Below are 54,235 nucleotides of genomic sequence, written 5' to 3'. Positions count from 1 at the left end.
GACTGCCCAGCGATGGGCCGGCACGTGGAGGTACGGCCATCGAAAGCCAGTTCAACGGCGAGTCGCCCGGCGTGTCGCCGTCATCGAACAAGCCCGACGGCACCGCCGACCAGCCCGTTGCCGACCTGTCCGGCTACGCCGGCATCCGTTCGGTGCTGCGGATCACGCCGTTCCGCCGGCTCTGGATCGTGCTCGGCGCGGCGTCGTTCGGCGACTGGTTCGGCCTGCTCGCCACGTCGGTCTTCGCCGCCTCCCAGGTCGAGGGGAGCACCGCCCAGGGCGCCGCCTTCGGTGGCGTCATCGCCATCCGGCTGCTGCCGGCGCTGGTGCTCGGCCCGGTCGCCGGCGTGCTGGCCGACCGGTTCGACCGGCGCTGGACGATGGTCATCTGCGACATCCTGCGGTTCCTGCTCTTCGCCTCGATCCCGCTGGCCGCGCTGCTCGGCGCCCCCGGCGGGGCGGTGGTCGCCTGGGCGGCGATCGCCACCTTCCTGATCGAGTCGCTCACGCTGCTGTGGATCCCGGCCAAGGAGGCCGCGGTCCCCAACCTGATCCCGCGCGCCCGGCTGGAGGCCGCCAACCAGCTCACGCTGATCACCACGTACGGCCTCACTCCGGTCCTCGCCGCGCTGATCCTCGCCGCGCTCGACGGCATCGTGCGGGCGGCCACCGGGGGCTCGACGCCCAACTGGGCGGAGCCGGCCGATCTGGCGCTCTGGTTCAACGCGTTCTCCCGGCTGGCCACCGCGCTGGTGGTGGCGTACGGCATCAAGGAGATCAGCCAGGGGCAGGCCGCGGAGCGGGGCGGCGCGGAGCAGGGCATGCTGCGCCAGTTCAAGGAGGGCTGGCGCTACATCGGCCAGACCCCGCTGGTCCGCGGCCTGGTGCTCGGCATCTTCGGCGCGTTCGCCGGCGGCGGCATCGTGATCGGCACCGCCAAGTTCTTCGCCACCTCGCTCGGCGCCGGCGACGCCGCCTTCTACCTGCTCTTCGGCGCCATCTTCATCGGTCTCGCGCTCGGCATCGGGCTCGGCCCGATGATCGTCAAGGACATGTCCCGGCGGCGCTGGTTCGGCATGAGCATCGTGCTGGCCAGCGCGTCGGTGATGGCCCTGGCCTTCGCCATCCACCTGTCGATGGCGATGGTCGGCGCGGTCCTGGTCGGCGCGGGCGCCGGGATGGCGTTCCTCTCCGGCACCACCCTGCTCGGCGGGGAGATCGCCGACGAGGTGCGGGGCCGGGTCTTCGCGGTGGTGCAGATCGGCACCCGGCTGGTGCTGATCCTCGCGATCGGCCTCAGCAGCCTGCTCGCCGGCGTCGGCGGCTCGCGCCGGCTGGAACTGGCCGACCTGGGCGTCTCGATCTCGTCCACCCGACTGCTGCTGCTCGCCGCCGGCGCCGCCGGCATCTTCGCCGGGATCAGCGCGTTCGGGCAGATGGACGACAAGAAGGGCGTCCCCGTCCTGGCCGACCTCTGGGGCTCCATCCGGGGCCGCCCGCTGATGCCCGCCGAGCCGTTCGTCTCCGCCGGCCTCTTCGTGGTCTTCGAGGGCGGCGAGGGCGCCGGCAAGTCCACCCAGCTCGCCGCGCTCGCCGAGCGGCTGGGCGGGCAGGGGCGCGACGTGGTGGTCACCCGCGAGCCGGGCGCCACCGCCGTCGGCGAGCGGATCCGGTCGCTGCTGCTCGGCGCGCCCGGGTCCGACGTGCCGTCGCCGCGCGCCGAGGCGCTGCTCTACGCCGCCGACCGGGCCCACCACGTGGCCACCGTCGTCCGGCCGGCGCTCGTCCGCGGCGCGGTGGTGATCAGCGACCGGTACGTCGACTCGTCCCTGGCCTACCAGGGGGCGGGGCGGACGCTCCCCGTCGACGAGGTCTCCTGGCTGTCCTCCTGGGCCACCGGCGGGCTCAAGCCCGACCTCGTGGTGCTGCTCGACGTCGACCCGCACACCGGCCTGTCCCGGGTGGCGTCCCGCGCCGAGGAGGCCGACCACGTGGAGGCCGAGTCGGTCGCCTTCCACGAGCGGGTCCGGTACGCCTTCCTCGACCTCGCCGCCGCCGACCCGAAGCGCTACCTGGTGCTCGACGCGTCCCGCCCGGTCGAGGAGATCGCCGAGCAGGTGGCCCGGCGGGTCGAGGAGATGCTGGGCACCCCGGGCGGCATCGTGCACCCGCGCCCCGCCCAGGGGCCGGACACCTCGGTGCAGCCGGAGTTATCCGAATCGGAGCTGGTGAAGATGGAGCACCGGACCTGATGCCGGACGTCTTCGCCGACCTGGTCGGGCAGGACGAGGCGGTCGACACGCTGCGCCGCGCCGCCGCCTCGGCGGCGGCCGTGCTGCGCGCCGCCGCCGTCCCGTCCACGACCGACGCCGCCGGGGGCGAGTTCGACGCGCTCGCCGAGGAGGCCGAGGGCGCGGGTGCCGGGGGCGCGGTGGCGGGTGCCGCCGTCGATCCCGGGGCGGGGATGACGCACGCCTGGATCTTCACCGGGCCGCCCGGGTCGGGCCGGTCGGTGGCGGCCCGGGCCTTCGCCGCCGCCCTGCAGTGCGCGTACGGCACCGGCTGCGGCCAGTGCCCCGGCTGCCACACCACGATGGCCGGCACGCACGCCGACGTCCGGCTGGTGGTGCCGGAGGGGCTCTCCATCGGCGTCAACGAGATGCGGGCGCTGGTGCTGCGCGCCGCCAGCACCCCGTCGGGCGGGCGGTGGCAGGTGGTGGTCATCTCCGACGCGGACCGGCTCACGGAGGCCGCCGGCAACGCGCTGCTCAAGGCCATCGAGGAGCCGCCGCCGCGTACGGTCTTCCTACTCTGTGCCCCGTCCACCCACCCGGACGACATCTCGGTGACCATCCGGTCGCGCTGTCGGGTCGTACCGCTGCGGCAGCCGGCGGCCGAGGCGGTGGCCGAGGTGCTGGCCCGCCGGGACGGCGTGGCGCCCGACGTGGCGCAGTGGGCGGCGGCGGCCGCGCAGGGGCACGTGGGCCGGGCCCGCCGTCTGGCCCGCGACCCGGAGGCGCGCACCCGCCGGGAGGCGGTGCTCGCGGTGCCGCGTCGGCTGACCGGCGTGGGGGCCGCGTTCGACGCGGCGTCGGCGCTCATCGAGGCGGCGGAGGCGGAGGCGGCGGCGTCGGTGGCGGAGACCGACGCGACCGAGCGGGCGGCGTTGGAGACGGCACTCGGCGCCGGCGGCACCGGGCGGGGCGCGGCCGGCGCGATCCGGGGCGCGGCCGGCCAGCTCAAGGACCTGGAGAAGCGGCAGAAGTCGCGGGCCACCCGGGCGCAGCGGGACGCGCTCGACCGCGCCCTGGTCGACCTGGCCGGCTTCTACCGGGACGCGCTCACCATGGCGCTGCGCGCCCCCGTGGCGCCGGTGCACACCGACACCGCCGCGCTGGCCGGGGCGGGCGCGCAGAAGTGGGACGCCGAGGGGGCGCTGCGCCGTCTGGAGGCGGTGCTGGAGTGCCGGGCGGCGATCGAGGCGAACGTCAAGCCCCGGATCGCCGTCGAGGCGATGATGCTCGCGCTCTGGAAGGGCTGATCCGCCCCGCTCCGCGCGGGCCGGATTCCGCCAGCCGCATCGGTTGTCCACAGGCATCGACAGCCGCGATTGCTGTGCGGTACGGTCCGGTGTGCCGTGACGGTGGCGGCACGCTCAGTGATGGCCTGTCCGGGAGGAGTCCGCCGATGTCGCGGGGGGAGATCGACGAGGCCTGGATCGAGGAGGCGGTGCGGCGTTACCGCCGGATCGAGTCCCTCCAGGCCGAGTTCGACCGGGCGGTGGCGACCGTCGAGGTCACCGTCCGGTCGCCCGACGGGCTGGTCGAGGTGGTGGTCACCGCCGGCGGGCGGATCACCGACGTCCGGTTCCTCGGCCCGCTGCACACCCGCAGCCCCCGGGACGTCGCCGGCTCGGTGCAGGCCGCGGTCACCGCGGCGGCCGATGCCGCCCAGTGGGCCCGGGAGAAGCTGCACAACGAGACCTTCGCCGCCTACCGTCCGCTGGCGGGAGCCTGAGATGGACACCCTGCACGCCCTCGCCGCCCGGCTCGACCAGGCGAGCGAGACCATGACGGCCGTCTCCCGCACGGTCACCGCCGGCGACCCGCCGCAGGCCGCGTTCGGTGCCGACGCCCCCGGCCGGCCCGGCGAGATCGGGCGGGCCCTGCACCGGCAGTGGATCGCGGCCACCAGCGACCGGGCCCGGGAGGCGCACGCCGTGGCGCAGCGGCTGGCGGCCGCCGCGGCGGCGGTGCGGGCCGCCGCCGACCACTACGCCGACGCCGACCGCGCCGCCCGCTACCGGCTGACCGGGGAGGCGTGATGGACACGCTGGACCGGCTCGCCGAGCCGGGGCTCGACCTGCTGAGCCGGGTCGACACGCTGCTCGGCGCCGGGGCGCCCGAGGGCCACCGCGTCTGGCCGCTGCTGCGCCGGATGCAGGTGCTCCCCGGCGAGGCGGTCCGGAACTTCCTCGACCTGCACCCGGCGCCGCTGGCGGGCGCCGGCCACGCGGCGCGCCGGCTCGTCCGGGGCTACGACGACGCCTCCGCCGCGCTGGTCGATCCGGTGCTCTGGTCCGGTCCGGCAGCGTCGGCCTACGGGCAGGCCCGAGCGGCCCTGCTGCGCCATCTCGACGAGGGGCCGGAGAGCCTGGTCGGGCGGCTGGAGTCGACCGCCGGTTACGCCGACGCGCTCGCCGACTGGGTGGAGGGCAGCCGGCGGGCGCTGGCCCGGGCGCTGGCCGACGTGCTGCGCTCCGCCGAAGCGGTGGCCGTGGTCGCGGCGACCACGGTGCCGGGCGGCGGACCGGGGCACCGGGGGCCGGCCGGGCCGGGCGGGACGGAGGCCGCCGAGATCGCCGCGCGGGTGCTGGCGGTGCTCTGCGTCGCGTACGACGGGGCGGAGACGCTGCTGCGCCAGTGGGGGCCGAGCCTGGCCGAGTCCCGCTGGTGGGAGCCGGTGGCCGACCGTCCCCGCTACGACGCCCCCACCCGGATCGGCTGGTAGTTCCCGACCGCCCGTCCGGGTGGCGCGCCCGGCGTTTCCGTGACGGACCCCGGCACGGCGCACGGCGTCGCGCCCAGGGCCCGGTTCGGCCCGGGCTCCGGCGGCGACGCCGTGGCCTTTCCCCCTGCACCCCCCGCAGGTCTGCCTCCACTCAACGCCTCCGGGGCCCGTTTGTCCCGTACGGGGCAGCGGAATCAGCCGTCCGGGCGAGGGGGGCACGACGAGGTGGCCTGCGGATCGGTCGGCTCGACCACTGTGGATGACTGCACGGCGTAGTCGGGCGGCGACGGCCGGCCCGGCCGCAGCTGCCCGGCCGTCGTAGGGTGAGAGGCATGGGCATGCTCTGCGCGGTCAGCTTCCAGCGGTACGGGCGCCTCTACTACCTCGACCCGGGCGAGCTGCGCCCGCAGGTCGGCGACAAGGTGCTGGTGCCGACCGACGACGGGCCCGAGGTGGCCGAGTGCGTCTGGGCCGCGCAGTGGGTCTCCGAGGACACGGCGGGCTTTCCCCGACTGGCCGGGCTGGCGCAGGACGAGGACCTGCGCCGCGACGAGGCGATGCGCCGGCGCAAGGCCGAGGCGAAGGTCGCGGCGAAGCGGCTGATCCGGGAGCACGGCCTGCCGATGAAGGTGGTGGCGGTCGACCACGTGTTCGGCTCCGGCGAGGGGAGCGGCGAGCGGAGCACCATCTACTTCACCGCCCCGCACCGCGTGGACTTCCGATCGCTGGTCCGTGACCTGGGGGCCACCCTGCACTGCCGGGTCGAGCTGCGCCAGCTCTCCGCCCGGGACTCGGCGCGGGTGCAGGGCGGCATCGGCTCCTGCGGTCGCGACCTCTGCTGCGCCACCTTCCTCACCGACTTCGAGCCGGTGACCATCCGGATGGCCAAGGACCAGGACCTGCCGCTCAACCCGCTGCGTATCTCCGGCGCGTGCGGCCGGCTGATGTGCTGCCTCAAGTACGAGCATCCTCTTTACCAGCGGTTCCAGGAATCCGCCCCGGCGATCGGCGCGCGGGTGTCGACGCCGGAGGGCGACGGCCGGGTGGTCGGCCACAGCGTTCCGCGCGACTCCGTCACGGTCCGCCTCGACGCCGACGGCTCCCGCTGCTCCTGCTCCCGCGCCTCGGTCTGCGGCCCCCGCCAGGCCCACGACCAGCACTACACCCCCTAACCCCACCCCCACCCCCCTCCCCGTGCGCCGCCCCCCGCTCGGCTGATCATGAAGTTGTTGCCACCCACATCGGCGTGTCGCAGCAACAACTTCATGATCAACGAGGCCGGCGGAAGGCGCGGGTCGCCCGGGTGGGTGGTCAGGTGAGGGTGGTGGGGGATTCGGCCAGGCGGGGGCGGAGGGGGTGCTTCGGCGCCAGCCAGGAGGACTCGGGGGACTGGTCGGGGTTGACCTGCCAGTGACGGGCGACGCGGTCGACCGCGATCGGGTAGATCGTCAGCGTGCCGTCGGGGTCGATGCGCAGCCGCAGGAACGCCTTCGCGTCCTCGATGCCCTGGCCGGCGAAGAGCTCGTTGACGTTCACCCCGAACGCGCCCGCCACCAGCAGGTACGCGGCCACGAGCTGGCTCGCCACCAGCCCGCTCACCGGGCCGTAGACCACCGCCGCGGCGACGGCCGGCAGCGGCCACGGCCAGTCGTAGAGAGGCAGGGCCAGCCAGGCCCAGGTGCCGGCGGCGGCCAGCCCGACGTGGGCCAGGCCGTGACCCACGCCGAGGATCCAGTGCCGCGCGTGCCGCTTCCCGCCCGAGCTGGGCGGCTTGGCGAAGAAGGCCGCGGCGAGCACCGTGACGACCAGCATCGCCACCAGTGGCACGCTGAACAGTCGCTGCTCGGTGCCGGTCCGGTTGCTCACGACGCCGGCCATCGCCAGCATCAACAGCGTGTGCAGGGTGCCGAGCAGGGTGGTGAAGCCCGGGTTGCGCAGCGGCAGCCGGGGAAAGATCCCCCAGCCGTACCGCCGGGAGCGGGCGGCGTCCGGAAAGCGGCCGGCCAGGTCGTACGGGCGGGAGGTGCTGGCCCGCCGGGCGAGGGTGTCACGCGGTGGCACCTCGATCCGCTCCGGGAGCTTGTGCGTCGGGTAGAGGTACGCGCCCCCACCGCCGCAGGTGATCAACTGCCGGTCCGGGCCGGCGTACCGGGCGTAGTGGTGCAGGTCGCCGGAGATCAGCAGCCGCACCTGCGCCCCGGTGGGCGCGATGATCGTGCGGATGAAGTAGTCGATGGAGTCGTACGCCGTGGGGTGGTCGACGGCCTTGACCCACGTCGGCGCGGGCACAATCAGGATCACCCGGCTCTGCGGGCCCAGCCGCTCGGCGACCTTGTCGAAGTAGGTGAGCTGCGGGTCGTCCAGGTACGAGCCGGACTGGTCGTCGAGGCCGAGCAGCCACCAGCCGGCGGGCAACTCGACGGCGAAGTACGAGCGGGACTGGCCGGTGTCCCAGCCGCCGAAGTGCCGGTCCCGGGACCGGACGAACAGCCGCAGGAAGGCGGTCAGGCCGTCGTACCAGTCGTGGTTGCCGGGGACCGCGAAGAGCGTCGGCCGCTCGGGCGGGCTGACAGGCAGGGCGGCCTGGTAAGGCCCCTTGCACCGGTACTCGTACGCCTCGTACGCCGCCGACGGGTAGACCTGGTCGCCGCCCATCACCAGGGTCTGCGCCCGGGGCAGCCGGTGCCCGTCCACCTCCAGCTCGCGCTGGGCGATCAAATAGGCCACCGAGTAGGTGGCGTTGAAGCCGTCGCCCAGGTCGGCCACGTAGTCCAGCCAGAGCCCGCCGTCCGGCCCGACCTGGCGGAAGATCCCGTCACCGAACGCGTTCTGCAGCTCCCGCTTGTCCAGGTACGCCCCGAAGAGCATCGCCAGCAGCGTACGGATGCCGGTGCTGATCAGCAGGAAGGGCGCGAGCCACGGCACGGGCTTGCGCGGGGTGAAGCCCAGCTCGCGCGGATCGGTGCTGCGCGGTCGGCGCGCCGCCCGCCCGCCGGCCGCCTCGCTCGCGTGCGGGCTCGCCGCCGCGCCGTCCTGCGGGTCGTCGGGGGCGCGATCGTCCGTCACCCGCCGCAGCGTAGTCCGGACCCGCCGCCATCGCTGTCCGGCGAACGACGGTTCGGCCCCGGATGCCCGGGCTGGCGGGGCGGGTGGGGGATCCCGCTCGGCCGGGCGGCCGGTCGTGCCGTACACTTGACGATCGTTGCCGCCTTAGCTCAGTCGGCTAGAGCGACGCACTCGTAATGCGTAGGTCGACGGTTCGATTCCGTCAGGCGGCTCGGTACAGAAGCCCAGGTCAGAGACCTGGGCTTCGCCGTTTCCCGAGGTCGATCACGTCCCCGCTGGCGGGCTGAGTCCTTAGTCCTTGTCCCGTGCGGCGACCGCTTCGTCCAGCCGGGTGGCGACCGTGTCCAGGTCGTCACCGAACATCCCGGCATACCCGTCCAGCCTCATCGAGGCGGAGGCGTGCCCCAGCATCCGCTGCACTGCCTTGACGTTGGCGCCCGCCGCCACGGCGAGACTCGCGGCCGTGAGTCGCAGGTCGTGAGGAGTGAGTCCGGCCAGCCCGACCGATGCCGCCGCCGGCCCGAAGACCCGCGTCCGGAAGTTGGTGTTGCGGAGCGGCCCGCCGTTCGGGGCGGTGAACACCATCTCGTTTCGACGCTTGCCGGCGACGTGCGCGGCCAGCTCGTCGACGAGGAAGCGTGGGATGGGCACTGATCGCCGCTGGTGGTTCTTTGGTGTGCCCTCCACCAGCTCTCCGCTGACCTCCACGAACGCCACCGCCACTGTCACCCGACGCCGCAGCAGATCCAGCCGAGACACCCGCAGCGCCGACGACTCACCCCACCGCAAGCCGGTGTGGGCGAGAAACCGCACGAGCAGCCCCGTACCGCCCGCACGCCTCCGCGAGCATCGCCACCTGGTCGTGGTCAAGGCGGCCCGCAAGCGGGCCGCGCCGGCCCGGCCCCGGCCTGGTGGCGACCTCCGGCCGGCATCGGCCGTGCCGGCCGGCCACGCTTGGGATGACCAAGCCCTTGAAGACCTCAGGGCTCCGCCCCGAACCCCGGCCCTCCTCAGAGATCCGCTTCAGCGCTAGCCGTGACGCTTCGCCAAATCAGCGAGGACCGTGCATGGGCGCTCAGCCCCCTGGTGCCAGGCGCTTCCCGCTACTGCGACGGGGTAGCTGACCTCTCTGACCTGTCGGTCGGCGGTCTCGACGGAGAACCTTATCGACAGCGGCTCGCTCCCAAAAGCGAGAGCGCACTCGATGCGCAGCTTGACACTGATCCAGGCGGTACCGCCAGGGCGCAGCAGTCGAGGCTGGCCGGTGTTATGGACCTGGACGCCAGGTCGTTGACCGGTAGCCGAATTCACCGTGATTGGCGCGGGGCCGGCGTTGATCACTGCCAGTTGCCCGTCCAGCTGGAGGACGTCCGTGGCGTCCGCACCCCCGCTACCGGTGGATGCAGGAAAGGCCACAAGTGAAACCGATCCCTTCCGCTCCCGCTCCTCCCGCGAGTCTCGCAGCTCACCAACACCGACACCGCCGAGCACAATGCCGACCACGAAGGCAGCCACGAGCCATACATTCCACTTCCGGCTGGCCGCGAGGCGGACAGGGGCGGTTCGGCCCGCCGGCTGGCGATCTTTCCCGTCTAGGTCAATCACGTTGTGCTCGGCCGACATGGCGTCAGCCTAGGGCTTTCCGTGACCACCCGTCGGCCGGCCGTACAGCCAGCCATACAGTCAAGACCATCCGCTGACGCCGACGCCATCCGACAACGGCAGACGGGCTAACCAGGGAAGCAGTCACCTGACCAGCCATCCGCGATCTCCTTCTAATCCCCAGGCCAGCATGGGCCATCCTTGGGCCAGTAACCGTGGCGCGCAGCGGGCACGAGCGGGCACGAGGCGCAACCGGGCTGGCCGCCGCCCACAGGCGTTTCGGGCGTCACGACCGGTCGATCGCGCTCTTCCAAACTGACGGTGCGAGCGCGACGGGCTCGTCCCGCCGTGCCCGTTGGTGCCCGTTGGGATGGGCGACGACGGTCAACGGCGGTCAGCTCCTGGACGTGGCAGCCAGCGTGGTGACGCAGTCAAGCGGTTCACTGCCGAGCAACTTGCGGCCGTATCCACACTTCCTAACCCGTGTGTCGAGCGGTTCCGCTGGCACGTTTGGTGCTGCCTGCCACGATGATCCGGTGCCGTGGCCGGAGGAGCGACAGACATGACAGAAGCCGAGGAGGCGGTCGACCGAATCCGGGCGACTTCGGCGTACCGACTGCTTGTCATCGGGTACCGCTGTCTGCCTCTCGGGCTCCTCATGTGGGGCGTTGGCGTCGCCGTGGTGGCCCTGTGGTCCCTGAAGCCGCCGGTGGTGTTCATCCCGTTCGTCGTTGCGACCGGCACGGTGCTTGCTGGAGTGGTCGCGGTATGGGCTGGCCTGCTAACCCTGTACGCCCGTCGGCTCATGCCACCTGGCGGCACCGATCGACATGGGGCCTTGATGAAGGTGCTGTGGCGGGACGTGATAGCACCAGTCAGGCCCGGTAGGTAGCGGAGCGACTGCAGCACCGGACCGGCGCGGGGCAGCCCACGGCATGGCCCGCGTCAGTCCTCATCTAGTCCTCAAGAGGCCGGACCGCGACCACCGACGCTGAGAGATGTCGAGAGGCATTTCCGCCCAATCCACATCAACATCGCGCCAGTGTCGCAGCCAAAGCTGCCTCCGGCGGGGCCAGACGACTCGTAGATCGGAGGCGGCAACCGGGCCGATCAGTCAGCCACCACCGTCTTCTTGGTCAGGCCGATCACGGAGCGTCACGAGTAGCGTGATGCCTGAACGACGCCGACCGATGCCCCGAAATGTGTACGGGGCGGTAGTCGTAAGGAAGGTGAGTCGGATCATGAAAAGACGAGTGTCGGCGCTGTTGGCAGGTGTCGTATGCCTCGTTGCGGTCCTGGTTTTCCCCACTCCTGCCTCAGCCGCTGTCTCGCAAATCGAGCTTGCCCCGACAGCAGAAGTTAGCTCCCAAGGGGTATTCGTGACCGTCACGGTCACCTATCAGTGCACCCCCTCCGAACCCGCCAACATCGAGGTCTACGTCGCGCAGGCCAGAGGGACTCAACTCGTGGAGGGCTTCGGCTTCCTCTTCAGCACCTGCAGTTCTTCCACGCAGACATCCCAGATTCTCGTGCAGTCGCGGAGCGGCATTCCGTACCACCCGGGCATGGCCGTGGCCACAGCTTCGGACTTCGACGGCGGTGCTTTCACCGGTCCGGTGGAAATCCGCCTCACCCGTTGATCGCCGGGTCCCAAACTCCCCACGATTGAATTTCAGCCGGCGGCGGCCTCCCGACCAGAACCGGGAGGCCGCACGCTGTGTGTCCAGGCGCGGTGGGGGGCAACGACCGTTTCGCCGCTTCTTCAGGCCGCCGCCGATCAGGTGGCAGAGCGACCAGCCAGAGCCGGTCAGCCGCACCTCACCCGCGCGACGTCGGTGCCTGCCGGCAGAGCCGGCGGTACTCGGCCGTCACCACCGCGAGCAGGAAGAGGTCCACGCAGAGCGCGGAGAGCGCCCCGAACTGATCGACGGTGAAGCTGAAGATCTGCCCGAACAGCAGGTCCACGAGCAGCGCGAGTTTGAACAGTCGGAAGGCTCGCACCCGGTCGTTCGGTAGCAGCAACGACCCGCGGATGCCGAGCACCGCGGTGATCAGCGCGGAGACCGAGACCCCGACCACCGCCCGCCACTCCCGCTGGTCGGGCAACAGGCCGGTGACCGCGTCCCGCACGACCGTGAACACGACGACGAACGCCTCGCCCACCAGATAGAGCACCACCAGCGTGACCACCCACCGGTGGGTGGTCACCCAGATCACCGCCCGGCGGGCCCGGCTGAGCCAGGGCTGCCAGAACCGGGGGCCGGGTGGCTCACGCCGGGGCACGGCGTCCAGCAGTTTCGCCACCGCCTCCTCGACGTCCGGGCCGCAGCCGTCGACCTGACGCATGACCGCTGTGCGACGCCGATCGGTGAGCCCCGTGCGGAGCCCGCCGACCACCGTGTACAGCGCGTTGGCCGTCCGCTCCGGGCCGGTGAGCCTGGTCCGCCCGCGGATCGCCTGGGTGATCACGACCAGCAGGGCGAAGGCGCCGTAGATGATGCCGGCGGCCGGGGCGTAGAAGTAGTCGGTTCCGGCCGTGACGAACTTGCCCACCTCGTCGATGAAGAGCCCGAACCCTGTCCCGCCGAGGATCGCGCCCAGGATGCGCGGGGCGCTGCCGAGGAAGACCAGCGCGACACCCAGGCCGGCGGTCATCAGCAGCCCACCCCAGAGCACGTGCGCGATGTGAAACCCGCCGCCGCCGAGCCGCGGGTAGCCGGCCGCCTGGAGGAAGGCCCGCGTGACCAGCACCGTCACCACCCCGGAGAGCACGAACGCCTGCAGGTACGACGGTGCCTCCAGTACCCGCGGTGGCATCGACCATCGGGACGGACGGGCGGGCATGGTCCCGACGCTAGTGGCGGCGGCCGTCACCCGGGCCGGTTCCGCCCGAATGAGAGGCGGAGCGCGGGGCAGGAGGATCGTCGACGCCGTCGGCGGTCACACCGTGGGCGTCTCGGAGCGGAAGCTGTGACCGAGTTGGTCGCCGAGGCCGAAGTAGTGGCGGAAGTTGTAGATCAGCGGGTTCCAGGATTTCGGGTCGACGTGGTTGGTTCCCGGCACGACGATGCGGGCGTCGGCGTGCACGGCCAGGACGTGGGCCTCGACGATCAGGAAGTCGCCGCCCGCGTCGGCGCGGACGTGCGCGGCGCGGGCCTCCAGTTGCAGCGGGCAGTCGGCCACCCGGGGTGGTCGCACGTGTTGCGATGGCTGCGGGCGCAGCCCGGCGGCCTCGAACTTCGCCGGTTCGTGGCGGAAGCGGTCACGCTTCTGAACCGGTACCGGGTGCCGGCCGGTCAGCGGGGCGAGGCGTTCGACGGCTTCCCACTGGTGCGCGGCGGGAAAATTGATCACCATCTCGGGGCGCGAGGCGAGGTTGTCGGCACTCTGGCCCTCGCGCCCGAGTCCGAGCACCACGATGTGGCCGAGAGCCCACGCCGACGAGATGGGTGCGAGGTTCGGGCTGGCGTCGTCGTTCTCGGTGCTCAGCAGCACCACCGGGGTCCCGAAGTACAGGACCTTCGGGCTGATCGTCAGATGCTCGGTGGCGGCGGGAGAGCTGGTCGTCGTCGTCATGGTCGCCGACGGTACGGGCGTGACGCTTCGGTACCCACCGAAGCGATCGCGCAAGGCGGTCGAGGTGAGGCGACCGGAGGCGGACCAGGTCACGGAAGCACCGGTGGGAACGGGCGGTACGGGCAACCAGGGAGGCGGGTCGGCGGTGTCGCCTCGGCGGGCGAGGTTGTCGGTCGCGGTCGCTACGCTCCCGCCGTGACTGATCCTGCCAGTGGTATCGCCAAGCTGCCGAGCGCCGACGACGAGGCCCGGTTCTGGGCTCTCGTCGAGTCCGCCTGGGAGCGGCTGGGCGCCGAGCCCGCCGCCCTCCGCCGGGCGCTCCTGACCCGCGATCCGGAAGCCGACGACGACGCCCTCTACGCCATCGACGCGTGGCTCAACCCGTTCCTCGACAACCTCCGCCAGCTCTCGGCGGATCTGTCGAGCCAGGAGCTGACCGATCTGGATCGGGTGGTCGAGCGCAAGCTGCACGACATCGACCGGGCGGACGTCCACGAGGTGACCGACGGGTCCGACGACGGCTTCCTCTACGCCCGGGGTCACATCGTCGCGCTCGGGCGCGAGTTCTACGAGGCGGTGAACGCCGACCCCGCCGTGGCCGTGCCGGACGCCACGTGCGAGAGCATGTGCTACTTCTTCGCCCACCTGCACAACAAGCGGTTCGGCGGGTGGCCGGACACGGGCTCCGGCATCTCGCGGGAGTCTTGCAGGAACGCGGCGGGCTGGCGCGAGTGACCGAGGGGGCCGGTCCGCGCCGCCACCGGCGACCTGCGGGAATACTGTCGTGATGCACAGTGATCCGGTGACCGTGGTCCGGTCGTTCCTCGAGGTGGTCCGGTCCGGCGTCGACCCCTCCCAGGCCGGGCGCTTCATGGCCCCGACGGTGACGGCCCACCAGGTGCAGGCTGAGGCCCCGGCCGTGGTCGAGCGCAGTCCCCAGCAGTACGCGGAGCACGTGACGGAGATGCTCGACGCGTACGGCCGCTTCACCCTCACCGTCGACGAGCTCTTCGGCTCCGGCGAGAAGGTCTATGCGCGCTGGACGCAGCGGGGGCACCACGTCGGGGAGGTCGACGGTCTCGCGCCCACCGGGGCGCCGGTGACCCAGTTGACCAGCGCGGTCTACCGGGTGGTCGACGGGCTGATCGTGGAGTACTGGATCCAGATCGACCGGTACGGCCTCCGGGCGCAACTGGAGCGATGAGTTCCCGCGCCCGTTGACGTCCACCCTGACGACCCACGTCGCCCGTCAACCTCTGGAGGCAGCCTCATGCAGTACGCACCGGTCGTCGTCAGCCTGCCGATCGCCGACCGCCCGACCTCGTACCGCTTCTATTCCGAAGGGCTCGGCCTGGCCGCCGTCGGGGAACCGGCGGAGGACGGCATCCCCGAGCCGTTGCAGTTCGCGCTCAACGACGGTCTCCGGGTCATGCTGGTGCCGGCTGGTGGCTTCGGCTGGGTCATCGGCCGTCACGAGGTCGCCCGGCGCGGGCAGAGCGAGTGCGTCCTCAGCCTGCCGGCGGCGACGTCGGCCGAGGTGGCCCAACTCGTCGAGCGGGCCCGGGCCGCCGGCGCGGAGGTGGTCGTCGAGCCGGGCCAGCAGCCGTGGGGCTACACGGGCGCCTTCGCCGATCCGGACGGCCACCTGTGGATGGTGTCCGCGGAGACGGCCTGACGCCGCCCGCGAGAGGGACAGCCCGCGCCACGCGGCCGTCCCAGCGTCCCCGGCGGGGCCGGCGCGGACAGGACGGCGGGCGGCCGGGCCGCGTGGGTAGGGACGGGCACGAGCGACGGCCCAGGTCACGGGGACCTGGGCCGGTCGCTGGCGCTCCTGGCGTACGGGAAAGGTTCAGAGCGTGCGGTGCGGGTAGCCGGCGGGCCCGGTCTCCGGCACCACCTCGACCTCGGGCACCACGTACCCCGCGTCGGTCCCGCTGGCCGGACGGCCGTTCTCGTCGGTGTCGGAGCGGCGCTTCGCGGCCGCGGCGGTTCCGGCCGCCGCCGCCCCGGCCGCCGCGGCGCCCGCGGCCACGGCCTTGCCGGACACCCCGGCCTTGCCGCTGTCGCCGCGCGTGCCCGCGGCGTGCTCGACGCCCGGCGTGCCGACCCCCGGGCCGCCGTCGACCGTGCCGCGCCAGGCCCCGGTCTCCACGCCGCGTTCCTCGATGTACGACTTGAACTTCCGCAGGTCGGACTCGGCCTGCCGCTCGACGATGTTCAGCTTGTCGCCGGCCTTCTCGATCATGCCCTCGGGCTCGTACTCCAGGTGCAGCCGGACCATGGTGCGGTCGGGGCCGACGGGCTGGAAGTAGACCGCCCCCGCGTTGGTCGCGCCCTCGGTGGCCGCCCACGCCACCTTCTGGTCGGGCACCTGCTCCAGGACCGTCGCGTCCCACTCACGCTTGACGCCCGCGATCTCGGCGACCCAGTGCATCCGTCGGTCGTCGAGCTGGCGCACCTCGCGGACGCCCCCCATGAACTGGGGGAACTCCTCGAACTGCGTCCACTGGTTGTACGCGGTGCTGACCGGAACCTGCACTTCGATGGACTTCTCGACCTTCGTGGTCACGGTGATCCTCCTCGTTGGTCGAACTGCTCTCGTCGGAGGGGAGAGCCGTCCCTCGTCCGTGTGACCTCCTACCCCCGGTGACGGTGCTCAATCGCCGGACCTGGCGGAACGCCACATCGGACAGCGGGGTCCGACGTCGGCGAGCCGGGCGAGGACGTGCCGCCGACACGCGGCGGTCCGGGCCGGCGGGATGCTTCAGGGGGTGGTGGCGCCGCATGACGCGCCGGGCCGTCCCGGTTGTCAGTACCCTCGCCGGCCGTCTCAAACGTCCGGTCCGGTCAGTCGGCACGATCCGGCAGGTCACGGAGGTGGCGGACCGGCGAGAAGAACACCCAGAGCACCCCGGCGAGGGCCCCCGCCGTCGCGATCCACAGTGCCGGCCGTACGCCGAGGGTGCTGCCGAGCGCGCCGCCGAGCAGCGCGCCGATCGGCCGGACGCCGTAGTTGACGGTGCGTCGGGCCCCGGCGATCCGGGCCAGCAGCGGCTCCGGGGTGAGCGCGGTCTGCACGGAGCCGCCCGTGATGTCGAGCATCATCACCCCGACGGCGGCGAGGAACTCGGCGGCGAAGAGCATCCCGACCACCAGCGGTGTCGGCCCGCCGGCGAGCGGGATGAGCAGCAGGGGGGCGGGGAAGAGGACGAACCCGGCCAGCAGCGTCGGGCCGATGCCGAAGCGGCGGACCAGCCGGCCGGTGAGTGCCGCGCCGATCAGGCCGCCCACCGCGCCCGCGCCCAGCACGGCGCCCAGCAGGCCGGGCGCGAGGCCGAGGTCCTGTGTGGCGTAGAGCACGAACAGCGCGATGAACATGAAGTTGAACAGGTTGATCGTGGTGGTGCCGAGCAGGATCGCGCGCATCATCGGCGTCCGCGCGATGAACTCCAGCCCGGCGCCGAGGGCCAGGCCGCCGCCGCGGGCGGGTGCCGGCTCCGTCGGCCGGATCCGCAGCAGGAAGTACGCGGACACGACGTACGACAGCGCGTCGGCGACCAGGGCGATCGGCGCGGTGAGCACCTGCACCAGGACACCGCCGATGCTCGGCCCGGCCACCAGGGACATCGCCCGGCTGCCGTTGATCAGGGCGTTCGCCTCGACGTAGTCGGAGCGGTCCACGACGGAGACGAAGAGCGGCCCCCGGGCGACCTCGAAGATCACGGCGAGCGTGCCGACCGCGAAGGCCACCACGTAGAGCTGGGCCAGCGTGAGCACGTCCGTCAGGTAGGCGATCGGCACGGCGGTGAGCAGCAGCGCCCGGCCGAGGTCGGTGAGGATCATGAGCCGGCGCTTGTGCGGGTACCGGTCCACCCAGGCGCCGGCGAGCAGCGAGAAGAGCAGGTTCGGGATGAGCGCGGCGGCGGTCAGGTAACCCATCTCGGCGGGCGAGGCCTGGAACACCAGCACGGCCAGCAGCGGCAGGGCGAGGGTGGAGATCTCGTCGCCGAAGTACGACACGGTCTGCGCCGACCAGTACCGACGGAACACCCGCTCGCGCAGCAGCCGGGGCAGCGGACCGCGTCGGGGCGGGCTGCCGGGCGGGGCGGTGACCGGGGTGGCGGTCGCCTCGCCGCTCATTGCGCATCGCCCTGCTCGCCGGCGGAGGCTCCGGCCGGCGGCGGGTCGGTGAGGACGGCCAGGTGCATGAGACTGACCTTCCGGCTGCCGGCCGGACGTTTCGTCGGGTCGGTGATCCGGTCGTCGTACTCCGCGAGCAGGGCGTCGATCCGCGCGGTCAGCTCGGCCATCTCGTCGGGGGTGACGTGCACCGGCCGGTCGCTGAACCCGGTGACCGCCCGCCATTCCGTCGGCTCGTCGGCCCGTCGGCTGAGGAACTCCTCGGCGCGGCGGGTGTAGAGGGCGAGCTGGACGGCGTTCAGCTCGTCGACGGCCGCCCGCGTCCGGGGGTCGTCGGAGGCGTCGTCCCAGGAGGTGGTGAGTGCGGTCGCCCGCCAGGGCCGTTCCCGGGCGTCGGCGCCGGGCGCCCGCTCGGCCAGCCCGTACTTGGCGAGCTGTCGCAGGTGGAACGAGCAGCTCGGCACGCTCTCGCCGAGGCGCTCGGCGGCCTGGGTGGCGGTCATCGGGCCCTGCTGCCGCAGCAGCCCGATCAGGGCCATCCGCAGCGGGTGCGCGTAGCCGCGCAGGGCTTTGGGGTCGGAGAGCTTCACCTCGGGTAGAGACATACCCTAAAGCTATCTTTATAAAGATGTCTTTAGCAATGGCGGAGGCGGGGCGGTCGAAACCGCACCGGGACGCCTCGCGCAGGGCGGCGACCGTCGGCGTACCGGCCGTCAGGAATAGATCGTGGCGGCGTAGCCCGGGCCGTAGCGATGCTCCAGGTCGGCCAGACTCTCGGCCGGGTTCTCGACCTCCTTGATCAGCCGGGCCCGGGACGGCAGCGCGTCCGGCTGCCAGCTCTCCGGCTGCCACAGCTGCGAGCGCAGGAACGCCTTGGCGCAGTGGTAGAAGATCTGCTCGATCTCCACCACCACGGCGAGGACCGGGCGGTGACCCTTCACCACCATGTCGTCGAACCAAGGGGCGTCCCGGACCAGCCGCGCCCGGCCGTTGATCCGCAGCGTGTCGGTGCGCCCGGGGATCAGGAAGATCAGCCCGACGTGCGGGTTGTCGAGGATGTTGCGGTAGCCGTCGGCGCGCCGGTTGCCCGGCCGCTCGGGGATCGCGATGGTCCGGTCGTCCAGCACCAGCGCGAAGCCGGGCGGGTCGCCCTTCGGCGAGACGTCGCAGCTGCCGTCCGCGCCGGACGTCGCCACCAGGCAGAACGGTGACGCGGCGAGCCACTGCCGGTCCCGTTCGTGCAGGACGGGCCGTTCCTTGGCCAGCGCCCGCGGCATCGGCGCCCCCAGCAGCTCGCGCAGTTCCTCGTGCGACGTGATCTCCACCGTCACGTGACCCTCCCCCGTGCGTTGATTCCGGTGGCGGCGGTGGCCGCCGCCGCCAGCCTAGAGGGAGGCGGCCGGCGCGAGGTTTGCCCGTCGGCGGCGGGGGTACCGCCTCACCCGACGCGCCCGGAGAGACCGAGCAGTGGAGGCCCGGATGGAGAGTCGGCTCAAGGTGCTGGGCCACCCCGTCCACCCGATGCTGGTGATGTTCCCGGTGGCCCTGCTGGTCACCGCGGTCCTGTTCGACGTGGTGGACACCGTCGGCGGGCCGGACTTCCTCGGCGAGGTCGCGTACTGGAACATCACCGTCGGCCTGGTCGGCGGCCTGCTGGCCGCGGCGGCCGGGACGTTCGACCTCCTGGCCATCCCGTCGGGGACCCGCGCCAAGCGGGTGGGGCTGAGCCATGCCGCCGCCAACCTCGCCGTGATCCTGCTGTTCGCGGCGATCTGGGTGGTGCGGCTCAACGCCGACTCCCGGGCCGCCGGCGGCGCGCTGATCGCCATCGAGGTGGTCGCGCTGGCCATCCTCGGCATCAGCGCCTGGCTCGGTGGGGAACTGGTCGACCGGCTCGGCGTCGGTGTGGACCGGGACGCCGGCCTGGACGCGCCCAGCTCACTGCGGTCCCCGGCGGCAACCCACCGGATCGGAGAGGTGCGATGAGCGAGCGCAGCGGAGGGCCGGCATGAGCGAGCACAGCGAGCGAATCATCGGGCTCAGGGCGGTGGTGCCTCATGGTGGCACGGAGCGCAGCGGAGGGCCGGCATGAGCGAGCAGGGCGGCGGGTCCGGCCGGGGCTGGCGCGGGCGGCAGCAGGGCTGGGACCCGATGGGCGAGTTGCAGTCCCTGCGCTCCGAGCTGCGCCGGCTGGTCGGCGGGCGGGCCGGGCCGCCGGACGTCGAGCTGGCCGAGACCGCCGACGGCTGGGAGGTCGTGGTGCGGCTGCCCGGGGTGGCGCCGGAGGAGGTGGCGGTCGAGCTGGACGACCGCGAGCTGTGCGTCCGGGCCCGCTCCGAGGCCGAGGTCAACGCCGGCCAGGGCATCCCCGGCGGCTTCGAGACGCGGGGCTTCGAGTACCGGATCGACCTGCCCGCCCGCGTGGACCCGGACGCCATCGACGCGGTGATGGACCACGGCCTGCTCCGGGTCCGGCTGCCCCGGGCCGCCCGCCCCGCACCCCGCACCATCACCGTCGGCCGCCCCGGTGCCCCCGTGGGCACGCGGACCGTCGTCGACCCGGCCGCCGACCGGGAGATGCACCACCCGGACATCGCCGTCGGCGAGACCGACCGGCCGTAGCGGGGGGCCCGTGGTCACCCCGGACGTGCTCGGCCCGGTCGCCGGGCGCGTGCCCGACGTCGAGCGGATCGCCGTGCTGCGCGCCAACGCGCTCGGCGACTTCATCTTCGTCCTGCCGGCGCTGGACGCGCTGCGCGCCGCGTACCCGGAAGCGGAGATCGTGCTGCTCGGCGCGCCGTGGCACGCGAAGCTCTGGCGCGACCGGCCCGGCCCGGTGGACCGGGTCCTGGTGGTGCCGCCCGCGCCCGGGATCCGCCACCCCGAGCCGGACGAGCCGGAGTCGTCGACGGGCGACTTCCTCGCCACGGCGCGCAAGGAGCGCTTCGACCTGGCGCTGCAGGTGCACGGCGGGGGCGCCAACTCCAACCCGTTCGTCGGCGCGCTCGGCGCCCGGGTCACCGCCGGGCTGCGCGCCGAGGACGCGCCGCCGCTGGACCGCTGGATCCGGTACGTCTACTACCAGCACGAGGTGGTCCGCTACCTGGAGGTGGCCGCGCTGGTGGGTGCACCGGCCACCACGGTCGTCCCGGCGTTGGCCGTCACCGACGCCGACCGGGCCGAGGCGGCCGAGGTGCTCGGCCCGCCGCAGCGGCCCAGGGTCGCGCTGCACCCCGGCGCGACGGACACCCGCCGGCGCTGGCCCGCCGAACGCTTCGCCGGGGTCGCCCGCGACCTGGTCGGCGACGGGTACGAGGTGCTGGTCACCGGCACCCGCGCGGAGCAGGAGGTGGTCGACCGGGTGGTCGCGGCGGCCGGGGTGCCGGTCCGCCCGCAGGTGGGCACGCTCAGCCTCGGCGGGCTGGCCGGCTGCTACGCCGGCTGCGAACTGGTGATCTCCAACGACACCGGGCCGCTGCACCTCGCCGCCGCCGTGGGCACCGCGACCGTCGGCATCTACTGGGTCGGCAACCTGATCAACGTGGCGAACCTGCTGCGCGGCCGGCACCGGCCGATCGCCTCGTGGACGGTGCTCTGCCCGGTCTGCGGGGTGGACTGCACCCCCGGCATCTACCCGCACCGCCCCGGCGACGGCGAGTGCCCGCACCGGGATTCGTTCGTCACCGACGTGCCGGTGGCGGAGGTGGTGGAGGCGGCCCGCGAGCTGCTGCACCCCGAGCCCGGCGCGCCCTGAGCACGGTGCCCCGAGCCCGGCGCGGCCTGAGCACGGTGCCCCGAGCCCGGCGCGCCCTGAGCAGGGCCACCGGTGGCGGGTTCAGGCCGGCTGGGTCGCGTCCTCCTCGGCGAGCACGACCTCCCACGCCTCCACGTCCCGGTCGGTGACGGTGGTCGGCGACTCCAGGTGGTACGCGCCGCTGGGCAGGACGCCGGCGCCGCCGTGGCGCGCCAGCACGGCGAGCTGGGCGGCGACATCCTCGCCCTGGTGCTTCTCCTGCACCCGCCGCCAGAAGTCGAACCCGCCGGAATCGAGGAGCTTGGCCCGGTCGTAGAGCACGCAGCCGCCGATCCAGGACACCTTGTACGCCCGCCAGGCCCCCGGCGGCAGGTCGAGCTTCCGCGTGACGTGCAGCAGGTTCGCCGCCGAGTGGATCGACGCCCGGTCCCACTCGGGGGTGCCCGGGCGGATCCGCTCCGGCGTGGGCCGCCCGGTCCACTCCTCGTAGTGCCGGTGCGCGTCCGGCCGGACGTCGTCGGCGTACGACAGCCCGTGCACGGCGTTGCCGACGAAGCCGCAGCCCAACTCCTCGATGGCGGTGACCAGCCGGCCCAGGGTGCCCGGTTCCAGCCAGACGTCGTCGTCGAGGCAGAGTACGTACCGGGCGGCGGAGGCGGCCAGCAGGTAGGCCCGGTGTTCGGCCAGCCCGCGCCGGGGCAGCCGGCGGGTCAGCAGCACCGGGTGCCCCCGGTGGCGCAGCGCCCGGACCATGGTGGCCGACGCCGGGTGCCGGTACGCGGCGTCGCCGTCGGACTGGTCGCTGACCACCACCCCGAAGCCGGGCACGCCCTCCTGGGCGGCCAGCCCGGAGAGCGTGACCGCCAGCTCGGCCGGGCGGTTGCGGGTCGGGATCAGCACGTCGAGCAGCCGATCGGCGCGGAACCGCCCGGCCGTGCCGAGGTCGAGCGGGCGGCTCACGACGGCTTGCTCGTCAGGGAGGAGTCCCCGTGGGGTTCCTGGCAGTGCGACCGGATCCGGTCGATGATCGCCGAGGTGGACCGGTCCGGCACGTACCCGAGGGTGCGGACCTGCCCGCCGAGCCGGCGGACCAGCGGGCCCTCAGGCACCATCTCCGGCGGGTAGTCGCCGCCCTTGACGTACACGTCGGGGCGGACGGTCTCGATGAGACCTGCCGGGGAGTCCTCCTCGAAGACCACCACATGGTCGACGCAGGCCAGCGCGGCCAGCAGCGCGATCCGGTCCTCGACCGGGTTCACCGGCCGGTCCGGGCCCTTGAGCCGGCGTACGCTGCCGTCGGAGTTGACCGCCACCACCAGCAGGTCGCCGAGCGCCCGGGCCTGTTCCAGGTAGCGCACGTGGCCGCGGTGCAGCACGTCGAAGCAGCCGTTGGTGAAGACGATCGAGCGGCCGGCCCGGCGGTGCTCCGCGACGAGCGCGGTCAGTTCGTCGGCCCCGACCAGCGACCGGTGGCCCGCCCCGTCGACCGGCACGTCCAGGGCCGCGAGCAGGTCCTCCCGGCGGCACACGCAGGTGCCGGTGTCGGAGACGGTGATGGTCGCGGCGAGCTGGGCCAGTTGGGCGGCGGTCGGCAGCGGCGCGTCGGCGGCCAGCGCCAGCGTCATCGCCGCCAGGTACGCGTCCCCCGCCCCGACCGCGTGGCTGGCGGGCACCGGGGTGCTGTGGCTGCGCCGGGGCTCGCCGTCGGCCCCGCCGACCACCGCCCCCTCCGTGTCGAGGGTCACCGCCACCACGTCGGCGCCGGTGTGCGCGCGCAGCTCGGCGAGGCGGGACTCGGCCAGCACCGCCCGGTCGACGCCCTCGCCGGCCGTGGCGTTGACGGTGACGCCGGTGCCGGTCACGGTGAGCCCGTCCCCGGTCATCGCCACCCGGCCCTCGCCGGGCGTCGGCTCGCCGGTCGGCCCGACACCGCCGCGGACGGGGCCCGCCCCGTGCCCGGTCGGTCCCGTTCCGCCGCCGGCCGGGCCGGTCCCGGCCACGCCGCCGGCGTTCCCGGCCGGGTGGGTCCCGGGCAGGCCACCGGCGTTCCCGGTCAGGCCCGTCGCGTCCGGGTGGCGGGTGCCGTGGAGCGGCCCGAGGCCGCCCGGCGCGGCGCCCACCGTGAGTTCGGAGGGACCGTCGGCCGGATCGCCGTCGGGGTGGTCCAGGTGCAGCTCGGTCGCGTGGGCCGGCCGGGTGCCGGCCGCCCGGGCGAGCAGCCGGGTCGCCTCGGCGAAGCTCGGGGTCACCACGGTCGGCGCGAGGCCACGCCAGTCGGCCAGGTCGTGGGCGTCCAGGGCGACGGTGGCGTACCGCTCCCGCTGGTCGACCAGCCAGGCGCGCACCGGCGCGGGCAGCGCGCCCAGGCCGTAGTCGCAGACCACCAGGGTGGGCGCCTCGCCACCGGCGGCGCGCAGCTCCTCGGTGGCGCAGTCCAGCGCCGTGAGCAGCCGGGCCACCCCGTCGTCGTCGAGCGCGTCGTCCGGGTCGCCGGAGTCCTCGCGCAGCAGGATCTGGTTGCCGGCCAGCATGCGCCGCTTCACCGGCGTCGGGCGGCCGGGCTGGTTGACCGTACGGTCCCAGACGCCGGCCCGGTCCAGACAGTCGTGCAACTCGTCCCCGGCGACGTCCGCGCCGACCGGCGCGACCAGCACCGCCCGGCCCCCGAGCGCGGCGACGTTCACCGCGGTGTTCGCCGCCCCGCCGGCCGCCGAGATCCGCCGGCGCAGGGTGAGGACGGGTGCCGGCGCCTCCCGGCAGAGCCGGTCGGACTCGGCGAACCGCCAGTCGTCGAGCATGGCGTCGCCGATGACCAGGACGGGACGCCCCAGCCAGCCCTCCACCACGGTGGCGAGCCGGCGCTGTTCCGCTGCTGCTGCCATGCCTCCCGGGGTCCCCCTCGGCACCCCCGTCAAACCTTGGCGCTCCCTCGGCGCGGGTTTCGGGCACCGGGCCCCGGGAAGGGACGGACGGTACCCCGGAGAGGAGAGGAGACCGACATGGCAGCGCCGACACTTCAGGGCAAGCGGATCGCGTTCCTGGCCGCCGACGGCGTGGAGGAGGTCGAGTACGTCCAGCCCCGCGAGGCGGTGGAGCGGGCCGGCGCCACGGCGGTGCTGGTCTCGCTCAGGCCCGGCACGATCCGGTCCTTCGACCACCTGGACCAGTCCACCGCGTACGACGTGGACGTGACCGTGGCCGACGCGGACGTGGGCGGCTACGACGCGCTGGTGCTGCCCGGCGGGGTGGCGAACCCGGACTTCCTGCGGACCGACCCGGACGCGGTGCGCTTCGTCAGGGGGTTCTTCGACGCCGGCAAGCCGGTCGGGGTGATCTGCCACGGCCCGTGGACGCTGATCGAGGCGGACGTGGTGCGGGGCCGCCGGATGACCTCCTGGCCGAGCCTGCGCACGGACCTGACCAACGCGGGCGCGACCTGGGTCGACGAGCAGGTCGTCACGGACGACGGGCTGGTCAGCAGCCGAAAGCCCGGCGACCTGCCGGCCTTCTGCGCGAAGATCGTCGAGGAGTTCGCCGAGGGACCGCACCCGTCCCGGTGACCCCTTGCCGGCCGTGTGGTCGGCGGGCCGACGGCCGGCATCGCCGGCCCACCTCACGGTCCACCCGGCCGGCCACCAGCCGGCACGCATGTTTCGGGTGGGCGGGGAAAGGACCTGGGATGACCACGGAAGCCCCGGTGCTCAACACGCGGCAGATCCGGCTGCTCATGTTCGGCCTGATGACCGGCATGCTGCTGGCCGCGCTCGACCAGACGATCGTCGGCACCGCCCTGCCGACGATCGTCGGCGAGCTGGGCGGGATCAACCACTACTCGTGGGTGGTCACCGCGTACCTGCTCGCCTCCACGGCCTCGACGCCGCTCTACGGCAAGATGGCCGACCTGTACGGCCGCCGCCCGGTGTTCCTCTTCTCCATCGGCACGTTCCTGCTCGGCTCGCTGCTGGCCGGCCTGTCGCAGGACATGACCCAGCTCATCGTCACCCGCGGGATCCAGGGTCTCGGCGCCGGCGGCCTGATGACGCTGGCGTTCACCATCATCTCGGACGTGGTCTCGCCCCGGGAACGCGGTCGCTACCAGGGGCTGTTCGGGGCGGTCTTCGGTCTCTCCTCGGTCGCCGGGCCGCTGGTCGGCGGCTACTTCGCCGAGACCGACTGGCGGTGGATCTTCTACGTCAACGTGCCGCTGGCGATCCTGGCGATCGTGGTCTGCTCCCGGGTGATGCGGCTGATCCCGTTCACCCGGCGCGACCACGCGATCGACTGGCTCGGCGCGGCGCTGCTGGTCGCCGGGGTGAGCTGCCTGCTGCTCGCGCTGAGCTGGGGCGGCAACGAGTACGCCTGGGGCTCAGGCGTGATCATCGGGCTCTTCGTCGCGGGCGTGGTGCTCGGCGTGCTCTTCGTGCTCCAGGAGGCCCGGGTGGCCGAGCCGATCCTGCCGCTGCGGCTGTTCCGCAGCGCCACCTTCGCCCTGGCCAACAGCGCCGGCTTCGTGCTCGGCCTGGTGATGTTCGGGTCGATCATCTTCATCCCGCTCTACCTCCAGATCGTCAAGGGCGCCTCGCCGACCCGCAGCGGCCTGCTGATGCTGCCGATGATGGCCGGCATCATCGTCACCTCGGTGCTGACCGGCCGGGCGATGAGTCGGATCGGGCGGTACAAGTGGTTTCCCGTGGCCGGTGCGGCGGTGCTGGTGGTCGGCATGCTGCTGTTCACCCGGCTGGAGGTGGGCACCTCGCTCTGGGTGGCCTTCGGCTTCATGGTGGTGATCGGTGTCGGGCTGGGCCTCTGCATGCAGTCGCTGATCCTGGCCGTGCAGAACGCCGTCTCGATGCGGGACCTGGGCGCCGGCACCTCGTCGGCGACGTTCTTCCGGTCGCTGGGCGGGTCGTTCGGCGTCGCCATCCTCGGCGCGGTGCTGTCGTCGCGGCTCACGGCCGAACTGGCCGACCGGCTGCCGGGGGCGATCGCCCAGTTGCCGCCGCAGCAGCAGGCCGCGGTGGCGGCGAGCGGCGGAGCGGACGTCTCGGTCAACGACCCGGCCACCATCCTGGCCCTGCCCGCCCCCGTCCGCGCGGCCGTCCAGGTTTCGTTCGTCGAGTCGCTGCACCTGGTCTTCCTGACCACCGGGCTGATCGCGATCGTGGCGGTGCTGGTCACCCTCGCGCTGCCGAACGAGAAGCTGCGCGGGGCGGGCCCCGGCGGCGCCACGGGCGGCGCGGACGGCCTCGGCGGCGAGGCCCCGGCGCCGGGCGGCAAGCCGTTGTCCCGGGAGTCGAAGGAGGAGGCCGCCGCCGAGATGGAGGCGAAGAGCCAGACCATGCTGTGACCCTCGGCTGTCACCCCGGGCGCGATCGGTGTCCGGGGTGGGCCCCGGCCCGGGTCACTTGAGGATCAGCCGGTTGGTCTGCTCGAAGACGTCGAGGTCGGCGAGGGTCTCGGGGACGCTCGCCGAGAGCGGGGCCGGGAACTGCGCCCGGTGGAAGAAGCCGGCGTCGACGGTCTCGTCGGTGACCCGGGCCAGGTTGCCGTCCCACTCCTCGACGCGGAACGCGGTCGTGAAGATCTGGTACGTGTGGCCGTACATGTTGGTGTGGGTGCGGTCCGGGCCGGTGTAGAGGGCGAAGGCGCTGACCCGCAGGGCGCGCAGGCCGGTCTCCTCGCGCACCTCGCGGACGGCGCAGTCGGCGATCGACTCGCCCAGTTCCATCGCCCCGGCCGGCAGGGCCCACTGGTGGTTGTCGGAGCGCTGGATCAGCAGGACGCGCCCGGCGTTGTCGCGGACCACGGCGCGGGCCCCGACGAACATCAGCGTCCGGTCACCGGCCAGGGCGCGCAACTGGCCCACGTACGAATCGGCCCAGGAGATGCTCACCCGGACAATTTACGGGGCGGGCCGGGGGCGGACGGGTTTTCCAGGGTTCCCAAGGTGTGACCGGCGACACTAATTTGTTACCCATGCGTAGCACGATGATGGACGCCCCCCTTCAGGTCGCGCGGATCCTCACCCACGGTTCGACCGTGCACGGCACGGCCGAGGTCGTCACGTGGACCGGCGGCGAACCGCGCCGTATGTCGTACGCCGAGGTCGGGCGGACGGCCGCCCGGCTGGCCCACGCGCTGCGCGACGAGTGCGGGGTCACCGGCGACGAGCGGGTCGCCACCTTCATGTGGAACAACAACGAGCACCTCGTGGCCTACTTCGCGGTGCCGAGCATGGGCGCCGTGCTGCACACCCTCAACATCCGGCTCTTCCCGGAGCAGGTCGCCTACATCGCCAACCACGCCGAGGACCGGGTGGTGCTGGTCGACTCGACGCTCATCCCGCTGCTCGCCCGGGTGATCGGCGAGATGACCACGGTGCGGCACGTGGTCGTGGTCGGCGGCGGGGACGCGGCCCCGCTGGTGGCCGCGGCCGGCGACCGGATCGCCGTACACCACTGGGACGCGCTGCTGGCCGACCGGCCCGACGTCTACGACTGGCCGGAGGTGGACGAGCGCGCCGCCGCCGCCCTCTGCTACACCTCCGGGACCACCGGAAACCCCAAGGGCGTCGCCTACTCGCACCGGTCGATATACCTGCACTCGCTGCAGGTCTGCATGCCCGAGTCGTTCGGCCTCGGTCCGACCACCCGGGAGCTGGTCATCGTGCCGATGTTCCACGCGATGGCCTGGGGTCTGCCGTACGCGGCGTTCATCTCCGGCGCGTCGGTGATCATGCCGGACCGGTTCCTCCAGGCCGCGCCGATCGCCGACATGATCGCCGCCGAGCGGCCCACCCTGGCCGGAGCGGTGCCGACCATCTGGAACGACCTGCTGGCCCACCTGTACGGCCACGAGGTGGACACCTCCTCGCTGAAGGAGGTGATCGTCGGCGGGTCGGCCTGCCCGCCGGCGCTGATGCACGCGTTCGGCGAGCGGCACGGCATCGACGTCGTGCACGCCTGGGGGATGACCGAGATGTCGCCGCTCGGCTCGGTGGCCCGCCCGCCGGCCGGGGCGACCGGCGACGACGCCTGGCGCTACCGCTACACCCAGGGCCGGGTGCCGGCCGGGGTCGAGGCCCGGATCGTCGGCCCGCTGGGCGAGCCGATGCCCGCCGACGGGTCGTCCGTGGGCGAGCTGGAGGTCCGGGGGCCCTGGGTGACCGCCTGCTACCTCGGCGACGACGCCCCGGACGAGGAGAAGTTCCGCGACGGCTGGCTGCGCACCGGCGACGTCGGCACCCTCTCGCCGGACGGCTACATCACCCTCACCGACCGGTCCAAGGACGTGATCAAGTCCGGCGGTGAGTGGATCTCCTCGGTCGAGCTGGAGAACGCGCTGATGGCCCACCCGGCCGTGCTGGAGGCCTGCGTGGTCGGGGTGCCCGACGAGCGCTGGGGGGAGCGGCCCCTGGCCACCGTCGTCCTCCGCGAGGGGGCGTCGGCCGACCCGGAGGAGCTGCGGGAGTTCCTGGCCGGGTCGGTGGCCCGCTGGCAGTTGCCGGAGCGCTGGGCGGTCATCGACGCGGTGCCGAAGACCAGCGTCGGCAAGTTCGACAAGAAGGTGGTGCGCTCGAGGTACGCCGGGGGCGAGCTGAGTGTGCGGGAGCTGACGGCCCCGTAACGTTTTCAGGCGCACGGTCGCCTGTTGGGGTAAGGGACGCACTCCTGAGACATCCCTCCCCAGGGGCGGCCCCGGCGTTCGCACCGCGCCGGGGCCGCCCGTTCCTTGCGGGGCGACCCGCACCACCATTGTTGCGAAAGTTGTTCGCCTCTGTCCCGGCGATGGGGAAATTCGCCCAGCTCAGAGGGATTTCGGGCGACTGATCCCATCCTGGCCGGCGGGCCGTCACCCCGCGGCGCTGGTGCTGATGAGCACCTTCCCGACCACATGGTTCTCCACCGCCCGGTGCGCGGCGGCCGCCGCCGAGAGCGAGTGGTGGTGCAGCGGCAGGCCCGCGTCCTCGCCCACCCGGATGCCGCCCTGCGCCGCAGCGGCGGCCACGTCCACCACCGCCTGGGCCTTGGCCGCCTTAGGCTCCGTGTAGACGAGCACGAACTGCCAGCGCGCGTTCGGCACCATCGACGGCCGGATCGGCAGGATCACCTCGTCCCCGCCGTCGTCGGCGTAGACGCACACCGCGCCGCCGCGCCGGAGCAGTTGTACGTCGGTAGCGGCGTTGCGCGCCGCGGAGACCTCGACGATCATGTGCACCCCGTCGGGCGCGATCTTGCGGACCTCCTCGACCACGTCCTGCTCCCGGTAGTTGACCACGAAGGACGCGCCGGCCGCCGCCGCGAGCTGCGCCTTCTCGGGGCTGCTGACCGTGGCGACCACGCGGGCGTCCGCCCACCGCGCGAGCTGGATGGCCGCGTTGCCCACCGCCCCCGCCCCGCCCTGCACGAGCACCGTGTGGTCGCTGAGCGACCCGGCGTGCAGCCGGTCCGGCGTGTACTCCCCGGCCGTCAGGCACCGGTGCGCGGTGAGGAAGGGAATGCCCAGGCAGGCCCCCACGTCGAAGGAGGCGTCGCCGAGGGGCACCGCCTGCCGGACCGGCACCACCGTGTACTCGGCTGCGGTGCCCCACGGGCGCTGCCAGGCGGCCTCCCACAGCCAGACCCGCTCGCCGAGCAACTCCCGGTCGACACCCTCGCCGACCGACTCGATCACCCCCGCGCCGTCCTGCCCCGGCGTCTGCCAGCCGTCCGGCAGCGGCCCCTGCCGGCGCGACTTCCAGTCCGTCGGGTTCACCCCGGAGACCGCCACCCGCACCAGGACCTCGCCGGGACCCGGCTCCGGCACCGGCCGGTCGACCAGTTGCAGCACCGAGGCGTCGCCGGTGCGCTCGTACACGATCGCCTTCATCCCCGTCTCCTCACCCGGCGGCCCCGGCGCGGGGCGCCGTCGGCTGCCGTACCCGGCGGACCGGTGCTCATGCCGATCCCGGCGGGGCCGGAAACCGTGCAACCGGGTGACCGGCGGGAGGGAGTGGTCATGCGGGACGGGGTGGGGGCCGACGCCGAACCGGCCGGCACCGGGGGAGCTGCGGGACCGCTCGGCGACGCGTGCCGAGATCGGGCCCGAGTCGGGCGGGTCTGACGGGTCCCGCGTGGCTACGCTGACCGGGTGGCGACCAGGCGGGTGCCGGAGCGGCTGCGCTGGGCCGTGGACCGGCTCGACCTGCGCGCCGGCCACCGGGTGCTGGAGATCGGCTGCGGCAACGGCGTGGCCGTCGCGCTCATCTGCGCGGTGCCGGCGGTCGCCCGGGTCGTCGCGGTCGACCGGTCCGCCACCGCGCTGCGGGCCGCCGCCCAGCGCAACGCCGCACAGGTCGCCGCCGGCCGGGCCGTCTTCCGGCACGCCGACCTGTCCACCCTGGACTCCTCCGGTGAGCGATACGACCGGATCCTCGCGGTCAACGTCAACCTGTTCTGGACCCGGCCGCCCACGGCCGAGTTCCGCCGCCTCGCCGGCCTGCTGGCCCCCGACGGCGTGCTGCACCTGGTCTACGAGCCGCCGCACCCCGCCCGGCTGGCCCCGCTCGTCGACCGGCTCACCGACCGGGTGGGCGCCGCGGGCTGGACCGTCGCGGAGATCGCCCGGGTCGACCGGCCGACGCCGCTGCTGGACGTGGTCGCCCGTCCGGCCTGAGCCCCCTATCCGAGCCGGTCCACCGTGGCGGGGGTCAACTCGCCCACCGCGCCCAGCACCACCGCCGCGAGCCGCTCGGCGTCCGGGTCCAGCGGGTACGACCCGTGCGGCACCGCCACCACCGTCATCCCGGCGGCAGCCGCCGACCGGACGCCGTTGGACGAGTCCTCCACGGCGACGCAGCGGGCCGGGTCGACGCCCAGCCGCCCGGCGACCGCCAGGTAGACGTCCGGCGCCGGCTTGCCCCGCTCCGTCTCCTCGGTCGACAGCGTCGCGCCGAACACGTCGGTCAGGCCCGTCGCGGCCAGCGCCGCCGCGATCAGCCGGGTCGGCGAGGAACTGGCAAGCCCCAGCGGCCACCGCCCGGCCAGCCGGCGCACCACCTCGTCGGCCCCGTCGATCAGCGGTACGCGCGCCGCGTACCGCCGGATCATCTCCTCGACCACCTCGGTGGCGACCTGCTCGGCGCTCCGGTCGACGCCCAGCTCCCCGCTGAGATACCGGGACCACTCGCCGGTGCTCATGCCCATCAGCCGGTGCTGCGTGTCGGCCTGCCAGGTCCCGCCGTGCGCCGCCACGTACGCCCGCCGCACCTCCTCCCAGACCGGCTCCGAATCCACGATCACGCCGTCCAGGTCGAAGATCACCGCATCCGCCACGGCCCCATCCTGCCCCATCGGGCGCCGACCCGTGCTGTCCCGGACGGGCGACGACCGGGCCGACTCGCCGGGCGGCGACCCGTGCCGTCCCCGGGCGGGCGATGACCCGTGCCGTCCCGGGCGGGCGGTGGTCAGCTCTGCGGGGTGGGCAGGCCGATCGGGTTTCCCTCCGGGATGACGGAGTGGCCGGCGCGGGCGATCGGTTCGAGCAGCTCCCGGAGCCGGTCGGTGCGCTCCCGGCCCAGCGTCCGCCACGGCCGCGCGGCGGCGGCGTCGGTGGCGTCCTCGATCGCCTGGAACCGGGCCCGGCCCTGCGCGGTCGCCTCGCCCTCGGCGGTCAGCCAGCCCCGCTCGGTCAGCCGGGCACGGGCGGCGGCCCACTGCTCCTCGGCCCACCCCCGCCCGGTCAGGTTCAGCGGGGACATGCCGACCGCGACCCGCCAGGCCAGCGTCTCCACCGGGTCGAGGTCGGCCGCGACCAGCGCCGCGACGTGCCCGTCACCGCGGTGCTCCCGCAGTGTCGTGGCGGCCTGCCACAGCCGGGCCAGCGGGTATTCACCGCGCGGCAGGGCGGCGTTGGCCGCGCCGAGCACCCGGCCGGCGGGCTCCACCTCGGCGGCGGCCGCCTCCAGCAGCTCGGCCGCCTCGACCAGGTGCGACTCGGGCAGCTCGTAGGTCAGCTCGGCCAGCGCCTGCACCGCGCCGGTGAGCCGGGCGCGCAGCGCCTCCGGCGGGGTGGCGAGCCGCCAGACGGCCGGTAGCGCCCGCGCCACGGTGTGCGGAGCGAAGTTGAAGAACGACCCGACCACCGGCGCGGCGTCGACAGGCCCGAGCGGCGCCGCCCGGCCGGCGAAGTAGCCGCGCCAGAAGCCGCGCAGCCCGACCGCCTCGAAGGCGGCGCGGGCACGGGGATGGAAGTAGGTGACCGCGTGGACCGGCTCGAAGTGCGTCCACATCACCCGGGCGGTCCGCCCCGCCTCGTCCAGCGCCGTCACGTGCACCTCCGCGTCCGGTCCGGTGGTCACCCCGGACGGCGGGCCGCCCGGGGTGACGCTGAACCTACTGCTGGTCAGTGAAGGGCCGGAAGCCCTCTGTGGGCTACTGCATCACACCGGGGCGACAACCCGGGCGAACCGGGCCGGCCACCCGGGTCACTGGGCCGCGAGCACGTCCACGACGAAGCGCAGCGGACCGGTCGGCCGCCCGCTGGAGGGGTCGTTGCCGTACGCCAGCTCGGCCGGGATGTCGAGCTGCACGCGGCTGCCGACGGTCACCCCGACCAGGCCCTGGTCCCAGCCCGGGATGACCTGGCCGACGCCGATCGCGAAGGAGGCCGGCTGGCCGCCGTTCCACGACGAGTCGAACTCCTTGCCGTCCTTGTAGAACACGCCCACGTAGTTCGTGGTGATCGTCTGGCCCTTCTGCACCGCCGGGCCGGTGCCCTTGATCAGCGGGGTCACGGTGAGCTTCTTCAGCTCGCCCTTGCCGGCGGCGACCGTCGGCTTGGTGCCCAGGGCCGGGTCCGCACCCGCCGGGAGCTGCGGGGCGGGAGGCGCGTCGGCAGCCGGGGCGGTGGCGGACGCCGACGGGGTGCCCGCTGCCTGCTCCTTCGAGTCGTCGTCGTTCTGCCCGATCGTCACGAAGACGGTGATCAGCACCGCGACCACGGCGACGCCGGCGAGCCCGCCGGCCCAGGCCTGCCGGCGACGCTTCGCCTCGGCCGCCTTCTGCGCCGCCAACTGGGCGGCCAGCCGCCGCTCCGACTTCTGGGCTCGGTTCTGCGTACGCTCGCTCACGGCGTCGACTCCCTGCTGCGAAGGTGTGGCCGGCATCGGAGTGCCGGGGGGAAAGTCGACGCACACGGTACCCGCCCCGACGCCCACCGTGCCGCCTCGGCCGTCCCGCTTCCACCACGCGCGCCACCCCCGCCCCATTCGCACCGGCAGGAACGCCCGAGGCGGGGCGGCGGCAGACCGACGCGCGCGGGCTCAGCCGGCCAGGTGCCGGGCCAGGGACTGCCGCAGGTGGTGCTTCGGCCGCGCCCCGACGATCGAGCCGACCACCTCGCCGCGGCGGAAGACCAGCAGGGTGGGCAGGGACAGCACGCCGTACGTGCGCGTGGTGTCCGGGTTGGCGTCGGTGTCGATCGTGGCGAAGGCCATCCGCCCGGCGAACTCGCCGGCCAGCTCGGCGAGGCTGCGGGAGATCGCCCGGCACGGCGGGCACCAGTCGGCCCAGAAGTCGACCACCACCGGCCGGTCGGCGGCGAGCACCACGGCGGCGAAGGTGTCGTCGGTGACGGCGGTCAGCGAGCCGCCCGGCGCAGTCTCGAGCATGTTTCCTCCCGGTGGGCGATGGCGTGGGCGAGCTGGTCCCGCAGCTCCTGCCGGACCGCGTGCAGTCGGTCGATGCCGGCGTCCACCTCCGCCAGCTTCCGCCGCAGCACTGCGACGGAGTCCGGGCAGACGTGACCGGAGGCGTTGCCGGCCCGGAGGCAGGCGACGAACGGGCGGATGTCGTCGAGCCCGAAGCCCACCGCGAGCAGGGCCCGGATCTCGCGTACGACGTGCAGTTCCGCCTCGTCGTAGACCCGGTAGCCGTTGGCCGAGCGGGCCGCCCGGACCAGGCCGTGCGTCTCGTAGTAGCGCAGGGCCCGGGTGCTCGTGCCGGCGCGTTCCGCCAGCTCACCGATCAGCATCCGACCTCCCTCGTCCGACGCGACCGACGCTAGACCTTGCCACCGGCGTCAAGGCAACCTCCGGCTCGCGGGGAGGCCCCCGGGCAGGCGTCGGGACGGCACCGCCTCTCGACCGGCCGGACGCGGGCGGGGCCGGCCGGGACGCGACCCGACGAGGGTCAGGCGGTCTTGCGGGCGGCCTTCTTCGGGGCCGCCTTCTTGGCCGCGGGCTTCTTCTCGGCCTCGGCGGCCTTCTTCGGCGCGGCCTTCTTCGCGGCGGTCTTCCTGGGCGCCGCCTTCTTCTCGGCCGCCTTCTTGGCCGGGGCCTTGGCCGCCTTCTTCTCGGCTGCCTTCTTCTGCGCCGAGCGGGCCGCCGAGATCGGGGTCGGTTCGGCGGCACCGCCGGCCGGCGCCTCGCCCCGGGCGGCCTTGGCCCGCTCCACGGACGCCTTGAGCGCCGCCATCAGGTCCACCGCCGCCGCCGGGGCCTCCTCGACCTCCTCCGGCTGGACCACCTCGCGGCCCTCCACCTTGGCGTCGATGACCTCCTGGAGGGCCGCCCGGTAGTCGTCGGTGAAGGCGTCCGGCTCGAACTCGCCGGCCATCGAGTCGATCAGCGAGCTGGCCATGGCCAACTCCGGCGCGCGGACCTTCAGGTCCTCGTCGAGGAAGCCGAAGTCGGGGGTACGGATCTCGTCCGGCCAGAGCATCGTGTTGAGCAGCAGCACGCCCTCCCGGACCCGCAGCGTGGCGAGCTGCTCCCGCTGGCGCAGTGCCACCTTGACGATCGCCACCCGCTCCGAGTCGGCCAGCGCGTCGCGCAGCAGCACGTACGGCTTGGTGGCGGTGCCCTCCGGCTCCAGGAAGTACGCCTTGTTGTAGAGGATCGGGTCGACCTGCTCGGCGGGGACGAACTCCAGCACGTCGATCGCGTGCGAGGTGGACAGCGGCAGGTCGGCGAAGTCCTCGTCGGTCAGGATCACCATCTCGCCGCCGCCGATGTCGTAGCCCTTGGCGATGTCGTCGTAGGTGACCTCCTCGCCGCAGACCTGACAGGTGCGCTTGTAGCGGATCCGGCCGCCGTCGTCCCGGTGCACCTGGTGGAAGCGGATGTCCTTCTCCTCGGTGGCCGAGTAGACCCGCACCCCGATCGAGACCAGCCCGAACGAGACCGCTCCCTTCCAGATGGCCCGCATCCCGTGCTCCTCTCGCCGGTACTGCCCAGGATCCCAAAAGATCGAAGGCCACGCGAGCGCTTCCGTGCGCAAGTACAGTCATGGGGTGCCCGGCGCGCCGCTCAAGCCGATGCTCGCGATGACCGGGCAGCTCCCGGCGGGTTCCGGCTGGGCCTTCGAGTTCAAGTGGGACGGCGTCCGCGCGCTCACCGACATCTCCGGCGGCCGGCAGCACCTGTACGCCCGCTCCGGCGTCGAGATCACCGTCGCGTACCCCGAGCTGGCCACCCTCCAGAAGCAGGTGGGCGACGCGCTGCTCGACGGCGAGGTGGTGCTGCTCGGCGAGCACGGCCAGCCCTCGTTCACCGCCCTGGCGGAGCGGATGCACGTCCGCGACCGGAACAAGGCCGCCCGGCTGGCGGCGACCATCCCGGTGACGTACATGATCTTCGACCTGCTCCGGCTCGACGGCGAGGACCTGACCGGCCGGTCGTACGCCCGCCGGCGGGAGGCCCTGGACGGCCTGGCGCTCGGCGGCGCCCGGTGGGCGGTGTCGCCGGTCTTCCCCGACGGCCTGGCCACCTACGAGGCGGCGGGCGAGCACGGCCTGGAGGGGGTGATGGCCAAGCGGGTCGACTCGGTCTACCGCCCGGGGGTGCGCTCGCCGGACTGGGTGAAGGTCAAGCTGGAGGTGACCGGCGACTTCGTGGTCGGCGGCTGGCGGCCCGGGGCGCGGAAGATCGGCGGCCTGCTGGTCGGGGTGCCGCGCCCGGACGGGCGGCTCACCTACCGGGGGCGGGTCGGCGGCGGCATCGGCGCGGCCATCGAGCGGGAACTGCTCCGCGAGCTGGAGCCGCTGCGCACCGGCGGTTCGCCGTTCGCCGACGCCCTGCCGCGCGAGGATGCGCGGGGCGCGATCTGGGTAACACCGAGGGTCGTGGTGGAGGTGAAGTACGGCCAGCGCACCCCGGACGGGCGGTTGCGGTTCCCGCGGGTGCTCCGGCTGCGACCGGACAAGCCCGCCGAGGAGGTCGACGATGCCGGCTGAGCGGTTGAAGGTGGACGTCGAGGGGCGTTCGCTGGAGGTGTCCAACCTGGACAAGGTGCTCTATCCCGACGCGGGGTTCACCAAGGGCGAGGTGATCGACTACTACACCCGCATCGCCCCGGTGCTCCTGCCGCACCTGCAGGGCCGGGCGCTGACCCGGATCCGCTTCCCCAACGGGGTCACCGGCGGCTCGTTCTTCGAGAAGAACGCCCCGGCCGCCACCCCCGGCTGGGTACGCACCGAGACGCTGCCCGCGCCCGGGTCGAGCAAGGGCCGGGAGACCATCGACTACGTGGTCGCCGACGACCTGCCCACCCTGGTCTGGCTGGCCAACCTCGCCGCGCTGGAGCTGCACACCCCACAGTGGAAAATCGGCGAGCACCCGGACATGATGGTGGTCGACCTGGATCCGGGGCCGCCGGCGGCGCTGCGCCAGTGCTGCCAGGTGGCGCTGCTGATGCGGGACCGGCTCGCCGAGGACGGCATCGACAGCTACCCGAAGACGTCCGGGAAGAAGGGCATGCAACTCTGCTGCCCGATCGCCGGCACGCAGGACGCCGAGGACGTGTCCGCCTACGCCAAGCGGATCGCCCAGGAGCTGGAACGGGCGCACCCGAAACTGGTCGTGTCGAAGATGGCGAAGAACCTGCGGCCCGGCAAGGTCTTCATCGACTGGAGCCAGAACAACGCGGCCAAGACGACGGTGTCGCCGTACTCGCTGCGGGCCCAGTCGGTGCCGTCGGTGTCCACCCCGCTGACGTGGGACGAGGTGGAGGCGGGCGCGGCCGGCAAGCGGCCGGCCACCAAGCCGTACGTGGCGAGCGAAGTGCTCAAGCGGGTGGAGAAGGACGGAGACCTGCTCGCCCCGCTGCTCGACGGCGGCCCCGAGCTGCCGGTGTGACGGTCAACGGGACCCCAAAGGCTCCTTGCCGCCAGTTCAACGTGGCGGCGTCGGTTGACCGGCGTCGGTGCCCGGGATCATCACAGCGGTGCTCCAGTCGCCGAGGAAGGCGCCGTTTTCGAGGTCCAGGGCGATGTCCAGGTCGCCGCCGAAGCTGATGCCGCCCAGTCGGCACACCTCGACGTACCAGGGCGACAGGCCGTCGCGCATTCCGTCGGGGGACATGCCGGTGCCGCCCAGGTGCTCGGCGTGGAAGACATCGAACTTGTCCGGCACGTCGACGTAGGCGTCGCCGTCGGACGGGAAACTCACCGGTGGCACGCCTGCGTTGGGGTCGTCGCGGGGCACCAGCCACAGGGAACCGTATACGCCGTGCCTCGCCCGCCAGGAGCTGTTGTCGACCTCGCCGTCGGCGAGCGAGGGCGCCGCAGTGGGTCGGGCGACCCGTGGTCCGTTCAGCTCCGCCTCGGTGAGCCACACCATGGCGATCAGGGACGCGACGCCGTCGTCGGCGACCTGCAGTCGTGGGTGGGCCCTGGCCTGGGCGAGTTCGGCCCAGAACGGGTGCTCGGGCTGTGCGACGTCGACGGGGCGGCCGGCGATGACCGCGGTGACCTCCGGCGACGGGTCCTTGAAGTAGAGCTCGTCCTCCCACTGGAAGACGGCGACGGCCACCAGATCGGGTCCGCGCCGCCGGTACGCCTCGGGCAACCACAGCGTGAAGCAGTGCAGCATCGGTTGACCGGTGCGCGGGGACCTGGGCCAGGTCCGGACGTCGATGCCCGGCCCCGCATGGTCGGCCCATCCCGCGGGCAGCCTGGGCCGCTCCCCGGCCTCGTCAGCGACGTCGTCGTCGGTCCAGATGTCGAACGCCTCGGTCACCATGGGCCGGACAGTAGCGCACCCTGGCTCGCAGGGGTTGACCGGTTCAGGTGGCGCCCATCCGGTCGCATGCCCGCCCGGCGCGTCAATCAAATGCCGGTCCGACGCTGGTTGAATAGGGTGGCCTGAGCCTGCCCGAGGAGTGCGTGATGATCCTGACTGATGCCCTCGTTTGGGAGTCGCCGACCGGTGACCGGCCCACCGAGATGGACCGGCCGCTGCTGACGTATCTCGACGACGCGACCGGTGAGCGGGTCGACCTGACCGCGACGGAGCTGGGCGGCTGGGCGGCGCGGGCCGCCGGGCTGCTGCGCGAGGGCTGCGGGCTGGGCGTCGGCGACCGGGCCGCCGTGCTGCTCCCGGCCCACTGGCAGACCGCCGCCGTGCTGCTGGGCGCCTGGTCGGCCGGGGTGGCGGTGTCGTTCCGTCCCCGGGCGACCGCCGGCCTGCCGCAGGTCGGGCCCGGCGACAACGAGCCGTTCGACGCCGTCTTCGTCAGCGCGAAGCGGCTGGACGACTGGCTGGAGGACGTGCCCGAGGGGCGGCACCGCTACGTCCTCGGGCTCGGGCCCGCCCCGTTGGTCGAGGTGCCCCTGGGCTACCTGGACTGGCTCGCCGAGGTGGCCCGGCACACCGACGCGCTGCCCGCGTCCGCCCCGCTGACCAGCTCCGACGCGGCCAGCTCGGACGGCACGAGCTACCGCGAGTGGGGCAGCGTCGCGCGGGCCGTGGCGGAGCGGCTGGACCTGCGGGCCGGCGACCGGCTGCTGGTCGACGTCGCCGAGCACGAGCAGCCCGTGTACTGGCTGCTGGCGCCGCTGGCCGTCGGCGCGTCGGTGGTGCTCTGCGCCAACCTCGACCCGGCGACCCTGGACGCCCGGATCGCCGCCGAGCAGATCACCCGGGTGCTCTGATTTCCGGGGTCTACACCGAGGCGAGCATGTCGCTGGACGGCTACATCTCCGGTCCGGGCGAGAGCGGCTTCGACCTGCTCTTCCGCTGGTACGAGAACGGCGACGTCCCCGTGCCGACCGCCAAGCCGGACATGACGTTCCGCACCTCCTCGGCGAGCGCCGGCCACGTGCGCCGCACCGTGGACGAGACCGGTGCCCTGGTCGTCGGCCGGCGACTCTTCGACCTCGTCGGCGGCTGGGACGGCAGGCACCCCCTGGACAAGCCGGTCGTGGTGGTCACCCACCACGTGCCGGACGGCTGGCCCCGGCCGGACGCGCCGTTCACCTTCGTGACCGAGGGCATCGAGGCCGCCGTCGCGCAGGCCCGGGAGCTGGCCGGTGACCGCTGGGTCGGGGTCAACGGCGGCACCATCGCCCGCCAGTGCCTCGACGCCGGGCTGCTGGACGAGATCCGGGTCAACCTCGTGCCGGTCCTACTCGGCGGCGGGGTGCCGTTCTTCGACCAGCTCGGTCACCCGCCGGTCGAGCTGACCGGGCCGACCGTCATCGAGGGCGACCAGGTAACCCACCTCTACTACCGGGTCCGCCGGCCGTAGCCGCCCGGCAGTCCCGAGCACGGGCCCCGTCAGCGCCGGCTCGCCCATCGGACCCAATGGCCCAACTGCCGGTACTACCCCGACACCCCTACGCCGCTCCCGCCCCGCCGGCTTTGGCGATCTTGGACAGTTGTCGTTTCCGGCGAACGGAAACTGTCCAAGATCTGGCCGGAGCAGCGGCGGAGTCGTTTTTTGTTCAGGTTGGTTGCGGGTCCGCCAGGGGCGGCGGGAGCAGGGCGCGGTGTGGTCGGTCGGCAGGCCGCAACGCGCGCCGCCGGGCGGCGGGCGGTCGCAGAAGACCCAGTGGCGCTGGTGTGTAGCTCGCCGGGGCGGAACGCGTCGAAGAATTGCTGCCGAAGGCGGGCCGAATGAGCGGCGCCTGGGTGGCATTCGGGCCGGCGGCGTCAAGTAACGCGCCTTGATGGCGCGTGTCGGGGTTGACGGGCCGCGCGGTCAGCGGCCCGTCAACCCTATTCGTGGACGCAAAATAAGGTGCTTACTGAAAAAGCCTGCCGGGTCTCCTGGAGCGGCCTCGCTTGCTGATGATGGAATCCCTGCCCCTGCGGCGCACCATGATTGACTTCGTCCGCCTCTTCAACTCCTGGAGGATCCTGTCTCTCATCGCATGCCTCTCTTCTCGCGAATGTCGGAATCGGCCGTCGCGATTCCGTACCGGGCAATGTCCCAGCGCGGCTGCGGTGCGGGCGCAGGCGGTGGCTGGGACCTCATCGACGCCTTCGCCTATCACCGGCCTGATCCTTCGCCGGTATCGCAGCCCGCGTACCCGGGGAGACATCAGTCATTCGTTAGCGTCGGGTCACACCGCTGAGCCGGGTCCAGGTCCACCGCGCCGACCAGGATGTGTTCGTTGCCGAGTCGGCGAAGCGCTGACGGCTGAATCATCCACGACATCGAGGTTGTAGCGAGCGCGAGAGACGTGCGCTCCCCGCGAGGTCTCCCCGACGTTCGCCTGGTGCCGGGAGCCAGTCGACCGAGGACGTCGTCGGCGTCGACGGCGGTCACGTACACGTACTCGTAAGTTGTGCGGCGAAGCATTGCGACGATGGTACTGCCCGCAGTACCATCGTCGCCTCTCGTCCCTAGACAAGCTCGTTGAAGCGATGCGTAAGACCCAGCAGAACATCGCCTACAACGATCTCTACCGGGTGTGCGAGCACTACTTCGGGAAGCCGCGGCAAGTCGGCATCTCCCATGCGGTGTTCAAGATGCCCTGGGCGGGCGACCCGCGCGTCAACATCCAGAACGACAAAGGCAAGGCCAAGGCGTACCAGGTGCGGCAAGTGCTCAAGGCGATCGACAAGAAGGAGGCCATGTGATGCAGGCTGATGCCCGTCCCGAGATTTCCCACTACACCTACCGTGTCACGTGGTCGGCCCAGGACCGCGAGTTCGTCGCCACCTGCGCCGAGTTTCCATCTCTCTCGTGGCTGGCCGCATCCCAGATCGAGGCTCTGCAGGGGCTGCAGGATCTACTGCGTGACGTGATCGTGGACATGGAAGTGCAAGGCGAGCAGGTGCCGCAGCCGTTCGCTGAGCGCAGCTTCTCAGGCAAGTTCAACCTCCGCGTCGGAGAGAGCCTGCACCGCGAGCTTGCTATCCACGCCGCCGAGGACGGCATGAGCCTCAACCAGTACGTCCTACGAAAGCTCAGCGCCGCCTGATCAACGCGGAACGGCCCGGCTCCCCGACGGGGCAGGGTTTCCTCAGTCGATCGTCGGCAGCTTCGGGCCGAGGACGTCGTCGGCGTCGACGATCGTGTACGCGTAGCCCTGCTCCGCCAGGAAGCGCTGGCGGTGGGCGGCGTACTCGGTGTCGATGGTGTCGCGGGAGACGACCGTGTAGAAGTGCGCCTGCCGGCCGTCGGCCTTCGGCCGCAGCACCCGCCCCAGCCGCTGCGCTTCCTCCTGCCGCGAGCCGAAGGTGCCGGAGACCTGGATCGCCACCGCCGCCTCGGGAAGGTCGATGGAGAAGTTGCCGACCTTCGAGATCACCAGGGTGCGGATCTCCCCGGAGCGGAACGCGTCGAAGAGCCGCTCCCGTTCCTTGTTGGTGGTGGAGCCCTGCACGATCGGCGCGTCGAGGTATTCGCCGAGCTGGTGGAGTTGCTCGATGTAGCCGCCGATCACCAGCGTCTGCTCGCCCGGGTGCCGCTCCACCAGGGCCTTGACTACGGGCAGCTTCGTCCGGGCGGTCGCCGCCATCCGATAGCGCTCCTCGGCCTCCGCCGTCGCGTACGACATGCGTTCCGCGTCGGTGAGCGTCACGCGTACCTCGGTGCACTGGGCCGGGGCGATCCAGCCCTGCGACTCGATGTCCTTCCACGGCGCGTCGTACCGCTTCGGGCCGATCAGGCTGAACACGTCGCCCTCCCGGCCGTCCTCGCGTACCAGCGTCGCCGTGAGGCCCAGCCGGCGGCGGGCCTGGAGGTCCGCGGTGAACCGGAAGATCGGCGCGGGCAGCAGGTGCACCTCGTCGTAGACGACCAGGCCCCAGTCTCGCGCCCCGAACAGGTCCAGGTGGGTGAACGCGCCGCCGCGCCGCGAGGTGAGCACCTGGTACGTGGCGATGGTGACCGGGCGGATCTCCTTGCGCTCGCCCGAGTACTCGCCGATCTCCTCCTCGGTCAGGGAGGTGCGGGCGATCAGCTCGCGCTTCCACTGCCGCCCCGCGACCGTGTTGGTGACCAGGATCAGCGTGGTGGCCTTCGCCTCGGCCATCGCCGCCGCCCCGACCAGCGTCTTGCCCGCGCCGCAGGGCAGCACCACCACGCCCGACCCGCCGGCCCAGAACGCCTCCACGGCCTCCCGCTGGTACGACCGCAGCGTCCACGGCTTGCCGCCGTCCTTGCCGGCCTCGGCCAGCTCGATCGGGTGCGCCTCGCCGTCGACGTAGCCGGCCAGGTCCTCCGCCGGCCAGCCCAGCTTGAGCAGCGCCTGCTTGAGCCGGCCCCGCTCGGACGGGTGCACCGCGATCGTGTCGTCGTCGATCTTCGCGCCGAGCATGCCGGCGAGCTTCTTGCTCTTGGCGACCTCGATCAGCACCACCCGGTCCAGGGCCCGCAGCACCAGCCCGTGCGCCGGGTCGTTGGCGAGCTGGAGCCGGCCGTACCGGTCCATCGTCTCGGCCACGTCGACCAGCAGCGCGTGCGGGACCGGGTACCGCGAATACTTGATCAGCGCGTCCACCACGGCCTCGGCGTCGTGCCCGGCGGCGCGCGCGTTCCACAACCCGAGCGGGGTCAGCCGGTAGGTGTGCACGTGCTCCGGGGAGCGCTCCAGCTCCGCGAAGGGCGCGATGGCCATCCGGCACACCTGTGCGTCGGGGTGGTCGATCTCCAGCAGCAGGGTCTTGTCCGACTGCACGATCAGGGGTCCACCGCTCACGCCAGTGCCTCTCCTCCGCCTCGGGTCGCCAGCTGTCCGGGAGGTGACTGACCCGCCCCGGGCCGACCCACCAGTGTTGCACGTATCCGGGTGACGCCAGAAAAATCTGGACACGGGGCGCAACCGGAGCGGTGCTCACAACGTCTAGCAATAGGACACCTGTCACGGGAGGCGCCATGAAACACGTCCGGATCACCACCCGGCTCGTCGCCCTGGCAGTGGCCACGCTGGTCGGCGCCGGTGCGTGCGCGTTCGAGCCGCGGGCCGACGGAGGTGGGGGCGGGGGTCCCGTCCCGGTCGGTGCCACGGAGCAGCTAACGGGGGCGAGCGGTGCGCCCGGGCCGGACCAGCGGGCCGGCACGGCGACGGCGAAGCCGGCGGTGAAGCCCGCGCCGAACCGCCCGAGGCCGACCCGGCCCGCGCCGAAGCCCACCACGTCGCCGTCGGCCGCCGGCTGCCCACAGGGGGAGCACCAGCGCGCGGTGGAGGCGCACCTCGCCCGGCTGGGCGGTTTCGGGACGCTGACCGTGGACGGCCGCCAGTCCGCCGCCGACTGCGCCGCGATCAAGAAGTTCCAGAAGCGGTACGACATCCGCCCCGCCCACGGCCGCGCGGGGCCCACCACCCACGACGTGGCGAAGCGGCTCGCCACCACCGACACGGCGCGCTGCAAGGCCGGCTCGGGCATCACCTTCTGCATCGACCTGACCCGGCAGACGACCTGGGTGATGCGCAACGGCAAGGTGCTCGTGAAGCCGACGGTCACCCGGACGGGGATGCCCGGCTACCGCACCCCGGCCGGCACCTTCACGATCAACTACCGCAACATCAAGGAGTGGTCCGACCCGTACGAGGTCTGGCTCCCGTACTGGCAGCACTTCACGCGGGGAATGGGCTTCCACGAGACCACGACCTACCTGCACAACAAGGCGATCGGCTCGCACGGCTGCGTCAACCTGCTGCACGCCGACGCGGTCCGGTACTGGGAGTTGGGCAAGGTCGGCAGCCGGGTGGTGCTGGTCGGGCGACGCCCCGGCACCTGAGTCGCCGTCGCCGGGGCCCGGCCCGTCCGCGTCGCACACGTCGTCCGATCGGGGTTTTATCCCCTGTCACTCCGGTCACCCGAGTGACACGCTGGAATGCCAGGCGTCGGACGGACGGGGAGGCTGAGATGACGGTCGACCGGGAAGCGAGACCGGAGCACAGTGCCGAGCGCGACCCGTCGCCGGACGAGGGGGTCTCCACCGTCACCGTCGTCGCGTACGCGGCCGCCGCGACGGTGCTCCTCGGCTGGTTCCTCTTCGGCTGGCTGGTGCTCGAACAGGGCTTCGTCGACTCGGTCGGCGAGTCGGCCGGCGCCGGGTTCGCGCTGCTGCTGGTCGTCTCCGTCGTCGGGACGGTACGCCGCAGCCGGCGCTGACCCGGCCCGAGGCCGCCGGCCGCTCCGAAACGACCCGTAGGGCCGCTGGCGCTCAGTCCTCCAGCACCGCCGCCGTGATCCGGTGCAGGGCGAAGGTGTGCAGCATCTCCGTCCGCTCGTCCTCGGCGCGCAGGTAACCCGCGCCGATCGAGACCGGCCGGACCAGCCGGGACGCGGTCGCCCCGTGCGCGTCGACGTACCCGACCCAGACCAGCGCCTTGTCCCGCACCGCCTGCTGGAGCACGGCGAGGGCGTCGCTGTGGGTGTGCACCGGCGCCGGCCCGGTACGCGCCGCACCGCCCCTGACCACCGCCGGCGCGCGCCGCGCCGCCCGGGCCGCCGCGTCGCCGCGCCGGATCTGCTCCACCACGCCCAGCAGGCGGGGCATGGACAGCTTCGGCGCGGTCAGCGGGTCGAGGGTCCGCGTCGTCACCGACACCCGGGCCGGGGCCCGGCGGGTCTTCGGGCGGGACAGCACCGCCGCCCCGCTCGCGTCCTCCGGCACCGGGGCGTACCCGGCCTCGCGCAGGGCCGTGAGCATCCGGCCCACCTGGTACGGGGTCGACAGCACCGTCGGCGCGAGCCGGCGCAGCGCCAGCGACTCCAGCCGCCGGTCGGCGAGCACCTCGGTCAGCAGCGCCTCGTCGTCGCTGCGCACGTACGCCCCGGCGGAGCCGACCCGCAGCCCGCCGTGCTTGCGGGCCACGTCGTCCACCAGGTACGTCAGCCCCTGCGGGACCGGGGTGCGGGACCGGCGCCGGAACAGGGCGTGCAGGTCGTCGGCCGAGTAGCCGGCGTCCAGGGCCCGGCGCACGCTGGCCGGGGTGACCCGGTGCACGCTGGCGCCGCCGGCCGACTCGTGCTCGGCCACCACCTCCAGTTCGGCGGCGAGGGCCGGGTCGGGCGGGCCGGGCACCACGACGGTCAGGTCGGCCTGCACCAGGAAGTGGTCGACCGGGGCGGGCAGCAGCGCGTCCAGCGCGCGTACCGCGCCGGTCCCGTCGCCGTCCTCGGCGTCCGCGCGCAGCCCGAGCGGGTCGTCCCCGCCCCGCTCGTCGGCGGCGGTGACGTCGGCGAGCAGCAGCCGCCCGTACGAGGTGAGCGCCCCCAGCCCGGTCACGCCCAGCGTCGCCGCCTCGGTCAGCACGTCGCGGTGCGCGGCCTCCCGCCCCCGGCTGCGCCGCGGCGCCCGCCAGTCGAGCAGCGACTGCACCTCCTCGGGGGTGGGCGCGGTGGCCGGCTCCAGGCCGGCGAGCACCCCGAGGACGGCGCGTCGGGCGGCTGGTGCCCCGGCCCGTTCCGCCTCGGCCGAGAGCACGGTGATCGGCCGGTCCCGGTCGTCGCGCTGCCCGATCAGCCCGACCTGTCGGGTCATCGTCAGCCAGGCCCGGCCGAGCTGCTCCCAGCGCTGCGCCAGCGTGCCGGCCCGCCACACCTCGTACCCGGCGGTGGGCAGCACCTGCTGGTCGGCCCCGTAGCGGGTGGTGGTGGCCCCGGGCAGGTCCACCTCGCCGATCAGCCCCGCCGCGTACGCCGCCTCCAGCAGCAGGGCGGCCGTCGGCTCGTCCACCCCGACCGCGCGGGCCAGCCGGCGCAGGTCGCGCACGCCCAGGCCGCCGGAGCGGAGCACGGGCGCCGGCTCGGCGGCGAGCTGCTCCAGCAGCGCCTCGGTGTGACGTACCGCCTCCATGGTCTGCCCGGCCCCGGCGGAGTCGGCGGCCTTCGGCTCGCGCGGCGGCGTGGCCACCGGCGGCGGGCTGGTCCGCAGCGGGCCGAGCGGGCCGCTGTCCCGGCGCAGCAGCAGGCCGACCTCCCGGGGCAGCTCGACGGTGCCGGTGGCGCTGGCCTTGTTGGGGCCGGAGACCAGCACCAGCAGGTGGTGGTCGACCAGCCAGCGCACCGGCGAGCCCGTCGGCGCGCCGCCGTTGGTCGGATCCGGGGGCAGGTCGTCCTCCGCGCCGACCGGCGGCGCCTGCAACGCGCCCGCCGGCACGCTGCCCACCGGTGGGCCGGCGGCCAGCCGGTCCAGGATGGCCCGGGCCGAGGGTGGCGCGGCCAGCAGCGTCCGCCGCAGCTTCGCCGGGTCCGCGCAGAGCGCCGCCGCCCGCGGGTCCAGCTCCGCCGCCGGCCGGCCCAGCCCCGCCGGGTACGGGGAGACCTCGTCGACGCTCTCCACCACGCGCAGGGCGCTCTCGGGGCCGTGCAGCAGGAAGAGCGCGCGCAGCCGGTTCACGGCGGTGCGGACGGAGGTGGGGGCGGGCGGGTGCGGGCCGGCGGTGGCCATGGCGAGCACCGAGGCGGTGGAGGTGGTGCCCTCGGCCGGGTCCCGGGTGAGCCGGGCGGCGTCCAGGATCTGCAGGGTGAACTGGTCGAGCCCGTCGAGTACGCGGGCCACCGAGACCCGGGACTGGGCCCGGATGGCGAGCGCGGAGACGTCGGCGGGCACGGGCACCACGAGGTCCGGCCGCAGTTGGAGGAGGGCGGCGAGCGACTCGTCGGGCAGCGACCGCAGGTGGTCGGCGAGTGAGGTGGTCATCGTCGTTCCACGCTAGCCCGGCAGGGGGTCTTCCCGCCCCTCGGACGTCCGGCTGACCCGTGCGGACGGGCGGGTAGGTTTCTCCGCATGCCAGCACTGACGGTCGGCTTCGACCTCGACATGACCCTGGTCGACTCGCGCCCCGGCATCGCCGCCGCCTACCGGGCGCTGACCGCCCGGACCGGGGTGCACGTGGACGCCGAGGCCGCCGTGTCCCGGCTCGGCCCGCCGCTGCGTACCGAGATCGCCCGCTGGTTCCCGCCGGAGCAGGTCGACGCGGCCGTCCGCACGTACCGCGAGCTCTACCCGGCGTACGCGATCACGCCCACCGTCCCGCTGCCCGGCGCCCGCGAGGCGATCGACGCGATCCGCGCCCGCGGCGGCCGGGTGCTGGTGGTCACCTCCAAGCTGGGCCGCCTGGCCCGGCTGCACCTCGACCACCTCGGACTGGCGGTCGACGAGCTGGCCGGCGACCTGTTCGCCGAGGAGAAGGCGACCGCGCTGCGCGAGCACGGCGCCACGCACTACGTCGGCGACCACGTGGCCGACATGGTGGCCGCGCGGGCGGCGGGCGTGCCCGGCATCGCCGTCGCGACCGGCCCGTGTTCGGCCGACGAACTCCGCGCCGCCGGGGCGGAGGCGGTGCTGGATGATCTCACCGGATTCCCGGCGGCGCTGGAGGGGATGATCCGGCTAGCCTTGGGGCAGTAGACGTCTCAAGCGAAGCAGGGGTTCTCAGGTGCCGACGGGGCGAGTGAAGTGGTTTGACGCGGCCAAGGGATACGGGTTTGTCACCAGCGACGAGGGTGGCGACGTGTTCCTTCCCAAGACCGCGCTACCGGCGGGTGTCACCGACCTCAAGGGCGGTCAGCGGGTCGATTTCAGCGTGGTGGACAGCCGCCGGGGCGCGCAGGCGATGGGGGTCAAGCTGCTCGACGCCCCGCCGTCGGTGGCGGAGCTGCGCCGCCGGCCGGCCGAGGAGCTGCACGGCCTCGTCGAGGACATGATCAAGGTGCTGGAGGCGAAGGTGCAGCCGGACCTGCGCCGGGGCCGCTTCCCCGACCGCAAGACCGCGCAGAAGATCGCTCAGCTGGTCCACGCCGTCGCGCGCGAGCTGGAGGTCTGAGGCACCAGCCCGGCGGCGGCGGCCCGACCGAGCAGCGCCTCCACGGCGGCGAACCCGGCGTCCCCCAGGTCGGCGGTGAACTCGTTGACGTAGAGGCCGATGTGCCGGTCCACCACGTCGGGCTCCATCTCCTGCGCGTGCGCCAGCACGTAGTCGCGGCTCGCCGCCGGGTCGGCCCAGGCCCGGCGGACCGACTCGCGGATCCACCCGGCGGCGGACTCCGGGTCCACCGCGCCGCGCCGGGCCAGGATGGCGCCGAGGGGGATGGGCAGGCCGGTGTCGGCCTCCCACCACTCGCCCAGGTCCACCAGGGCGGTCAGGCCGTGCCGTGGGTAGGTGAACCGGGCCTCGTGGATGACCAGGCCGGCGTCGTACCGGCCGGCGGCCACGCCCGGCATGATCTCGTGGAACGGCACCACCTCGATCCGCGCCGGCGGCCGGTCCGCCGCCCAGAGCCGGAAGAGCAGGTACGCCGTCGTCCGGTCGCCGGGCACCGCCACGGTCGCGCCGGTGAGGTCGGCCCGATCGGTGCGGTCGGTCAGGTCGGCGCGGTCGGCGTGCCCCGCGCTGCCCGGGCGGTCGAGTCGGCCGGCGCCGTCGCCCCTGGTCAGCACCAGCGGGCCGCAGCCACGGCCGAGCGCCCCGCCGCAGGGCAGCAGGTGGTAGTCGTCCAACAGCCACGGCAGCGCGGCGTAGCTCACCTTCACCAGGTCGAACGCCCCCCGCTCGGCGGCCGTGTTGGTCACGTCGACGTCGGCGTACGTCACCTCCACCGGCGGCGCGTCGGGCACGAGGCCGTGCACCAGGGCGTGGAAGACGAACGTGTCGTTGGGGCAGGGCGAGATCGCCAGCGAGAGCGCCACGCGCCCACGGTATCCCCGCACCCTGGTGGTCGCCCGCCTGTGGCCCCGCCCCTGTGACCTACGCCCACTGTTCCGGCCCTGGGGCGTGGGTCCGTCCGCGGAGCCTGCGGCACGGGGCCTCGACAGCCAGGTTTCCGCCTGCGCTCGGTCCGGCACTCCGCTTCGGAGTGAGTGAGGCCACCTGCCGGCAGGCTTTTCGTCCCGGCTACCGGTTGCCAGGGTGACTTCATGATCGACAGTGAGGTGACGCGTCGCGTCGTCGGTGACTTCCTCCGGTACGTCCGCTCCGGCCGGGAGCCGCAGCGGGCGGCAGAGTTCATGGCACCGACGGTGCGTGCCCACCAGATGCAGTCCGAGGACCTGGCCACCGTTGAGCGAACCCCGGACGGCTACGCGAGCACGTCCGGGAGATGACCGCCAGCTGGGGCGCGTTCGACCTCACGATCGAGGAATTCCTGGTTGACGGTGCGCGGGCGTATGTCCGGCTAAGCCAAGTTGGGCGCCACCTCGAGCCGGTGGATGGAATTGCGCCGACCGGTCGGACCGTCCGCCAGATCAACTCGGTCGTCTATCACGTCGAAGACGGGCTGATCACCGAGTACTGGATGCAGATTGACCGAGCCGGTCTGCTAGCCCAACTCAGGGACGATTCCTGACGGCATCGCCCAGGGCAAGTGCTCGCACACTGGCTGAGGACGTCTCGCTTACAAGTTCTGAACGCTCCATCCGGGGTTGGTACACACGTGCCTCTGGCCTCGGCATGCTCCGGCTCAGCCGGGCACGGATCGAGATCACCGACGGAGACCTCCGCCGGCCGCTACGGCTGAACTGGACCGACCTGGGCAACCGGCGCGGCCCGGTGTGGCCCGGCGCGGCGACGGGACACGGGTGCGATCGTGGCTGCCACCTCGGCCGCCTCGGCGGCGAACTGCTTGGCGATGAGGAATGACAGGTCGTAGCCGCCTGTCAAGCTGATGTCGTAAACGATTCACCCGGCGACGCCGATGCCAGCTCTTGTTGCCGTCCGTGCCGGCGCCGTCCTTGCCTTGCCAACCCGCTGGGGCGTGTCGGCGACGACCGGGCGCTTCGCCGACTCCCCGTCCGTCGGCGACTGCCTGCCGTCCCGCCCGCCGCGTCTCGGCTGCGGCATCTGGCGATCGAGGAGCCGCGCGGTCTGGAAGCCAGCCCCCGTGGAGGGCGTGTCGCTGCGTCAGCCGGACGCGAATCCCCCGGCGCGGGTCCGACTACTTCCTGTATCGACAGGATCTCGTCGTCGTGTGGCCGGTGGTCCGCTTCGATTCGGGCTTGTCGTTGCTGGTGGATGGTCGCCGGCACCGCGTGGCCCTCGCCCGTGATTGTGTGGATGTCGCCGGCGCTGTCCGGCCCTCGCCCGTGATTGTGTGGATGTCGCCGGCGCTGTCCGGCCCTCGCCCGTGATTGTGTGGATGGTCGGCGCCGTCCGGCCCGCGGCCGTGATGTCGTAAACGATTCAGCTCGACAGCGTCGCGGCAGGCATTCTTGCCTCTCCTGATGAGACGGCTTCTGATTGGCCGACGGCCGAGCGACCTGACAGCACGGCCGTGGTTGTCGGCACTCCCGTGGTTGGTGGGCGCGGCCGTGGTTGTCGGCGCGGCTGTGATCGTTGACGTTGTCCACAGGCTTGTCCACAGGTTCAGAAGGGCGGTTGAGGAAGCCGCGGCGCGTCGGGAGCATGGTTTCGTGGCAGAGCTGACAGACGCGGTTGACCTGGGCGCGGCTCTCCGGTCCCTGCGGCGTCTCGCGGACCTGAGCCAGCGGGAACTGGCCGAGAGGTCCGGGGTGCCCCAGGCCACCCTGGCCCGGATCGAGTCGGGCCGGGCGATCGATCCGAGGTTCCGCACGGTGGAACGGCTCGTCCGGGCCGCTGGGGGAAAGGTGGCCGTCGGCCTGCCGGGCGCGGCTGGCGCGGTCGACAGCGCGAACAACGCGAACAATGCCGACAGCGCCGACAGCGCCGACAGCGGCGACAGCGCCGACAGCGGCGACAGCGCCGGCGGGTCGCTGCCGGCGGTGCCGCACGACGGGCTACGAGACGCGGCAGGGCGGCGATATCCCGCCCACCTCGACGCGTGGGAGGTCCGGGAGCCGAAGGACTGGCCGGGTGCCTGGTGGGCGAACTGGTACAACCTGCCGCCTCCGCTCTGGCCGCTGCCGTTACCGGCGGCCACGTACGAGCGGAATCGTGCCTACCGGGACAGGCGCCGGTGGGCCGCGGAGGTCCGGCGCACGGTCCGGCTGCGCCGGGTGACGGGCGGCCTGCCGGCGACGTCGTGGCGGCTCGTGGCCGAACTGCCAGGCGGCGACCTGGTCGGTGAGCTGCGGGCTCACGAGCGCAGCCCGCACCTCTTGTACGGCGACGACCCGAGCGAGGTACGGGAGATCGTTCTCGACGGCGTTCTCGTGGCCGGGGACTATCGACAGCTCGGCATTGGTCGCCGGTTGGTCGGCCTGCTCGCCGACGAGATGGACCGGGCGGGCATCCGGACCGCCCACGCGATCGCCCGGTTCGGCGGCGTCGACCTGCTGCTGGCCTGTGGCTACCAGCTGGAGTCGGACCGACCGTGGGCGCTGCGGCTTGACCGCCGGCCGGCGGTGACGGTGGCGGTGGCGGACTGAGGGTCCGGCGGGGCCGGCAGACAAGCCAGGCAGGGCGGGCCAGGGCAGGGGCATGGGCAGGGCGCGTTAGGGCAGGGCAGGCGGGTCAGGGCCACGGCGGCCGGGTCAGGTCAGGGCTGCGGCGGCGGTGGTCAGGGCGGCGAGCGCCTCGCGCATGCGCCACGCGTCGCGGTCGCGGGGGCCGATCGGGTTGGAGACGGTACGCAGCTCGACGAACGGGAGGCCCGCCTGGGCGGCGGCGACGGCCACCCCGTACCCCTCCATGGCCTCGGCGACCGCGTCCGGGTGCCGCCGGCGCAGCGCGTCGGTGCTGGCGGCGGTGCCGGTGACCGTGCTGACGGTCAGCACGGGGCCGACGGTGGCCGCCGGGAGCGCGGCCCGCAGCCGGGCGAGCAGGCCCGGGTCGGCGGCGAGCGCGGTGGCACCGCCCAGCCAGTCCGGGGGCATGCCCAGCTCGTCCACCGGGATGAAGCCGGCCGGCGACTCGGCGCCCAGGTCGGCGGCCACGGACACGGTGCCCAGCACCGTGGCGCCCACCTCCACCCGGCCGGCAAAGCCCCCTGCCACGCCCGCGCTGACCACGCCGTTGTAGGGCCGGCCGGCGGCCTCGGCGAGCACCAGCAGCCGGGTCGTGGTCGCGGCGGCGACGGCCGGCCCGACCCCCACCGGCAGCACCGTGGTCGTCTGGTCGGCGAGGCCGGCGCGGATCGCCTCGGCCTCGGCGGGGACCGCCGTGACCACCAGCAGACCGGTCACGAGAGCGGCCCCTGCGGCTCCCGGCGGGTCTCGTCGTCCGTCCCGCCCGGCCCGCCGACGGCCGACGAGGGCCGGTAGATGTGGTAGCCCGGCGGTGCCAGGCCGGGGTCGTCCAGCGGAGAGCCGCCCTGCGCCGGGGCGGGGGAGGTGGGCGTGGGGTCGTACCGGCGCGCGGCCTCCGGGTCGGGGGAAGCCGCGCCGTCGGTGCCCGGGGCGTCGGGGTCGGTGCCGTCGGTGCCGTCGGTCAGCTCGTCGTCGCCGAGCGGCCGGCCGAGCAGGCGCTCCGCGCGCAGCCGGCCCGCCACCACCAGGCCCCGGGCGGCGGCCACGGTGCCGACGGCGGCGACGACGGCGATCCCGATCCGGCCGTCGAAGGGTACGAGCCCCAGCCCGCCTCCGGCGACGAAGGCGAGCATCAGCACCGTCTCCGAGTGGGCGAAGGAGCTGGCCCGCAGCCGCTCCGGGATGCGTTCCTGGATCGAGGCGTCCACGGCGAGCTTGGCGATGCCGCTGTTCAGCGCGGCGACCAGGCAGAGCAGGGCGACCATGGGCAGCGAGAACTTCAACGCGGCGAGGATCGCCACCCCGGCGACGACGACCATGCCGCTGGACTGGATCGCGGCGGGTCGGTGGATGCGCAGCCGGGTGCCGACCGCGGTGGCCAGGAAGGTGCCCACTGCGAGCGCCGCGCCGACCAGGCCCAGCGCCGCCTCGTCGCCGAGATCCCGACCGAAGGCCACGGTGGTCAGGTCGCCCGCCTTGATCGCGAACGCCAGGAAGAGCAGCAGGAAGCCGTAGACCGCGCGCAGCGTCGCGGCGCCGATCAGGGTGGCGATCACGAGCCGGCCCGCCGGCCGCCCCCGGCCCAGCGGGCGGTCCCCGGTGCGGCGGCCCAGCGCCCGCAGCGGCCGGGGCACCCGCTCCGGCGGCTCCGAGTCGGCCTTCGGAGGCAGCCGCAGGGAGATCACCATGCCGACCAGGAAGATGACCGAGGCCACCCGGAGCGGCCACTGCGGCCCGAACCAGAAGGCGGCCAGGCCGATCGGGGCGACCAGCGCGCCGGCCACCGTGCCGTAGACGCTGGCCCGGGCGCCCACCTGGGACAGCCCGAGCCCCTCCGGGAGCAGCCGGGGCACGGCCGCCGAGCGGGCCACCCCGTACGCGCGGGAGAGCGCCAACACGCCGAAGGCCGCCGGGTAGAGGCCGAAGCCGTGGATGTAGTCGGAGATCAGCCAGGCCAGGAAGGCCCGGCCGAGCATGGTGGCGGCCAGGGCGTACCGCCGGCCGTGCCGGAAGTGGTCGAGCAGCGGGCCCACCACCGGGGCGAGCATGGCGAACGGCACCATGGTCACCAGCAGGTAGAGGGCGACCTTGCTGCGCGCCTCGCCGAGCGGGACGTTGAAGAAGATCGTCCCGGCGAGGCCGATGGCGATCAGCGTGTCCCCGGCGCAGGAGACCGCGTGCAGGTCGAAGAGGCGGACCATGCCGACCTCGTCCCCGGCGCCCCGGGCGCGGGCCCGGCCGGCCCGGCGGGTCATCCAGCGCCCACCGCTGACCGAGCCCCGGAACAGCAGGCGGACGGCCCTGATGCCGGTGCCGACGGTCTGCCCGAGCACGGACCGCCCGGAGCGGGAGAACAGCGGCATGCCCACCATCCTCGCCCATCCGGTCCGCGTACGCCGCACCACTGCGCCAGAACGTCCTCGGCGGGTGCCTGTCGGTCGACCGTACGCATGGGGAACAATGGTCGGGTGACCAGGCCCGCCTCTGCCCGCGCCGCTCGTCTCGACCAGGTCTGCGCCGCCGCCGTCGAGGTGGCGCG

Annotated in this window: 56 protein-coding genes, 1 tRNA gene and 1 pseudogene (1 of these 58 cut by a window edge); 33 read left to right on the top strand and 25 right to left on the bottom strand. The window is 73.4% G+C overall.

Annotated elements, in window-relative coordinates:
- Positions 1-152: 152 nt before the first annotated feature.
- The 6 genes from tmk (at position 153) to ACGF5C_RS07915 (ending at position 6,182) form a co-directional block, all read left to right on the top strand.
- Entirely contained in the window at positions 153-2,252 is a 2,100-nt protein-coding gene (tmk, locus tag ACGF5C_RS07940) for a dTMP kinase (RefSeq protein ID WP_393298407.1), read from the top strand.
- Positions 2,252-3,541 carry a DNA polymerase III subunit delta' gene (locus tag ACGF5C_RS07935; protein ID WP_393298055.1) on the top strand — a complete coding sequence of 430 codons (1,290 nt, stop codon included), beginning with the start codon at positions 2,252-2,254 and terminating at the stop codon, positions 3,539-3,541. The genes tmk and ACGF5C_RS07935 overlap by 1 nt, the downstream gene beginning before the upstream one ends.
- A gap of 146 nt (positions 3,542-3,687) precedes the next feature.
- On the top strand, positions 3,688-4,017 hold the full coding sequence (locus ACGF5C_RS07930) for a YbaB/EbfC family nucleoid-associated protein (RefSeq protein ID WP_350701802.1): 330 nt from the start codon (positions 3,688-3,690) through the stop codon (positions 4,015-4,017).
- Between the two features lies 1 nt (position 4,018).
- Positions 4,019-4,324, top strand: a complete 306-nt coding sequence (locus tag ACGF5C_RS07925) for a hypothetical protein (RefSeq protein ID WP_393298052.1) — start codon at positions 4,019-4,021, stop codon at positions 4,322-4,324.
- Entirely contained in the window at positions 4,324-5,010 is a 687-nt protein-coding gene (locus ACGF5C_RS07920) for a hypothetical protein (protein WP_393298049.1), read from the top strand. Before ACGF5C_RS07925 ends, ACGF5C_RS07920 begins: the two co-directional genes overlap by 1 nt.
- Positions 5,011-5,342: 332 nt before the next feature.
- Positions 5,343-6,182 (top strand): stage 0 sporulation family protein, encoded by an 840-nt coding sequence (locus ACGF5C_RS07915; protein WP_393298046.1) that lies wholly within the window; start codon positions 5,343-5,345, stop codon positions 6,180-6,182.
- A 139-nt stretch (positions 6,183-6,321) separates the two neighbouring features.
- Here ACGF5C_RS07915 and ACGF5C_RS07910 read toward each other — a convergent pair whose 3' ends face one another.
- Positions 6,322-8,076: a metallophosphoesterase family protein gene (locus tag ACGF5C_RS07910; protein WP_393298043.1), complete on the bottom strand. Its 1,755-nt coding sequence runs from the start codon at positions 8,074-8,076 to the stop codon at positions 6,322-6,324.
- Positions 8,077-8,214: 138 nt separating this feature from the next.
- Here ACGF5C_RS07910 and ACGF5C_RS07905 point away from each other — a divergent pair.
- Positions 8,215-8,288 (top strand) — tRNA-Thr (locus ACGF5C_RS07905).
- Between the two features lie 79 nt (positions 8,289-8,367).
- Here ACGF5C_RS07905 and xerC read toward each other — a convergent pair.
- Both xerC and ACGF5C_RS07895 read right to left on the bottom strand, forming a co-directional pair.
- Positions 8,368-8,889 carry a tyrosine recombinase XerC gene (xerC, locus tag ACGF5C_RS07900; RefSeq protein WP_393298040.1) on the bottom strand — a complete coding sequence of 174 codons (522 nt, stop codon included), beginning with the start codon at positions 8,887-8,889 and terminating at the stop codon, positions 8,368-8,370.
- Positions 8,890-9,105: 216 nt separating this feature from the next.
- On the bottom strand, positions 9,106-9,699 hold the full coding sequence (locus ACGF5C_RS07895; protein WP_393298037.1) for a hypothetical protein: 594 nt from the start codon (positions 9,697-9,699) through the stop codon (positions 9,106-9,108).
- A 541-nt stretch (positions 9,700-10,240) separates the two neighbouring features.
- On the opposite strand from ACGF5C_RS07895, the gene ACGF5C_RS07890 reads away from it, so the two are divergent.
- Together ACGF5C_RS07890 and ACGF5C_RS07885 are read left to right on the top strand one after the other, a co-directional pair.
- A complete protein-coding gene (locus tag ACGF5C_RS07890) occupies positions 10,241-10,570 on the top strand; it encodes a hypothetical protein (RefSeq protein ID WP_357452774.1) in 330 nt (109 codons plus the stop codon).
- A 487-nt stretch (positions 10,571-11,057) separates the two neighbouring features.
- On the top strand, positions 11,058-11,318 hold the full coding sequence (locus ACGF5C_RS07885; RefSeq protein WP_393298034.1) for a hypothetical protein: 261 nt from the start codon (positions 11,058-11,060) through the stop codon (positions 11,316-11,318).
- A 178-nt stretch (positions 11,319-11,496) separates the two neighbouring features.
- Here the strand turns inward: ACGF5C_RS07885 and ACGF5C_RS07880 are convergent, their stop codons facing one another.
- Together ACGF5C_RS07880 and ACGF5C_RS07875 are read right to left on the bottom strand one after the other, a co-directional pair.
- Positions 11,497-12,495: a hypothetical protein gene (locus ACGF5C_RS07880; RefSeq protein WP_393298404.1), complete on the bottom strand. Its 999-nt coding sequence runs from the start codon at positions 12,493-12,495 to the stop codon at positions 11,497-11,499.
- 123 nt (positions 12,496-12,618) lie between these two features.
- Positions 12,619-13,254: a flavin reductase family protein gene (locus ACGF5C_RS07875; RefSeq protein WP_393298031.1), complete on the bottom strand. Its 636-nt coding sequence runs from the start codon at positions 13,252-13,254 to the stop codon at positions 12,619-12,621.
- Positions 13,255-13,449: 195 nt separating this feature from the next.
- Here ACGF5C_RS07875 and ACGF5C_RS07870 point away from each other — a divergent pair, with 195 nt between their 5' ends.
- The 3 genes from ACGF5C_RS07870 to ACGF5C_RS07860 all read left to right on the top strand — a co-directional run bounded on the left by ACGF5C_RS07870 (position 13,450) and on the right by ACGF5C_RS07860 (position 14,929).
- The gene (locus ACGF5C_RS07870; RefSeq protein WP_393298028.1) at positions 13,450-13,989 is read left to right on the top strand and encodes a DUF4240 domain-containing protein; all 540 of its coding nucleotides are present in this window, start codon (positions 13,450-13,452) and stop codon (positions 13,987-13,989) included.
- Positions 13,990-14,041: 52 nt separating this feature from the next.
- Positions 14,042-14,458: an ester cyclase gene (locus tag ACGF5C_RS07865; RefSeq protein WP_393298025.1), complete on the top strand. Its 417-nt coding sequence runs from the start codon at positions 14,042-14,044 to the stop codon at positions 14,456-14,458.
- A 66-nt stretch (positions 14,459-14,524) separates the two neighbouring features.
- Positions 14,525-14,929, top strand: a complete 405-nt coding sequence (locus ACGF5C_RS07860) for a VOC family protein (protein WP_393298022.1) — start codon at positions 14,525-14,527, stop codon at positions 14,927-14,929.
- Positions 14,930-15,373: 444 nt separating this feature from the next.
- Here ACGF5C_RS07860 and ACGF5C_RS07855 read toward each other — a convergent pair.
- From ACGF5C_RS07855 to ACGF5C_RS07840, 4 genes and pseudogenes are all read right to left on the bottom strand, one after another.
- Positions 15,374-15,823 (bottom strand): annotated as a pseudogene (locus tag ACGF5C_RS07855) (SRPBCC family protein); the annotation flags it as partial.
- Between the two features lie 278 nt (positions 15,824-16,101).
- Positions 16,102-17,394 carry an MFS transporter gene (locus tag ACGF5C_RS07850; RefSeq protein WP_393298019.1) on the bottom strand — a complete coding sequence of 431 codons (1,293 nt, stop codon included), beginning with the start codon at positions 17,392-17,394 and terminating at the stop codon, positions 16,102-16,104.
- Positions 17,391-17,999, bottom strand: a complete 609-nt coding sequence (locus tag ACGF5C_RS07845) for a helix-turn-helix domain-containing protein (RefSeq protein WP_393298016.1) — start codon at positions 17,997-17,999, stop codon at positions 17,391-17,393. Before ACGF5C_RS07845 ends, ACGF5C_RS07850 begins: the two co-directional genes overlap by 4 nt.
- 108 nt (positions 18,000-18,107) lie before the next feature.
- The gene (locus ACGF5C_RS07840) at positions 18,108-18,725 is read right to left on the bottom strand and encodes a pyridoxamine 5'-phosphate oxidase family protein (protein ID WP_393298013.1); all 618 of its coding nucleotides are present in this window, start codon (positions 18,723-18,725) and stop codon (positions 18,108-18,110) included.
- 148 nt (positions 18,726-18,873) lie between these two features.
- On the opposite strand from ACGF5C_RS07840, the gene ACGF5C_RS07835 reads away from it, so the two are divergent.
- The 3 genes from ACGF5C_RS07835 (at position 18,874) to ACGF5C_RS07825 (ending at position 21,148) form a co-directional block, all read left to right on the top strand.
- On the top strand, positions 18,874-19,380 hold the full coding sequence (locus ACGF5C_RS07835) for a DUF2231 domain-containing protein (protein ID WP_393298010.1): 507 nt from the start codon (positions 18,874-18,876) through the stop codon (positions 19,378-19,380).
- A gap of 102 nt (positions 19,381-19,482) precedes the next feature.
- Positions 19,483-20,016, top strand: coding sequence for an Hsp20/alpha crystallin family protein (locus ACGF5C_RS07830; RefSeq protein WP_393298007.1), 534 nt, complete (start codon positions 19,483-19,485; stop codon positions 20,014-20,016).
- 10 nt (positions 20,017-20,026) lie between these two features.
- Positions 20,027-21,148 (top strand): glycosyltransferase family 9 protein, encoded by a 1,122-nt coding sequence (locus ACGF5C_RS07825; RefSeq protein ID WP_393298005.1) that lies wholly within the window; start codon positions 20,027-20,029, stop codon positions 21,146-21,148.
- Positions 21,149-21,229: 81 nt separating this feature from the next.
- Here the strand turns inward: ACGF5C_RS07825 and ACGF5C_RS07820 are convergent, their stop codons facing one another.
- Both ACGF5C_RS07820 and rfaE2 read right to left on the bottom strand, forming a co-directional pair.
- Positions 21,230-22,108, bottom strand: a complete 879-nt coding sequence (locus tag ACGF5C_RS07820) for a glycosyltransferase family 2 protein (RefSeq protein WP_393298002.1) — start codon at positions 22,106-22,108, stop codon at positions 21,230-21,232.
- Positions 22,105-24,030 (bottom strand): D-glycero-beta-D-manno-heptose 1-phosphate adenylyltransferase, encoded by a 1,926-nt coding sequence (rfaE2, locus tag ACGF5C_RS07815; protein ID WP_393297999.1) that lies wholly within the window; start codon positions 24,028-24,030, stop codon positions 22,105-22,107. The genes ACGF5C_RS07820 and rfaE2 overlap by 4 nt, the downstream gene beginning before the upstream one ends.
- Positions 24,031-24,147: 117 nt before the next feature.
- On the opposite strand from rfaE2, the gene ACGF5C_RS07810 reads away from it, so the two are divergent.
- Both ACGF5C_RS07810 and ACGF5C_RS07805 read left to right on the top strand, forming a co-directional pair.
- On the top strand, positions 24,148-24,708 hold the full coding sequence (locus tag ACGF5C_RS07810) for a type 1 glutamine amidotransferase domain-containing protein (RefSeq protein ID WP_393297996.1): 561 nt from the start codon (positions 24,148-24,150) through the stop codon (positions 24,706-24,708).
- Between the two features lie 119 nt (positions 24,709-24,827).
- The gene (locus tag ACGF5C_RS07805; RefSeq protein ID WP_393297993.1) at positions 24,828-26,495 is read left to right on the top strand and encodes an MDR family MFS transporter; all 1,668 of its coding nucleotides are present in this window, start codon (positions 24,828-24,830) and stop codon (positions 26,493-26,495) included.
- 54 nt (positions 26,496-26,549) lie between these two features.
- On the opposite strand, the gene ACGF5C_RS07800 is transcribed toward ACGF5C_RS07805, so the two are convergent.
- Positions 26,550-27,041, bottom strand: a complete 492-nt coding sequence (locus ACGF5C_RS07800; RefSeq protein ID WP_393297990.1) for an NUDIX domain-containing protein — start codon at positions 27,039-27,041, stop codon at positions 26,550-26,552.
- A gap of 98 nt (positions 27,042-27,139) precedes the next feature.
- Between ACGF5C_RS07800 and ACGF5C_RS07795 the strand changes: the two genes are divergently transcribed.
- Complete coding sequence (locus tag ACGF5C_RS07795) at positions 27,140-28,774, top strand: fatty acid--CoA ligase (RefSeq protein ID WP_393298401.1); 1,635 nt, start codon at positions 27,140-27,142, stop codon at positions 28,772-28,774.
- Positions 28,775-28,999: 225 nt separating this feature from the next.
- Here ACGF5C_RS07795 and ACGF5C_RS07790 read toward each other — a convergent pair whose 3' ends face one another.
- Positions 29,000-30,016, bottom strand: coding sequence for an NADPH:quinone reductase (locus ACGF5C_RS07790; protein WP_393297987.1), 1,017 nt, complete (start codon positions 30,014-30,016; stop codon positions 29,000-29,002).
- A 261-nt stretch (positions 30,017-30,277) separates the two neighbouring features.
- Between ACGF5C_RS07790 and ACGF5C_RS07785 the strand changes: the two genes are divergently transcribed.
- Positions 30,278-30,802 carry an SAM-dependent methyltransferase gene (locus ACGF5C_RS07785; RefSeq protein WP_393297985.1) on the top strand — a complete coding sequence of 175 codons (525 nt, stop codon included), beginning with the start codon at positions 30,278-30,280 and terminating at the stop codon, positions 30,800-30,802.
- Positions 30,803-30,807: 5 nt separating this feature from the next.
- On the opposite strand, the gene ACGF5C_RS07780 is transcribed toward ACGF5C_RS07785, so the two are convergent.
- The 6 genes from ACGF5C_RS07780 to ACGF5C_RS07755 all read right to left on the bottom strand — a co-directional run bounded on the left by ACGF5C_RS07780 (position 30,808) and on the right by ACGF5C_RS07755 (position 35,334).
- The gene (locus ACGF5C_RS07780) at positions 30,808-31,479 is read right to left on the bottom strand and encodes an HAD family hydrolase (RefSeq protein ID WP_393297982.1); all 672 of its coding nucleotides are present in this window, start codon (positions 31,477-31,479) and stop codon (positions 30,808-30,810) included.
- A gap of 113 nt (positions 31,480-31,592) precedes the next feature.
- Positions 31,593-32,417, bottom strand: coding sequence for a hypothetical protein (locus tag ACGF5C_RS07775; protein ID WP_393298398.1), 825 nt, complete (start codon positions 32,415-32,417; stop codon positions 31,593-31,595).
- Between the two features lie 195 nt (positions 32,418-32,612).
- The gene (locus ACGF5C_RS07770) at positions 32,613-33,293 is read right to left on the bottom strand and encodes an FKBP-type peptidyl-prolyl cis-trans isomerase (RefSeq protein ID WP_393297980.1); all 681 of its coding nucleotides are present in this window, start codon (positions 33,291-33,293) and stop codon (positions 32,613-32,615) included.
- Between the two features lie 156 nt (positions 33,294-33,449).
- Entirely contained in the window at positions 33,450-33,797 is a 348-nt protein-coding gene (gene trxA, locus ACGF5C_RS07765) for a thioredoxin (protein ID WP_393297977.1), read from the bottom strand.
- Entirely contained in the window at positions 33,767-34,159 is a 393-nt protein-coding gene (locus ACGF5C_RS07760; RefSeq protein WP_393297974.1) for a MerR family transcriptional regulator, read from the bottom strand. Before ACGF5C_RS07760 ends, trxA begins: the two co-directional genes overlap by 31 nt.
- A gap of 158 nt (positions 34,160-34,317) precedes the next feature.
- Positions 34,318-35,334 (bottom strand): Ku protein, encoded by a 1,017-nt coding sequence (locus ACGF5C_RS07755; RefSeq protein ID WP_393297971.1) that lies wholly within the window; start codon positions 35,332-35,334, stop codon positions 34,318-34,320.
- 85 nt (positions 35,335-35,419) lie between these two features.
- Between ACGF5C_RS07755 and ligD (ACGF5C_RS07750) the strand changes: the two genes are divergently transcribed.
- The gene (gene ligD / locus ACGF5C_RS07750) at positions 35,420-36,361 is read left to right on the top strand and encodes a non-homologous end-joining DNA ligase (RefSeq protein WP_393297968.1); all 942 of its coding nucleotides are present in this window, start codon (positions 35,420-35,422) and stop codon (positions 36,359-36,361) included.
- Positions 36,351-37,262, top strand: coding sequence for a non-homologous end-joining DNA ligase (ligD, locus tag ACGF5C_RS07745; protein WP_393297965.1), 912 nt, complete (start codon positions 36,351-36,353; stop codon positions 37,260-37,262). The genes ligD (ACGF5C_RS07750) and ligD (ACGF5C_RS07745) overlap by 11 nt, the downstream gene beginning before the upstream one ends.
- A gap of 36 nt (positions 37,263-37,298) precedes the next feature.
- Here the strand turns inward: ligD (ACGF5C_RS07745) and ACGF5C_RS07740 are convergent, their stop codons facing one another.
- Positions 37,299-38,147, bottom strand: a complete 849-nt coding sequence (locus ACGF5C_RS07740; RefSeq protein WP_393297962.1) for a hypothetical protein — start codon at positions 38,145-38,147, stop codon at positions 37,299-37,301.
- A gap of 146 nt (positions 38,148-38,293) precedes the next feature.
- Between ACGF5C_RS07740 and ACGF5C_RS07735 the strand changes: the two genes are divergently transcribed.
- The 4 genes from ACGF5C_RS07735 to ACGF5C_RS07720 all read left to right on the top strand — a co-directional run bounded on the left by ACGF5C_RS07735 (position 38,294) and on the right by ACGF5C_RS07720 (position 41,335).
- A complete protein-coding gene (locus ACGF5C_RS07735; protein WP_393297959.1) occupies positions 38,294-39,058 on the top strand; it encodes a TIGR03089 family protein in 765 nt (254 codons plus the stop codon).
- 26 nt (positions 39,059-39,084) lie between these two features.
- Positions 39,085-39,654, top strand: a complete 570-nt coding sequence (locus ACGF5C_RS07730; RefSeq protein WP_393297956.1) for a dihydrofolate reductase family protein — start codon at positions 39,085-39,087, stop codon at positions 39,652-39,654.
- A 1,121-nt stretch (positions 39,655-40,775) separates the two neighbouring features.
- Positions 40,776-40,991, top strand: a complete 216-nt coding sequence (locus ACGF5C_RS07725; RefSeq protein ID WP_393297953.1) for a toxin HicA — start codon at positions 40,776-40,778, stop codon at positions 40,989-40,991.
- Positions 40,991-41,335: a type II toxin-antitoxin system HicB family antitoxin gene (locus tag ACGF5C_RS07720; RefSeq protein ID WP_393297950.1), complete on the top strand. Its 345-nt coding sequence runs from the start codon at positions 40,991-40,993 to the stop codon at positions 41,333-41,335. The genes ACGF5C_RS07725 and ACGF5C_RS07720 overlap by 1 nt, the downstream gene beginning before the upstream one ends.
- A gap of 42 nt (positions 41,336-41,377) precedes the next feature.
- Here ACGF5C_RS07720 and ACGF5C_RS07715 read toward each other — a convergent pair whose 3' ends face one another.
- Complete coding sequence (locus tag ACGF5C_RS07715; protein WP_393297947.1) at positions 41,378-43,057, bottom strand: DNA repair helicase XPB; 1,680 nt, start codon at positions 43,055-43,057, stop codon at positions 41,378-41,380.
- Between the two features lie 176 nt (positions 43,058-43,233).
- Between ACGF5C_RS07715 and ACGF5C_RS07710 the strand changes: the two genes are divergently transcribed.
- Positions 43,234-44,100: a L,D-transpeptidase family protein gene (locus tag ACGF5C_RS07710; protein ID WP_393297944.1), complete on the top strand. Its 867-nt coding sequence runs from the start codon at positions 43,234-43,236 to the stop codon at positions 44,098-44,100.
- 128 nt (positions 44,101-44,228) lie between these two features.
- Positions 44,229-44,477: a hypothetical protein gene (locus tag ACGF5C_RS07705; protein WP_357702380.1), complete on the top strand. Its 249-nt coding sequence runs from the start codon at positions 44,229-44,231 to the stop codon at positions 44,475-44,477.
- A gap of 52 nt (positions 44,478-44,529) precedes the next feature.
- Here the strand turns inward: ACGF5C_RS07705 and ACGF5C_RS07700 are convergent, their stop codons facing one another.
- Positions 44,530-47,013 (bottom strand): helicase-associated domain-containing protein, encoded by a 2,484-nt coding sequence (locus ACGF5C_RS07700; RefSeq protein WP_393297941.1) that lies wholly within the window; start codon positions 47,011-47,013, stop codon positions 44,530-44,532.
- Between the two features lie 87 nt (positions 47,014-47,100).
- On the opposite strand from ACGF5C_RS07700, the gene ACGF5C_RS07695 reads away from it, so the two are divergent.
- Together ACGF5C_RS07695 and ACGF5C_RS07690 are read left to right on the top strand one after the other, a co-directional pair.
- Positions 47,101-47,724: an HAD family hydrolase gene (locus ACGF5C_RS07695; protein ID WP_393297938.1), complete on the top strand. Its 624-nt coding sequence runs from the start codon at positions 47,101-47,103 to the stop codon at positions 47,722-47,724.
- Between the two features lie 28 nt (positions 47,725-47,752).
- A complete protein-coding gene (locus tag ACGF5C_RS07690; RefSeq protein ID WP_091098926.1) occupies positions 47,753-48,139 on the top strand; it encodes a cold-shock protein in 387 nt (128 codons plus the stop codon).
- Here ACGF5C_RS07690 and ACGF5C_RS07685 read toward each other — a convergent pair.
- Positions 48,100-49,002, bottom strand: coding sequence for a 1,4-dihydroxy-6-naphthoate synthase (locus tag ACGF5C_RS07685; RefSeq protein WP_393297935.1), 903 nt, complete (start codon positions 49,000-49,002; stop codon positions 48,100-48,102). The genes ACGF5C_RS07690 and ACGF5C_RS07685 overlap by 40 nt on opposite strands.
- A 228-nt stretch (positions 49,003-49,230) precedes the next feature.
- Here ACGF5C_RS07685 and ACGF5C_RS07680 point away from each other — a divergent pair, with 228 nt between their 5' ends.
- The 3 genes from ACGF5C_RS07680 (at position 49,231) to ACGF5C_RS07670 (ending at position 51,657) form a co-directional block, all read left to right on the top strand.
- On the top strand, positions 49,231-49,416 hold the full coding sequence (locus ACGF5C_RS07680) for a hypothetical protein (RefSeq protein WP_393297932.1): 186 nt from the start codon (positions 49,231-49,233) through the stop codon (positions 49,414-49,416).
- Positions 49,413-49,658, top strand: a complete 246-nt coding sequence (locus tag ACGF5C_RS07675; protein WP_393297929.1) for an ester cyclase — start codon at positions 49,413-49,415, stop codon at positions 49,656-49,658. The genes ACGF5C_RS07680 and ACGF5C_RS07675 overlap by 4 nt, the downstream gene beginning before the upstream one ends.
- 1,063 nt (positions 49,659-50,721) lie before the next feature.
- Positions 50,722-51,657 (top strand): GNAT family N-acetyltransferase, encoded by a 936-nt coding sequence (locus tag ACGF5C_RS07670; RefSeq protein ID WP_393297926.1) that lies wholly within the window; start codon positions 50,722-50,724, stop codon positions 51,655-51,657.
- 105 nt (positions 51,658-51,762) lie between these two features.
- On the opposite strand, the gene ACGF5C_RS07665 is transcribed toward ACGF5C_RS07670, so the two are convergent.
- The gene (locus ACGF5C_RS07665; RefSeq protein WP_393297923.1) at positions 51,763-52,413 is read right to left on the bottom strand and encodes a futalosine hydrolase; all 651 of its coding nucleotides are present in this window, start codon (positions 52,411-52,413) and stop codon (positions 51,763-51,765) included.
- The gene (locus ACGF5C_RS07660) at positions 52,410-54,059 is read right to left on the bottom strand and encodes an MFS transporter (protein WP_393297920.1); all 1,650 of its coding nucleotides are present in this window, start codon (positions 54,057-54,059) and stop codon (positions 52,410-52,412) included. Before ACGF5C_RS07660 ends, ACGF5C_RS07665 begins: the two co-directional genes overlap by 4 nt.
- An 87-nt stretch (positions 54,060-54,146) precedes the next feature.
- On the opposite strand from ACGF5C_RS07660, the gene ACGF5C_RS07655 reads away from it, so the two are divergent.
- Positions 54,147-54,235 carry the 5' end (the start) of a DUF3027 domain-containing protein gene (locus ACGF5C_RS07655; RefSeq protein ID WP_393257820.1) on the top strand. The gene runs 751 nt beyond the window's last position, so the window shows 89 of its 840 coding nt (coding positions 1-89); it begins with the start codon at positions 54,147-54,149; its stop codon lies off the right edge, out of view.

It is taken from the genome of Micromonospora sp. NPDC047620 (assembly GCF_043205005.1).
GTDB lineage: Bacteria > Actinomycetota > Actinomycetes > Mycobacteriales > Micromonosporaceae > Micromonospora.
Note: the sequence above shows the minus strand (reverse complement) of the source record. Positions and strands in the feature narration are given on the sequence as shown.

Bases quoted from the DNA above. Each gene is read 5' to 3' on its own strand.
- ACGF5C_RS07895 (WP_393298037.1), bottom strand. From the start codon at position 9,699: ATGTCGGCCGAGCACAACGTGATTGACCTAGACGGGAAAGATCGCCAG.
- ACGF5C_RS07915 (WP_393298046.1), top strand. From the start codon at position 5,343: ATGGGCATGCTCTGCGCGGTCAGCTTCCAGCGGTACGGGCGCCTCTAC.
- ACGF5C_RS07830 (WP_393298007.1), top strand. From the start codon at position 19,483: ATGAGCGAGCAGGGCGGCGGGTCCGGCCGGGGCTGGCGCGGGCGGCAG.
- ACGF5C_RS07695 (WP_393297938.1), top strand. From the start codon at position 47,101: ATGCCAGCACTGACGGTCGGCTTCGACCTCGACATGACCCTGGTCGAC.
- ACGF5C_RS07790 (WP_393297987.1), bottom strand. From the start codon at position 30,016: ATGAAGGCGATCGTGTACGAGCGCACCGGCGACGCCTCGGTGCTGCAA.
- ACGF5C_RS07775 (WP_393298398.1), bottom strand. From the start codon at position 32,417: ATGTGGACGCACTTCGAGCCGGTCCACGCGGTCACCTACTTCCATCCC.
- rfaE2 (WP_393297999.1), bottom strand. From the start codon at position 24,030: ATGGCAGCAGCAGCGGAACAGCGCCGGCTCGCCACCGTGGTGGAGGGC.
- trxA (WP_393297977.1), bottom strand. From the start codon at position 33,797: ATGCTCGAGACTGCGCCGGGCGGCTCGCTGACCGCCGTCACCGACGAC.
- ACGF5C_RS07675 (WP_393297929.1), top strand. From the start codon at position 49,413: ATGACCGCCAGCTGGGGCGCGTTCGACCTCACGATCGAGGAATTCCTG.
- ACGF5C_RS07890 (WP_357452774.1), top strand. From the start codon at position 10,241: ATGACAGAAGCCGAGGAGGCGGTCGACCGAATCCGGGCGACTTCGGCG.
- ACGF5C_RS07860 (WP_393298022.1), top strand. From the start codon at position 14,525: ATGCAGTACGCACCGGTCGTCGTCAGCCTGCCGATCGCCGACCGCCCG.
- ACGF5C_RS07680 (WP_393297932.1), top strand. From the start codon at position 49,231: ATGATCGACAGTGAGGTGACGCGTCGCGTCGTCGGTGACTTCCTCCGG.
- ACGF5C_RS07755 (WP_393297971.1), bottom strand. From the start codon at position 35,334: ATGCGGGCCATCTGGAAGGGAGCGGTCTCGTTCGGGCTGGTCTCGATC.
- ACGF5C_RS07740 (WP_393297962.1), bottom strand. From the start codon at position 38,147: ATGGTGACCGAGGCGTTCGACATCTGGACCGACGACGACGTCGCTGAC.
- ACGF5C_RS07700 (WP_393297941.1), bottom strand. From the start codon at position 47,013: ATGACCACCTCACTCGCCGACCACCTGCGGTCGCTGCCCGACGAGTCG.
- ACGF5C_RS07770 (WP_393297980.1), bottom strand. From the start codon at position 33,293: ATGCCGGCCACACCTTCGCAGCAGGGAGTCGACGCCGTGAGCGAGCGT.
- ACGF5C_RS07725 (WP_393297953.1), top strand. From the start codon at position 40,776: ATGCGTAAGACCCAGCAGAACATCGCCTACAACGATCTCTACCGGGTG.
- ACGF5C_RS07660 (WP_393297920.1), bottom strand. From the start codon at position 54,059: ATGCCGCTGTTCTCCCGCTCCGGGCGGTCCGTGCTCGGGCAGACCGTC.
- ACGF5C_RS07760 (WP_393297974.1), bottom strand. From the start codon at position 34,159: ATGCTGATCGGTGAGCTGGCGGAACGCGCCGGCACGAGCACCCGGGCC.
- ACGF5C_RS07875 (WP_393298031.1), bottom strand. From the start codon at position 13,254: ATGACGACGACGACCAGCTCTCCCGCCGCCACCGAGCATCTGACGATC.
- ACGF5C_RS07720 (WP_393297950.1), top strand. From the start codon at position 40,991: ATGCAGGCTGATGCCCGTCCCGAGATTTCCCACTACACCTACCGTGTC.
- ACGF5C_RS07845 (WP_393298016.1), bottom strand. From the start codon at position 17,999: ATGTCTCTACCCGAGGTGAAGCTCTCCGACCCCAAAGCCCTGCGCGGC.
- ACGF5C_RS07835 (WP_393298010.1), top strand. From the start codon at position 18,874: ATGGAGAGTCGGCTCAAGGTGCTGGGCCACCCCGTCCACCCGATGCTG.
- ligD (WP_393297965.1), top strand. From the start codon at position 36,351: ATGCCGGCTGAGCGGTTGAAGGTGGACGTCGAGGGGCGTTCGCTGGAG.
- ACGF5C_RS07865 (WP_393298025.1), top strand. From the start codon at position 14,042: ATGCACAGTGATCCGGTGACCGTGGTCCGGTCGTTCCTCGAGGTGGTC.
- ACGF5C_RS07850 (WP_393298019.1), bottom strand. From the start codon at position 17,394: ATGAGCGGCGAGGCGACCGCCACCCCGGTCACCGCCCCGCCCGGCAGC.
- ACGF5C_RS07795 (WP_393298401.1), top strand. From the start codon at position 27,140: ATGGACGCCCCCCTTCAGGTCGCGCGGATCCTCACCCACGGTTCGACC.
- ACGF5C_RS07705 (WP_357702380.1), top strand. From the start codon at position 44,229: ATGACGGTCGACCGGGAAGCGAGACCGGAGCACAGTGCCGAGCGCGAC.
- ACGF5C_RS07935 (WP_393298055.1), top strand. From the start codon at position 2,252: ATGCCGGACGTCTTCGCCGACCTGGTCGGGCAGGACGAGGCGGTCGAC.
- ACGF5C_RS07730 (WP_393297956.1), top strand. From the start codon at position 39,085: ATGTCGCTGGACGGCTACATCTCCGGTCCGGGCGAGAGCGGCTTCGAC.
- ACGF5C_RS07880 (WP_393298404.1), bottom strand. From the start codon at position 12,495: ATGCCACCGCGGGTACTGGAGGCACCGTCGTACCTGCAGGCGTTCGTG.
- ACGF5C_RS07920 (WP_393298049.1), top strand. From the start codon at position 4,324: ATGGACACGCTGGACCGGCTCGCCGAGCCGGGGCTCGACCTGCTGAGC.
- ACGF5C_RS07810 (WP_393297996.1), top strand. From the start codon at position 24,148: ATGGCAGCGCCGACACTTCAGGGCAAGCGGATCGCGTTCCTGGCCGCC.
- ACGF5C_RS07780 (WP_393297982.1), bottom strand. From the start codon at position 31,479: ATGGGGCAGGATGGGGCCGTGGCGGATGCGGTGATCTTCGACCTGGAC.
- ACGF5C_RS07930 (WP_350701802.1), top strand. From the start codon at position 3,688: ATGTCGCGGGGGGAGATCGACGAGGCCTGGATCGAGGAGGCGGTGCGG.
- ACGF5C_RS07710 (WP_393297944.1), top strand. From the start codon at position 43,234: ATGAAACACGTCCGGATCACCACCCGGCTCGTCGCCCTGGCAGTGGCC.
- ACGF5C_RS07805 (WP_393297993.1), top strand. From the start codon at position 24,828: ATGACCACGGAAGCCCCGGTGCTCAACACGCGGCAGATCCGGCTGCTC.
- ACGF5C_RS07735 (WP_393297959.1), top strand. From the start codon at position 38,294: ATGATCCTGACTGATGCCCTCGTTTGGGAGTCGCCGACCGGTGACCGG.
- ACGF5C_RS07925 (WP_393298052.1), top strand. From the start codon at position 4,019: ATGGACACCCTGCACGCCCTCGCCGCCCGGCTCGACCAGGCGAGCGAG.